We start from the raw sequence: 57,671 nt of genomic DNA on the forward strand, positions 1-57,671 counted from the left end.
CTGGGAAACAGGGTCACCGCGTCTGGAACGCTATAACGGCTATTCGGCAGTAGAGATTGTGGGTGAGGCCGCGCCGGGCGTTAGTACGGGTACGGCGATGGATATTATGGAATCGTTAGTGAAGCAGCTACCTGGCGGCTTTGGTCTGGAATGGACGGCGATGTCGTACCAGGAACGGCTCTCCGGCGCACAGGCTCCGGCACTGTATGCAATTTCATTGCTGGTGGTGTTCCTGTGCCTGGCGGCCCTGTATGAGAGCTGGTCCGTACCGTTCTCGGTAATGCTGGTAGTACCTCTGGGAATTATCGGCGCCTTGCTGGCGACCTGGATGCGTGGGCTGGAAAACGACGTTTACTTCCAGGTTGGCCTGTTAACAGTCATTGGCTTGTCGGCGAAAAATGCCATCCTGATTGTCGAGTTTGCCAACGAGATGAATCAAAAAGGCCACGATCTGTTTGAAGCAACTCTCCATGCCTGTCGTCAGCGTTTACGCCCAATTCTGATGACTTCACTGGCATTTATTTTTGGCGTGCTGCCAATGGCGATTAGCAGCGGCGCCGGCTCCGGTGGTCAGCATGCGGTAGGTACTGGCGTAATGGGGGGAATGATCTCCGCTACCATTCTGGCGATTTATTTTGTACCGCTGTTCTTTGTGCTGGTACGCCGCCGCTTCCCGCTAAAACCACGCCCGGAATAAGCAAATAAAAAAGGCGACATGCCAACGTGTCGCCTTTTTCAACTTTCTGATAAAGAACCTGTGCATCAGGTTCTTTTTTGGTTTCGTCCTGAAACTTACTTACGAAGCATAACTTCGATAAAGTCTTTCCAGTTCCCCAGTTCACGTTCAATCATAACAACCTCTCTTATAATTATGGGTATTCTACGGAAACAATATACCGCGGTGAAGCTAATTTACTCGATTGCTGTGATTACTACCTCCAGGGGGACAAATCCTATGTGAATACTATGGTCCTGTGACAGCGATTTTTATGTGATACACAGCAATATTTCGACATATTCATACAGATTCTACTACTGGTTTAATTCTGGTTGAAATACAGCCAGATACCAGACAGAAAATTCTTAATCGTTGCGTTAACAATGCTCAATGTTATTTAATAGTTGTTAATCGAAATACTTCAGGAATGTTATATTTTCTGGTAATCATTCACATACAATATATATTACTCGTTAAGTGAGTATTTATTCTTAATAATCGCAAAAGGATTCACTATGGTTACCCTTTACGGCATCAAAAATTGTGACACCATTAAAAAAGCCCGCCGTTGGCTGGAAACCAATAACATCGACTATCGCTTTCATGATTACCGTGCCGATGGCCTGAACAACGAATTGTTAAGCGCCTTTATCAATGAATTAGGCTGGGAGGCATTGCTCAACACCCGAGGCACAACCTGGCGTAAACTGGACGAAAACACCCGCAATAAAATTACCGATGCAGCTTCTGCTGCGGCATTAATGACTGAAATGCCTGCAATTATCAAACGCCCATTGCTCTGGGCGTCAGGGAAGCCTATGCTGCTGGGTTTCAGTGAATCCAGTTATCAGCAATTTTTCCATGAGGTGTAGTCTATGTCGTGCCCGGTTATTGAGCTGACCCAGCAGCTTATTCGCTGTCCATCCTTAAGCCCTGATGATGCGGGATGTCAGGCAATCATGATAGAACGTCTGCGAGCGCTCGGTTTTACCATTGAACGCATGGACTTTGCCGATACACAGAATTTTTGGGCGTGGCGTGGACAAGGAGAAACGTTAGCCTTTGCCGGGCATACCGACGTGGTGCCGCCTGGCGATACTGAGCGCTGGATTAATCCTCCGTTTGAACCAGCAATTCGCGACGGCATGTTATTCGGGCGCGGCGCAGCAGATATGAAAGGTTCACTGGCGGCGATGGTCGTGGCGGCAGAGCGCTTTGTCGCACAGCATCCCAACCATAAAGGCCGGCTAGCGTTTCTGATCACCTCAGATGAAGAAGCCAGCGCTCACAACGGCACGGTAAAAGTGGTCGAAGCGTTAATGGCGCGCAACGAGCGACTGGATTATTGCCTGGTCGGCGAACCGTCGAGTATCGAAGTGGTCGGCGATGTCGTGAAAAATGGTCGTCGCGGCTCATTAACCTGCAACCTCACCATTCATGGTGTCCAGGGCCATGTGGCCTACCCGCACCTGGCTGATAATCCGGTACATCGCGCAGCGCCTTTCCTTAATGAATTAGTGGCTATTGAATGGGATCAGGGCAATGAATTTTTCCCAGCGACCAGTATGCAGATTGCCAATATTCAGGCAGGAACCGGCAGTAACAACGTTATTCCCGGTGAACTGTTCGTACAGTTTAACTTCCGCTTTAGTACCGAACTGACCGACGAGATGATTAAAACACAGGTGCTTGCCCTGCTTGAAAAACATCAACTGCGTTATACAGTGGATTGGTGGCTTTCCGGGCAGCCATTTTTGACCGCGCGCGGTAAACTGGTTGATGCGGTCGTCAACGCGGTTGAGCACTATAATGAAATTAAACCGCAACTCCTGACCACGGGCGGAACGTCCGACGGACGCTTTATTGCCCGTATGGGGGCGCAGGTAGTGGAGCTTGGACCGGTCAATGCCACTATTCATAAAATTAATGAATGTGTGAACGCTGCCGACCTGCAATTACTTGCCCGTATGTATCAACGTATCATGGAACAGCTCGTCGCCTGATGAGCTGTTCTGTAATAAGAGGAAATAAGCATGGACTGGCTGACTAAATATTGGTGGATTCTGGTGATTGTCTTTTTGGTGGGCGTCCTGCTGAACGTGATTAAAGATCTCAAGCGCGTCGACCATAAAAAATTTCTCGCCAACAAGCCGGAGCTTCCCCCGCATCGTGATTTTAACGATAAGTGGGACGATGACGACGACTGGCCGAAGAAGGATCAACCGAAGAAGTAAGCTGGGGAACCGGATAATTGTGTCCAATATCTGGCGCTCAATCGTGGGCCGGATAAGGCGTTAACGCCGCATCCGGCAATAGCGAACAATGCCTGATGCGACGCTCACGCGTCTTATCAGGCCTACGCGCCAGGCATCTGTCTTTTACATCATTTCAATCACATCATCACCCGGCTTACCGCCGCTTAATGCTTCGTCGAAATAATGTTTTGGGATGGTATAACGCAAGTGATCAAGGGCAAACTGCATACTACGATTGTCGATCGCATGGCCCAAATCTTCCACAATATCCAGCGTCACATCACCACCCGCACTGATTAACGCCTCCTGCGCCGCAACGGCATGCGCCAGCTCAATAACCGGATCGTCACCGCCGTGAATCAGGTGGATTGTCGTGGCGGTAGAAGCCGTTTCCGGCAGACTGGCATAGCGACCATTAAAGGCGATGACGCGTGAGGCCAACCCTGGTTCGGCTTTAATGCTCTCCAGCGCCATGATTGCCCCTTGCGAGAAACCAATCAGCGCCGTGGCGTTTGCCCCTACTCCGCTCTGTTTCTGCCAGTAGCGCACCGTCTCAATAAACGTCGGCATGATGGCATCCACGCGCGCCTGGCGATTTTCTTCCGTTATGCCCTGCACCGAAAACCACTGACGTCCCGCCGGATTACCACTTGGCTCCGCGCCACCGACGCTCACCACCAGCGCATCCGGGAACAGTGGCGCAAACCAACTGCCAATTTCGCCCATTGCTACCGGGTTATCCCCGACACCATGGAAAAGCAGTAACAACTGTTGCGCAGGTTTATCCGGGCTTTGAACAACAAAATGGTCATGTTTCATGGCGAACTCCTTAACTGATATCACCAATTTTACGCCGCTGACTCACAATGACCATGGGAGAAAATTGAAGGAGTCAGTGAAAAAATTGCCATTGCGTTATGCGATCGCGCAGGCGCTCTGTGCGAACATCATCAAGTGCGAACAGCGCCTGCGCTGCCTCTTCACGTTGGCGAACCAGCAATGCCTTACGGCCTGATAGTTTAAGTGTGATACCTAACTGCGCATCGCTGACATTTCTCAGCAAGCGTCCACGCAACGCTGGTAATGCCAAATCGCTGGTTTGCAGTAAACGCATTAAACAGCCTAAAGAGGTTAATAGCGGACGATGAGCGAAAGCGAAACCAGCCAACTCAAGCCAGTCATCGTCAGAAAGCACGGTATCATTTAGCGGCTCAACTGGAATGGTTTCGCCATTCCACTGCACGAGAGTTTGTACATCACGACGTAAACGATAATGCTCGCGTTCTGCCAACAATTTACCCGATTCGCTAATCGGTAATAGCGCCATTGCCGTATAACAGCCACTGCTGGCTTCGCGATGATTGCCCATCCGCACCAGCACAAAACCGCATCGTTGCCAGAAACGCCATAATTCATCGGTGTAGCCAAAGCTCACTGAAAGATAGTCGAGGTCATGGGTCTCTTTCAGAGTGCTGGCAATAAGCTGTTGCCCTGTGCCTTCCCGCTGACGCGCCGGATGAACAGCAATTCGGCTAACACGCCGTCCGCGCAATATCGCCGCCAGTGGATTGCTACCGTGCGCCGCCAGCGACTGGGCCACAAGATTACCCCGCGGGCGACGAAAACCTGCCCATATCGCCTGACTGAGCTCTTCAGATAATCCGCCTTCATCCACCAGCCACAGCGCCCCGACTATTTCGTTTTCGCAAGCGGCTTGTAAAAAATGTTGCCCTGGTGCATCCATCATCCGGCGTAAATCCAGCGGCGACGTTCGGTAGTGCGCGCCTGACAGTAACTGATAAACCTTTAACGGCGTTTCTGGTTCGCGTTGCCATAACGTCTGTTCAAATGCAGAAATGGTGATCTTGCCTTGTGGCGAATGAGTGACGTTTTCGTCGTCAAAAACCAGAGCCTCGCTAACCATTTTTTCCAGCGGACATCCCTGCGCCCAGCGAATCGGCTGTTGTAATTCAAAACGTTGCAAATGCGGAAAACGCGCACAAAACTTCAGCAAAAAGCCACGTCCGGTGCCTTCATAGCCCTGCACCGTAGTGGTTAACAACGTACGAGGGAAACGCGATACCAGTTGATGCAACAACGGTGCAGGAATGGCTGCGGCTTCGTCGACCACCAGCCAGTCGGCTTGCTTATCACTGGCTAACAAGGCATCCGGCGCAATAAAGCAAAACTTATCGCCCGCAAACTGTGCCAGCACATCCGTTGCCGCCTTTGCAGGCGCTGTCACTATTGCATTGCCAGCAATACGTGAAATAAGTTGCCCGGCCAACGCCGACTTTCCCCGTCCACGCGCCGCAGTCACCGCCGCCACGCCCGGCGGCATGGTCAGAAGCTGCTGTAAAATATGTTGTTGCTCCGGCTGTGGTACGCCAGTAGCGGGATGCCAGTCAGTACGGGGCGCAAAGTTCGTCAACACCAGCGGCTGGTTTTGCCGCCAGAAAATAATCTCGTTATCTGCCGCAAGTATGCATTTGAAATGTTGGACAAAATGTGGAGTAGCAATGGGATTATGGCAATCGCTCCAGCGTAGCGAATCTGCATCGGGATGGTTTTCCCACTCGTCCCATACAGGAAGCAACAAAACCAGCCAGCTTCCGGCTTTCAGCGTCCCGCTAAGCGCCGCAAAAGCAGCAGCATCAAAGCCTTGCCTGGCATCGAATACCGCATGAAGGAACTCCCGTCCGAGCAACGTTTGCAACGCGGATGGCGTACAGTGATTTTCAGTAGCTGGCTGTGGCGAAACCCACAGCCAGTCACCCGGTAAAGCGTCACGCAATTTAAGCGTATGTTCACAGCACCAATTCTCTTCCCCACTCAACGTTAACAAGCGGCGAATCCCTTCGCGTTTCATTTGCGCCGTCAATGTGTGTAGCGCTGTCAGTTCAGCCATCCCTGCCCCAAAAATTAAATGCTTTTACCGAAAGTGTTGCATTGTGCCGGATCGCCGCTGTCGAAACCACGTTTAAACCAGCTATAACGTTGTTGAGAGGTACCATGAGTGAAACTATCCGGTACTACCCGCCCCTGACTTTGCTGTTGTAAGCGGTCATCGCCAATAGCCTGCGCCGCATTCAGCGCCTCTTCCAGATCGCCTGTTTCCAGAACGCCTTGTTGTTGCATGCTATGCCCCCAGACGCCAGCAAAGCAGTCAGCCTGAAGCTCCATTCGCACAGATAAGCGGTTCGCCTCCACCTGAGTGGCATTTTGTTGTAACTGGCGGACTTTCGGTTCAATACCTAACAGTTTCTGTACGTGATGACCGACTTCATGGGCGATAACGTACCCCTGGGCAAAATCGCCATCCGCACCCAATTTATTTTTCATGTCATCATAGAAGGAAAGATCGATATAGACCGTACCATCCGCCGGGCAATAGAACGGTCCCATAATGGACTGCCCGGCCCCGCAACCGGTTCGCGTCATCCCTCGATACATCACCAGTTTCGGTTGCCGATAAGTCCTCCCCATCTTCTCGAATTGTTGTCCCCAGGTGTCTTCCGTGGTCGCCAGAATCACCGAGGTAAATTTTGCCGCTTCGTCTTCGTTAGGGCTGATCGAGTGTGTCGATTGTTGCAGGGAGATCGGCTGTCCGGTCAACAGCCCGGTTAAATCAACACCATAGTAGCCTGCAACCAGCACGACTATCAGTAAAATCAGCCCACCCTTACCTGTCGGCAAGCGAAAACCAGGACCGCCCATTGACGGGCCTCCAGAACTGTTTCGCCTGTCTTCAACATTGTCACTTTCACGTCGCCCTTGCCAGCGCATAAATACCTCAACAATATATTCATTATAGTGATGATCGTAGGTGGTTAAGAGGAAGATTACCACAGGAAAACAAGAGGAAATGGCGGAGGAATGAGCGTTCAATTCACATCTTACAAGAGCGGTTGTCTTGCCGTGCCAGCAACACGGCAAGATGATGAACAGAAAAATCAGTCCAGCTGAACCCCCAGGCGGCGGGCGACGGCTTCATAAGCTTCGATCAAACCACCGAGGCTCTGGCGGAAACGGTCTTTATCCATTTTCTCCAGCGTTTCTTTGTCCCACAGGCGGCTGCCGTCCGGGGAGAACTCATCGCCCAGCACCACTTCACCTTTGTACAGACCAAACTCCAGCTTGAAGTCGACCAGAATCAGACCGGCATCGTCGAACAGCTTTTTCAGCACGTCATTCGCTTTGTAGGTCAACTCTTTCATTCGCGCCAGATTCTCTTTGCTTACCCAACCAAAGGTTTCACAGTAAGATTCGTTAACCATCGGATCGTGCATCGCATCGTTTTTCAGGAACAGATCGAACAACGGTGGATTCAGTTCAATACCTTCTTCGATTCCAAGACGTTTCACCAGAGAGCCAGCGGCACGGTTACGCACGACACATTCAACCGGCACCATATCCAGTTTTTTCACCAGACATTCGGTATCAGAGAGCAGGCGCTCCATCTGAGTCGGGATACCCGCTTCCGCCAGTTTGCTCATGATGAAGTAGTTGAACTTATTGTTCACCATACCTTTGCGATCAAACTGCTCAATGCGCGCGCCATCCCCTGCTGACGTATCATTGCGGAATTCGAGCACCAACAGGTCCGGGTTTTCCGTGCTGTATACGGTTTTCGCTTTACCACGATACAACTCAGCTTGCTTTTGCATCTTTATCACTCCTGGGTGTGAATTAACGTTTTAAAATCTTTTGCTGTCTGGTGTGTTGCTCGTTTTGTCGGATGCGGCGTGAACGCCTTCTCCGATCTACGTCTGGCAAACAAATTTCGTGCGAATTAACGCTAAAATCGTGTTTTTCCACTGACGCACACGTTTGCGTATCATATCAGAAAAAAGGGCCGGATGACTCCAGCCCTGTATTTTTACTTGCTAAACGCTGCCTGGAAGACCGCGACCAGCGCGTCGTTCTGGCTTTGGGTCAGTGTATGACCTTTCGGATCAATAAACTGTAAGCTACTGCGGTTATCTAAATCGCCGACCTGCAGTTTATAGTCTCCTGACGCCAGTCCTGGATCGCGTGCGCCCAGTTCCTGCCAGTCACTGTCAGACAGAGGCTTATAAGTCACGGCCATGCTGCCCTGTGAGCGGGTACTGTCGGTCACTTTCATGCCCACTTTTTCCAGTGCTGCTGGCAGGCGTTGCCATACCACATTGAACGGCCCGCGCACGACCAGCATCGGTAAACCGGTGTCGTCTGCAGCACTTTGCACATCCATGGTGGTGGAGGCTCGGTTTTGCGCCGCATTGGCCGCATCAGTAGCAGATTTATCCAGGCCGGCAGAAATGACGTTCATCATCTCGGTGCTGTAACGCTGCATGGAAGCTGCGTCTGCAACCGGTTTGCCTGCTTGTTCCAGATTAAGCAGTTTCACCGTTACCGCTTGCTGATAACCCTGCGGTTTAACAGAGATTTGATAACGGCCGCGATACTGCTCGTCTTCATCCAGACGATTCCATTGCACCCAATCGGTAGTCAGCGTCTGACCAGCGTCATCGCGTTGAGTAATGGTGTAGTTCTTCGCCTGCAGCACACTAACAACCTGCGGCCACAGAGTATTGCCACGACCATTTTCAACCAGCAGCGAAACGGTATCGCCAGCGAACTGAGTACGCGCGCCGGAAACCAGCGCCAGCGGCTGAGCAGGCGGACGAATATCCAGTGCTTTACCAACAGCACCGCTACCGTTAGTCACCGGGATTGCATAATCACCGGAGGTCACCGGCAAAATCATTCCTGCCGGGGCATGAAGCTCCGCAAGCGGTGTCGCTTCCAGGTAGGATTCATCGCCACTCACCTGACGCTTATAACGTGAGTCCGAACTACAGGCGGCGAGTAAAAGAACAAGCGAAACACCCGCAACCTTCGCCAGGCGCGACTTTTGTACAGAGTAAGCCATCAAATCTCCCTAAACTTTACAGCAAACCGGCATGCTTAAGCGCCACTTTGACACACTCACGGCCATTCTCCGTAAGTGGCGTCATTGGCAAACGCAGCGTATCGGTCGCCACAAGACCCAGCTCCTTACATGCCCATTTCACCGGGATTGGATTGGGTTCGACAAATAGTTTGTTGTGTAATGGCATCAGACGTTGGTTAATAACGCGAGCCTCGGCAAAATGCCCTTCTGCCGCCAGTTTGCACATCTGAGCCATATCACGCGCTGCGACGTTAGCCGTAACGGAAATAACGCCATGACCACCTAACTGCATAAAATCCAGTGCGCTCGCGTCATCGCCGCTCAGCAGAACAAAATCATCTGAAACCAGCTCTTTGATCTGGTTTACACGCGTTAAGTTCCCTGTAGCCTCTTTGATTCCGATAATATTTTTTACTTCCGCCAAACGCCCCACCGTTTCCGGCAACAGATCACAGCCAGTACGGGACGGCACATTATACAGAATTTGCGGCAGGTCAGTATGTTCAGCGATGGCTTTGAAATGCTGATATAAACCTTCCTGCGATGGGCGGTTGTAGTAAGGCGTTACTGTCAGACAGCCGACAATACCACTGTCGTTGAAACGCTGCGTCAGGCTAATGGCTTCTGTGGTGGCATTTGCGCCGGTCCCGGCAATCACCGGAATACGTCCGTCAGCCAGATCCAGCGTCATCATTACCACATCGCCATGCTCGTCGTGGTTCAGCGTGGCGGACTCACCCGTGGTGCCAACAGAAACGATCGCCGAAGTACCGCTGGCGACATGATAATCAATCAGTTTTTTTAAGCTAGCCCGACAGACATTACCTTTTTCATCCATCGGAGTAACAATCGCGACAATACTTCCCGTGAACATGGGCCATCCTCTGTGCAAACAAGTCTCTCAATGGTACGTTTGGTGTGGCATTAAAAGCAAGCAAACAGAACCGTTCTGATTGTTGTATGCATGTTTTTTTTATGCTTTCCTTAAGAACATCTCACCCCCCTTAAAGGAATAACCAGTTTGACACTGTCATCGCAACATTATCTGGTGATCACTGCGCTGGGTGCCGATCGCCCAGGAATTGTGAATACCATCACTCGTCATGTCAGTAGTTGCGGCTGTAATATTGAAGACAGTCGCCTGGCGATGCTGGGAGAAGAGTTCACGTTTATCATGCTGCTTTCCGGCTCATGGAACGCAATCACCCTGATTGAATCAACGTTACCGTTGAAAGGTGCCGAGCTGGATCTTTTAATCGTGATGAAACGGACGACTGCCCGTCCGCGTCCGCCGATGCCCGCATCTGTCTGGGTTCAGGTCGATGTGGCCGATTCCCCGCATTTAATTGAGCGCTTTACTGCGCTTTTCGATGCGCACCATATGAACATTGCAGAACTGGTATCGCGCACGCAACCGGCTGAAAATGAAAGAGCTGCGCAGTTGCATATCCAGATCACCGCGCACAGCCCAGCGTCTGCAGATGCGGCAAATATTGAGCAAGCGTTCAAAGCACTATGTACAGAACTCAATGCTCAAGGCAGTATTAATGTCGTCAACTATTCCCAATATGATGAACAGGATGGAGTTAAGTAATGAATCCACTGAAAGCCGGTGACATCGCACCGAAATTTAGCTTGCCGGATCAAGACGGAGAACAAGTTAATTTGACCGACTTCCAGGGACAGCGTGTTCTGGTTTATTTCTACCCGAAAGCCATGACCCCCGGCTGTACCGTACAGGCCTGCGGCTTACGCGATAACATGGATGAGTTGAAAAAAGCGGGCGTTGATGTGCTGGGTATCAGCACCGACAAACCCGAAAAACTGTCCCGTTTTGCAGAAAAAGAGCTGCTTAACTTTACGCTCCTGTCTGACGAAGACCACCAGGTATGTGAACAATTCGGCGTCTGGGGCGAGAAATCCTTCATGGGCAAAACCTACGATGGAATTCATCGCATCAGCTTCCTGATCGACGCTGACGGCAAAATTGAACACGTATTTGATGATTTCAAAACCAGCAATCACCACGACGTGGTGCTTAACTGGCTGAAAGAACACGCCTGATTACTTTTCTCCATTCCTTGCCGGCTGCACTTGCAGTCGGCACATCTCACATCTTCTCTCCGCCCTGCGACACTCGTTTCAACGCCTTTTCGCTAAAGGTCAATCTTGCGCGATTTGTCCATCAGGCCAGGCGTGAATCACCGCTTTGATCAGCGTTGCCAATGGAATGGCGAAGAATACGCCCCAGAATCCCCACAAACCGCCGAAGATAACCACCGATAAAATAATCACCAGCGGATGCAGGTTAACCGCTTCGGAGAACAACACCGGCACTAACAAGTTGCCGTCCAGCGCCTGAATAATCAGATACACCGCGAAGCAGCTCCAGAACTCGGTGCCTGCGCCAAACTGGAATAGCGCCACGCCAACCACCGGAATAGTCACGACAAAGGCGCCGATATACGGAATAAGCACCGAAAAACCAACCAGTACCGCCAGCAACAGCGAATAGTTCAGCCCGAAGAGTAAGAAACCCAGCCAGGTGGCTATCCCCACCACCACCATCTCCAGCACTTTGCCACGGATATAATTGGTGATTTGCTGATTCATCTCCTTCCAGACCTGCCCGGCCAGACCGCGGTTACGCGGCAACACCCGACGAACGGCATTCAGCATTTGCTCTTTATCTTTCAGCAGGAAGAAAACCATCAGCGGCACCAGCACCAGATAAACAGCGATCGTCAGTAAACCGACCAGCGAGGCGAGAGAAATTTTCACCACCGAGTCGCCCATGCTGAGCATCCGACTGCGCATATTTTCAGCCATTGCATCAATAATCCCCGCATCCATTAATGCGGGATAACGGCGCGGTAGCGTGGCAGCAAAATCAGAAAGTTTATTAAGCATCCCCGGCATATCGCGAATTAAGTAAATACCCTGCTGCCAGGCGACAGGCAGCACCACGAACGCCATCAGTAACAGGATGCCCACAAACAGAATCAGCACAATTGATGTCGCCCAACGACGGGAACAACCAATAGATTGCAGGCGGACAGTCGGCCATTCCAGTAAATAGGCCAGCACTATCGCCACCAGCAGCGGTGCAAGTAAGCCGCTAAAGAAAAAGATAATGCCAAAACCGGCAACTAAAATAACCAGCAAGGCAATCGCTTCCGGGTCGCTAAAGCGGCGGCGATACCATTGCATCAACATTTCGAGCATAAAGACCTTCCCTGAACCTCAAAAGCGGGATTGCGATCCATAATTGTATCGAAATGTCACAAAAAAGACTTCGCTTTTTATGATGGATTCAGGAAACTGAAAAGTCGTTTGAGTGGGCTAATCTTCGCCGTTACACTCAAAAGCAGTGCGGCGGGAACGATATTTCACAGTATCGGTCAAATGACTATCTCCAGAAAACAGGACAGAGGTTATGTTCAGGCAGTTGAAAAAAAACCTGGTTGCAACCCTCATTGCTGCCATGACTATCGGTCAGGTAGCCCCGGCGTTTGCCGATAGCGCAGACACCTTGCCGGATATGGGAACCTCCGCAGGAAGCACGCTTTCCATTGGCCAGGAAATGCAGATGGGCGACTATTATGTCCGCCAGTTACGCGGCAGCGCGCCGTTAATTAATGACCCACTGTTAACGCAATATATTAATTCGCTGGGTATGCGTCTGGTTTCGCATGCCAATTCAGTTAAGACGCCGTTCCATTTCTTTCTGATCAATAACGACGAAATTAACGCCTTTGCCTTCTTTGGCGGTAACGTGGTGCTGCACTCTGCCTTGTTCCGTTACTCCGATAACGAAAGCCAACTGGCTTCGGTCATGGCACACGAAATCTCCCACGTCACCCAACGTCACCTGGCGCGAGCGATGGAAGATCAGCAGCGTAGCGCGCCGCTGACCTGGGTCGGCGCGTTAGGTTCTATTTTACTGGCAATGGCCAGTCCACAAGCGGGTATGGCGGCATTGACCGGTACGCTGGCGGGAACGCGTCAGGGGATGATCAGCTTCACTCAACAAAACGAACAGGAAGCAGACCGTATTGGTATTCAGGTACTGCAGCGCTCGGGATTCGATCCACAGGCGATGCCGACCTTCCTCGAAAAATTACTCGATCAGGCGCGCTACTCTTCACGCCCACCAGAAATTTTGCTGACTCACCCATTGCCGGAAAGCCGTCTGGCGGATGCCCGCAACCGTGCCAACCAAATGCGCCCGACGGTGGTTCAGTCATCAGAAGATTTTTATCTGGCAAAAGCACGCACGCTTGGGATGTATAATTCCGGGCGTAACCAGCTCACCAGTGATTTGCTGGATGAGTGGGCCAAAGGTAATGTGCGTCAGCAACGGGCAGCGCAATATGGTCGCGCTTTACAGGCGATGGAAGCCAATAAATTCGATGAAGCGCGGAAAACACTGCAACCATTGCTGGCGGCAGAACCGGGTAATGCGTGGTATCTCGATCTGGCAACGGATATTGACCTCGGGCAGCACAAAGCCAGCGATGCGATCAATCGGTTGAAAAATGCCCGTGATTTACGCACCAACCCGGTGTTGCAGCTCAACCTGGCGAACGCTTATCTGCAAGGCGGTCAATCGCAGGAAGCAGCCACTATTCTGAATCGCTACACCTTTAACAATAAAGATGACAGCAATGGCTGGGATTTGCTGGCCCAGGCGGAGGCCGCGTTGAATAATCGCGATCAGGAACTGGCGGCGCGGGCGGAAGGTTATGCGCTCGCCGGGCGGCTCGATCAGGCCATTTCATTGTTAAGTAGCGCCAGTTCACAAGTAAAATTAGGCAGTCTACAACAGGCCCGCTACGATGCGCGTATCGATCAGTTGCGTCAGTTGCAGGAACGCTTTAAGCCTTATACCAAGATGTAATACGCATTAAAGGAAGAACAATGACCAAACAGGTAAAAATCTACCATAATCCGCGCTGTTCAAAGAGTCGCGAAACGCTGAACCTGCTGAAAGAAAACGGCGTGGAGCCAGAAGTAGTGCTCTACCTTGAGACCCCCGCCGATGCGGCAACGCTGCATGCATTGCTGAAAATGCTGGGTATGAAAAGCGCCCGTGAATTGATGCGCCAGAAAGAGGAGCTTTATAAAGAGCTGAATCTGGCTGACAGTTCACTTAGCGAAGAGGCGCTGATTCAGGCGATGGTGGATAATCCGAAGCTGATGGAACGCCCGATTGTGGTCGCCAATGGCAAAGCGCGGATTGGTCGTCCACCGGAGCAGGTGCTGGAAATCGTTAGTTAACGTCAGCCATTGTCGCATATTGCCGGATGCGATGCTTACCGCGTCTTATCCGGCCTACGCGTGCAATACAAATGCCTTGTTACAGCTTCAGGATCTCTTTCACAAACGGGATGGTCAACTTACGTTGTGCGGTAATCGACGCCCGATCGAGCTGATCCAACGTCATAAATAGCGTGCGCATTTCTCTGTCCAGACGCTTCAACAAGAAACGACCCACATCTTCCGGCAACTCAAAACCACGCAAACGCGCGCGTAACTGTAACGCCTGCAACTTATCTTCATCAGAAAGCGGCTGCAATTTGTAGATCTGCCCCCAGTCAAGACGCGATGCAAGATCCGGGAGTCCCAGATTCAGCTGCCGCGGAGGACGATCGCCAGTGATCAACAAGCGCGTGTTGCCCGATTCCAGAATGCGGTTGTAGAGATCGAAAATCGCCATTTCCCACAACTCATCGCCGGCAATACATTCAATATTATCGATGCAGACCAGAGACAGTTGTTCCATACCGTCGAGCACTTCGGGAACAAACCAGGTGCGTTTGTCCAGCGGGACATACCCCACCGCATCGCCACGCTGCGATAGTTCCGCGCAAGCCGCGTGCAGCAGATGGCTGCGCCCCGCGCCTTCGCGTGCCCAGAGATAGATGTAACCGCTATGTTCCTGACGCAGCACGTTTTGCAGCGCGGCCAGTAAAGAGGAGTTATCCCCCGGCCAGAAACTTGCAAAGGTTTCGTCGTCAGGAAGATAAAGTGGCAAAGAGAGCTGTGCCGGTGTGTTCAGAGATACCTCAACCAGGATTTCAAAAAATCGTGAGAAGTTTACCACAGAATTCTATGATGTTAGAACCGGGCAGCAGTACTGCCCGGTTGGTACATTATTTTTCTGTTATCTCTGCATCTTCTGCGTCCAGTACGACTTCTTCCGGGCGCAGTATGCTAATCAGTTTGAAGATCAGGCTTAAGCCAATGCCGACGATGGTTGCCAACGCCATGCCTTTCAGCTCTGCCGCACCAATGTTTACCTTCGCACCGCTGACGCCGATGATCAGAATGACCGATGTCAGGATCAGGTTCTGTGCTTTGTTGTAATCCACTTTTGATTCAATCAGCACACGAATACCTGAAGCGCCAATCACACCGTAAAGCAGCAGCGAAACCCCGCCCATAACCGGTAATGGGATCATCTGAATCGCGGCAGCCAGTTTACCGACGCAAGAGAGCAGGATGGCGAAAATCGCCGCACCGCCGATAACCCAGGTGCTGTATACGCGGGTGATCGCCATAACGCCGATGTTTTCACCGTAGGTGGTGTTTGGTGTGGAGCCAAAGAAGCCGGAGATGACCGTCGACAATCCGTTAGCAAACATCGAACGATGTAAACCAGGGTCGCGCAGAAGATCTTTTTTCACGATATTGGCCGTTACCACCAGATGCCCGACGTGTTCGGCAATAACCACCAACGCCGCAGGCAGGATGGTCAGAATGGCGAACCACTCAAAGCGAGGTGTATAGATGGTCGGCAGAGCAAACCAGTGAGCGTTAATAATCGGCGTGGTATCGACAATTCCCATCGCGAAGGAGAGCGCGTAACCCACCAGCACGCCAATCAGAATTGGAATAATCGCCAGGAAGCCACGGAACAAAACAGAACCTAAAACCGTAACTGCCAGAGTGGTAATAGAGATGATGATGGTTCTGGAATCTGGCGTTTGCCCTTCAGCAGGCAGTAAGCCCGCCATGCCAGCCGCGACCCCCGCCAACTCCAGACCAATGACGGCAACGATTGCCCCCATTGCCGCAGGTGGAAACAGCACGTCCAGCCAGCCGGTTCCCGCTTTCTTCACAATAAAAGAAACCAGACAGAACAGCACGCCGCACATAATAAAACCGCCCAGCGCGACTTCATAACCTAACGGCAACAACAACAATACCGGGGAAATAAAGGCAAAGCTGGAACCGAGATAAGCAGGGATTTTCCCTTTACAGATGAAGAGATATAGCAGCGTCCCGATACCGTTAAATAACAGTACGGTCGCCGGGTTAATATGAAATAAGACGGGCACCAGGACGGTTGCACCAAACATGGCGAATAAATGCTGCAAACTAAGCGGGATTGTCTGTAAAAGTGGCGGTCTTTCACTCACCCCGATAGCACGGCGCGTCATAGTATTATCCTCTGTATATTTTGTGTTATAGGCGCTTTACTCAAAAAAAAGCCGACTCTTAAAGTCGGCTTTAATTATTTTTTATTCGTTATTTCGTACCAAAGATTTTGTCACCGGCATCGCCGAGGCCCGGAATAATGTATCCGTGCTCGTTCAGCCCCTGGTCAATCGACGCAGTATAAAGTTCAACATCCGGGTGCGCTTTTTCCAGCGCAGCGATACCTTCCGGCGCAGCCACCAGCACCAGCACTTTAATGCTGCTGCAACCTGCTTTTTTCAGCAGGTCAATGGTCGCGATAACGGAACCACCGGTTGCCAGCATTGGGTCGACGATCAGCGCCATACGCTCATCAATGTTCGACACCAGCTTCTGGAAGTAAGGTACCGGCTCCAGCGTTTCTTCGTTACGATACATACCAACTACGCTGATACGCGCGCTCGGAACATTTTCCAGCACGCCGTCCATCATCCCCAGACCCGCGCGCAGAATTGGCACCACGGTAATTTTCTTACCTTTGATCTGGTCGATTTCTACCGGGCCGTTCCAGCCTTCGATGGTTACTTTTTCTGTTTCGAGGTCGGCGGTCGCTTCGTAAGTCAGCAGGCTACCCACTTCGGAAGCGAGTTCACGAAAGCGCTTGGTGCTGATGTCTTGCTCACGCATCAGTCCCAGCTTGTGTTTGACGAGTGGGTGTTTGACTTCCACGATCTTCATACTCTTTCTCCTTTGAGGGGCAGCCACAAAAAAAATCGACGGATTATACCGCCTTTCTTTAAGCTGGCAATATTATTTTCGTTGACTTTAGTCAAAATGATAACGATTTGAGATAAAGTTATTTTATATTCAAATGGTTACGAAAGAAGATTATTCCATCTGAAAACCATTCTTTGCCTTCATGCAAGTTTTCTTTCGCCACACGAATGGTCAAAAGAAGCGAAAAAAGGTTGTGTAAAGCAGTCTCGCAAACGTTTGCTTTCCCTGTTAGAATTGCGCCGAATTTTATTTTTCTACCGCAAGTAACGCGTGGGGACCCAAGCAGTGACCGATAAAACCTCTCTTAGCTACAAAGATGCCGGTGTTGATATTGACGCAGGTAATGCTCTGGTTGGAAGAATCAAAGACGTAGTGAAGAAAACGCGTCGCCCGGAAGTCATGGGCGGCCTGGGCGGCTTCGGTGCGCTGTGCGCGTTGCCGCAAAAATATCGCGAACCCGTGCTGGTTTCCGGCACTGACGGCGTAGGCACCAAGCTGCGTCTGGCAATGGATTTAAAACGTCACGACACCATTGGTATCGATCTGGTCGCTATGTGTGTTAACGATCTGGTGGTGCAAGGCGCTGAACCGCTCTTTTTCCTCGACTATTACGCGACCGGAAAACTGGATGTTGATACCGCCTCTTCGGTGATAAGCGGTATCGCCGAAGGTTGTCTGCAATCCGGCTGTGCGCTGGTGGGCGGCGAAACGGCGGAAATGCCGGGGATGTATCACGGCGAAGATTATGACGTTGCGGGTTTCTGTGTTGGAGTGGTAGAAAAATCAGAAATCATCGATGGTTCTAAAGTTAGCGACGGCGATGTGCTGATTGCTCTCGGATCCAGCGGCCCGCACTCGAACGGCTACTCTCTGGTGCGCAAAATTATTGAAGTCAGCGGTTGCGACCCACAAACCACCGAACTCGACGGCAAACCGTTAGCCGATCATCTACTGGCGCCCACTCGCATTTATGTGAAATCAGTGCTGGAGCTAATCGAAAAAGTTGATGTGCACGCCATTGCTCACCTGACCGGCGGCGGCTTCTGGGAAAATATTCCGCGTGTATTACCGGAAAACACTCAGGCAGTCATTGATGAATCCTCCTGGCAGTGGCCGGCAGTGTTTCACTGGCTGCAAACAGCAGGCAACGTCAGCCGCCATGAAATGTATCGCACCTTCAACTGCGGCGTCGGGATGATTATCGCCGTGCCTGCTCCGAAAGTGGACAAAGCCCTCGCCCTGCTCAATGCCAACGGTGAAAACGCGTGGAAAATCGGTATCATCAAAGCTTCTGATTCCGAACAACGCGTGGTTATTGAATAATGAATATTGTGGTGCTTATTTCCGGCAACGGAAGTAATTTGCAGGCAATTATTGATGCCTGCAAAGCCAACAAAATTAAAGGCACCCTACGGGCAGTTTTCAGTAATAAGGCCGACGCGTTCGGCCTTGAACGCGCCCGCCAGGCCGGTATTGCAACACATACACTTGTCGCCAGCGAGTTTGACAGCCGTGAAGCTTATGATCGGGAGTTGATTCATGAGATCGACGTTTACTCTCCCGATGTCGTGGTACTGGCCGGTTTTATGCGCATTCTCAGCCCGGCATTTGTTTCCCACTATGCCGGGCGTTTGCTGAATATCCACCCCTCCCTGCTACCGAAATATCCCGGCTTGCATACCCATCGTCAGGCACTGGAAAACGGCGATGAGGAACATGGTACATCGGTGCATTTCGTGACCGATGAACTGGATGGCGGCCCGGTTATTTTACAGGCTAAAGTTCCGGTTTTTGCCGGTGATACGGAAGATGAAATTACAGCCCGCGTGCAAACTCAGGAGCACGCCATTTACCCACTGGTGATTAGCTGGTTTGTCGATGGTCGCCTGAAAATGAACGAAAACGCCGCATGGCTGGATGGTCAGCGTCTGCCGCCGCAGGGCTATGCCGCTGACGAAGAGTAGTATCCCCTTTTAAAGCGCCAGTGTTGGCGCTTTATCTCATCTGTAAATCGCAGGCCCCAGCAGTTTTTTTCCCCCTTTTCTGGCATAGTTGGACATCTGTCAATATTGCTCGCCATAATATCCAGGCAGTGTCCCGTGAATACAACGGAGTAAAAGTGGTAATGGGTCAGGAAAAGCTATACATCGAAAAAGAGCTCAGTTGGTTATCGTTCAATGAACGCGTGCTTCAGGAAGCGGCGGACAAATCTAACCCGCTGATTGAAAGGATGCGTTTCCTGGGGATCTACTCCAATAACCTTGATGAGTTCTATAAAGTCCGCTTCGCCGAGCTGAAGCGACGTATCATTATTAGCGAAGAACAAGGCTCTAATTCTCACTCCCGCCACCTGCTGGGAAAAATTCAGTCCCGGGTGCTGAAAGCCGATCAGGAATTCGACGGCCTGTACAATGAACTGCTGCTGGAAATGGCTCGTAACCAAATTTTCCTGATCAATGAACGCCAGCTCTCCGTCAATCAGCAAAACTGGCTGCGTCATTACTTTAAACAGTATCTACGTCAGCACATTACGCCGATTTTAATTAACCCTGACACTGATTTAGTCCAGTTCCTGAAAGATGATTACACCTATCTGGCAGTAGAAATTATCCGTGGCGATACTATCCGCTATGCGCTGCTGGAAATCCCGTCAGATAAAGTACCGCGCTTTGTAAATTTACCGCCGGAAGCGCCACGGCGTCGCAAGCCTATGATCCTTCTGGATAACATTTTGCGTTATTGCCTGGATGATATTTTTAAAGGTTTCTTTGATTATGATGCGCTAAATGCCTATTCGATGAAGATGACCCGCGACGCCGAATACGATTTAGTGCATGAGATGGAAGCCAGCCTGATGGAGCTGATGTCTTCCAGCCTGAAGCAACGTTTAACCGCAGAACCAGTACGTTTTGTTTATCAACGCGATATGCCCAATGCGCTGGTTGAAGTGTTGCGCGAGAAACTGACCATTTCCCGCTACGATTCCATCGTACCCGGCGGTCGTTATCACAATTTTAAAGACTTTATTAATTTCCCCAACGTCGGCAAAGCAAACCTGGTGAATAAGCCGCTGCCGCGTTTACGCCACATTTGGTTTGATAAAGCTCAGTTTCGCAACGGTTTTGACGCCATTCGCGAACGCGATGTTCTGCTCTATTATCCTTATCACACTTTTGAGCACGTACTGGAACTACTGCGTCAGGCTTCGTTCGACCCAAGTGTACTGGCTATTAAAATTAACATTTACCGCGTGGCGAAAGATTCTCGGATCATCGATTCGATGATCCATGCGGCGCACAACGGTAAGAAAGTCACCGTAGTCGTTGAGTTACAGGCGCGTTTCGATGAAGAAGCCAATATTCATTGGGCAAAACGACTGACTGAAGCGGGCGTGCACGTGATTTTCTCCGCGCCGGGGCTGAAAATTCACGCCAAACTATTCTTGATCTCACGTAAAGAAAACGGCGAAGTCGTGCGTTACGCACACATCGGGACGGGGAACTTTAACGAAAAAACCGCACGCCTTTATACCGACTATTCGCTGCTGACCGCCGATGCGCGCATCACCAACGAAGTACGGAGAGTGTTCAACTTTATTGAAAACCCATACCGCCCGGTGACATTTGATTATTTAATGGTGTCGCCGCAAAACTCCCGCCGTCTGCTGTATGAAATGGTGGATCGCGAGATTGCCAACGCTCAACAGGGACTGCCCTGCGGTATTACTCTGAAGCTGAATAACCTGGTAGATAAAGGGCTGGTCGATCGTCTGTATGCGGCCTCCAGCTCCGGCGTACCGGTGAATCTGCTGGTTCGCGGTATGTGTTCATTGATCCCCAATCTGGAAGGCATTAGCGACAATATTCGTGCCATCAGCATTGTCGATCGTTACCTTGAACATGACCGGGTTTATATTTTTGAAAATGGCGGCGATAAAAAAGTTTACCTCTCTTCCGCCGACTGGATGACGCGTAATATTGATTATCGTATTGAAGTGGCGACGCCGCTTCTCGATCCGCGCCTGAAGCAGCGGGTACTGGACATCATCGAAATTTTGTTCAGCGATACAGTCAAAGCACGTTATATCGATAAAGAACTCAGTAATCGCTATGTTCCCCGCGGTAATCGCCGCAAAGTGCGGGCGCAGTTGGCGATCTACGACTACATCAAATCACTCGAACAGCCTGAATAACCCTATGCCAATACACGACAAATCCCCTCGCCCGCAGGAGTTTGCTGCGGTCGATCTTGGTTCAAACAGTTTCCACATGGTCATTGCCCGTGTGGTGGATGGCGCCATGCAGATTATTGGCCGCCTGAAACAACGAGTGCATCTGGCGGACGGTCTTGGGCCGGATAATATGTTGAGTGAAGAGGCGATGGCGCGCGGTTTAAACTGTCTGTCGCTATTTGCCGAACGTCTGCAAGGTTTTTCTCCCGCCAGTGTCTGTATTGTCGGGACTCATACGCTGCGTCAGGCACTGAACGCCACCGATTTTCTGAAACGTGCGGAAAAGGTCATTCCCTACCCGATTGAAATTATTTCCGGTAATGAAGAAGCCCGTCTGATTTTTATGGGCGTGGAACATACTCAGCCGGAAAAAGGCCGCAAGCTGGTTATTGATATTGGCGGCGGCTCCACGGAACTGGTCATTGGCGAAAATTTTGAACCCATCCTTGTTGAAAGCCGCCGGATGGGTTGTGTCAGCTTTGCCCAGCTCTATTTCCCAGGCGGGGTTATCAATAAAGAGAATTTCCAGCGTGCACGCATGGCGGCAGCACAAAAACTGGAAACCTTGACCTGGCAATTCCGTATTCAGGGCTGGAACGTCGCAATGGGTGCTTCCGGCACCATTAAAGCCGCCCATGAAGTGTTGATGGAGATGGGCGAGAAAGACGGAATAATTACCCCGGAACGACTCGAAAAACTGGTGAAAGAGGTGTTACGTCACCGTAATTTCGCATCGCTGAGTTTACCTGGTCTTTCCGAAGAGCGGAGAACCGTATTTGTCCCGGGGCTGGCAATTTTATGCGGTGTGTTTGATGCCTTAGCTATTCGTGAACTCCGGCTTTCTGATGGGGCGCTACGCGAAGGCGTTCTGTATGAGATGGAAGGCCGTTTCCGTCATCAGGATGTACGTAGCCGCACCGCCAGTAGCCTCGCTAACCAATATCATATTGACAGCGAACAGGCCAGGCGAGTGCTGGAAACCACTATGCACATGTACGAACAGTGGCGGGAACAGCAGCCGAAGCTGGCGCATCCGCAACTGGAAGCGTTACTACGCTGGGCGGCCATGCTGCATGAGGTTGGGTTAAATATCAATCATAGCGGCTTACATCGACATTCTGCATATATTTTGCAAAACAGCGACTTGCCGGGTTTTAATCAGGAACAACAACTGATGATGGCAACGTTGGTGCGCTATCACCGAAAAGCAATTAAGCTCGACGATCTGCCGCGCTTTACCTTGTTTAAGAAGAAACAGTTCCTGCCGTTAATTCAGCTGCTGCGACTCGGCGTATTGCTCAACAATCAACGTCAGGCAACAACCACGCCGCCGACTTTAACGCTGATTACCGATGACAGCCACTGGACGCTGCGTTTTCCTCATGACTGGTTTAGCCAGAATGCGCTGGTACTGCTTGATCTGGAAAAGGAGCAAGAATACTGGGAAGGTGTAACTGGCTGGCAGTTGAAAATTGAAGAAGAAAACACACCTGAAATAGCCGCTTGAGGTTTTACGGGCCGGGAGAACCACCGGCCCGTATTATTCAGACATCTTCCCTAATGGGGTCAATTGCATTCAACGACTCAATTAATGGCTGTGGTTTACCAATAAGATAACCCTGCATGTAATCAATCCCCAAAGATTGTACAGCCCGGCGAATATCTTCATTTTCAACGTATTCCGCCACTACTTGCATTTTCTTCATTCGCGCCAGATGGCATATCGACGCCACTATCTGATAATCCAGACTATTTGAGACAATATTGCGAATGAAACTACCATCAATTTTTAATAGATTGGCATTCACATTTTTTAGTCGCGCATAACTGGCATAGCCCGTGCCAAAATCATCAATTGCAATCTGGCAGCCTAACTCCTGAAGATGCTGTAACGTAATCTGCGCCTGCTTAACATTGGTCAGGGCATTGCTTTCGGTAACTTCGAAAATAAGCTGCCATGCTTCTATCTGGTATTTAGCCAACAAACGGCCGATATCAACAGGGAAACGCGCCTGGCACACCGAGGTCGGTGACAGATTAATAGCAAAGCGGTGGGCTGGTATCTTCTCTCTGTTTTCAGCCATAAATTGCAACGTATGCTCAATGACCCACATATCGATACTGGACGATAAGCCAAATTCATGCGCGACCGGCAAGAAATTGTCAGGATTGATGAGTTCATTATTCTCACCTTTCATGCGCAACAAAATTTCGTGATAAACATCACCGCGCATCCCGGTAATCGGCTGAGCCATCAGGCAAAAATGATCATGTTCAAGTGCCTGTTGTAGCCGATTCATCATCGCCACTTTATCTTTTAATTCACGTTGTAAATACATTGCTCCACGGCGTTGCATATTTTCTGGAGCATTGGTCACTATAGAAAGCTCGGCAACCGTGCTTAGCTCTCCCAGCAACAGATATATGTGATTCACAGGAGAGCGTACATAACAATAACTGACGCCAATTTGTGGTTGCAGCGGCATACCATCCCAAAAGAAGCGAAATTGTTTCAGATGGTTATCCAGCGCGGTTATGCGCTCCTGATGCGATTCTGTATTCAGCCGCAGTGCAAGATCGTTACCTGAGAGCTGATAAACATCTTCGCCCGGTTGCAGCAACGGCGCCAGCCAATGTGAAAGTTTTTGCTTGTATTGAATACGCAACATGATGCCATAGTTTTTTACCAGCATCTCCATGCCTGGAATACGTAAATAGCATAGTGCGGACCAGGGCGCATCACGCAACGCTCGATTCAGGGCGCGAATATTCGGCAGATGGACAACCGGGTCCACATATGCAAGTCTCTGAATGCGCCTGCTAACCACTCTCTGACGGGTAGCCAGAACAGCCATATAATTGACGATAAAGGAGAACACCAGATAACTGGAAGAGGTTATGGTCAGTTGAGTAGTATATCCGTGATAAAAGGGAATGTAATTCTGATAACTATGAATACTGATTATCAGTACCACCGCCCAAAGAAGCGAAATCAACTTATAGCCATAGCGCATCGCTCCCCACATCATCAGCGGCAGCAATAACGACAACGTATAATTAGTGCTAAAGATTGTACTTTTTTCATTCAATGGCATACACAACAACATTAACAACGCTGTGAGTATGAGCCCCCAGAGCACAAATTCTTTTTTGCTAACTTTACTGTCAACCTGCTGTTTTAATTGAGAATAATAACTACGTAAATAAAAAGGATTTCGCACGGACCGAATAATAAAATAGCACAGAGGAACGCCGATAAGATTCCCCACCAGCAGGGCCTGGTAATTGATTAATGTCCCCAGATTAAAGGGCATAACCCCCACCAGATTTTCCCGACTGGGTAATAGCCCTACGAACGCCGCGAACTGGAAAAGCACCAGAAACAACGTTGCGGGGAAAATAATCTGCCAAAAAACGCGCCGGGAAAGTAAACGGGCATCGCCGTGTGAAACGTTGTTACGCCGGGGAGTAAAGACTCTGTAACCTCCCCAGCAAAGAATGATAATAATAATAAAATTAATCGTTAACGAGAGAGTTTCATAAAAACCAAGTTCCGTATACTTGCGAACAAAAATCCCTAACGCGATACCGGGTATGGCTGCCCAACTGAAAAACATCATCATGCTGATCATCAGTGCTAAAGGCAGATAAAAGAGAAAAACTTCGCCAGAAGAAATATGCGCATACGTATTTATATGGGCGAAAACAGGCAAAATCAAAGAAGGCAGGATTAGCGGCAGCCCCCACCATTTATCGCGTATTTTTATATAAGTTGCATTCAGTTTCATAGATGCTCAGCAGAATTCCCCACATCCTGAAGGGGGTATATTCAGACAGGCATCCCACCTGACTTCTAAGAGTGATAATTCGTCACTATTTGAGCCACGATTCTAGTTGTCATATGAAAGTACCAATTGATATATATCAAACAATTCTATCCTGATTAATGAATTATTACGCTTATCATGTTAATTCATCATTATTACATCATCACTGTAAATAATTAAATTAACTTCTATAACATTAAAACATGTATCCACTGACTCTTTTTTACATAATGAAGAATTGACCATTTTGCTATGATGTGCCTTAATGTAAGTACCGTCCACGAAGTTGGACATAGCTTAAGGAACCTTTTGTGAGTCAGGCAACCAGTATGCGAAAACGACACCGATTTAACAGTCGCATGACCCGAATCGTACTGCTCATCAGCTTTATCTTCTTCTTTGGCCGCTTTATCTACTCCTCCGTCGGCGCCTGGCAGCATCATCAGAGCAAAAAAGAAGCTCAACAATCCACGCTCTCTGTCGAGTCACCGGTACAACGTTAGCGGGAACGTCGAACATTGCCCCAACAGTAAAACAGCTTCAGGTTGTTTGATGTCTTTTGTCTCTTTCTGGCTTACAGGAATCAGAAGGCGTATTGCTGCGCAATTTTTCAATATCCCGGAAAAACATTCTAGAATATATACCATCATATATAAGATGGTAGTTATCATTTATATTTCATATATATTTAATTAATATTTCCTCATCACGCATTCACTTTAATTATAATAAAAAATTTAATTCTTTACTCCACCATCAATAGATTTACTTTTGTTGGATGATGATTTTAAATAATCATGTTTTTTACAATGCGATTAACAAGGATTAGTGATGAACTTTAAAAAATGTTTCTTACCTGTAGCTATTTTGGCTTCTTTCACTCTCGCTGGCTGTCAATCCAATGCTGATGATCATGCTGCTGATGTTTATCAAACAGATCAGCTGAACTCAAAACAAGAGACCAAAACAGTTAATATTATTTCCGTGCTACCAGCAAAAGTAGCGGTAGATAATACAAAAAATAAACAAGCAGCACAGACTTTTGGCGCTGTTCTTGGTGCTGTGGCAGGTGGTGTTGTGGGCCATAACGTAGGTTCCGGCAGCAGCCTGAATACCACGGCTGGTGCAGTCGGAGGCGGTGCGGCAGGTGCGGCAGCAGGCTCCATGGTAAGTGATAAAACTTTAGTTGAAGGTGTGTCTTTAACCTATAAAGACGGGAAAAAAGTTTATACCTCAACCCAGGTTGGCAAACAGTGCCAATTCACTACTGGTTTAGCAGTTGTTATCTCCACTGCTTACAATGAAACCCGCATTCAGCCAAACGCGACATGCCCTGAGAAAAAATAATCATCAGGGGGGGTCATGAAGAAAATACTGCTGTGCGCAATTCTGGCTACGCTAAGCAACACAACCTTTGCCTCTTCATTACAGGATCAGCTCTCCGCAGTTGCAGAAGCTGAACAGCAGGGCAAAAATGAAGAGAAAAAAGAGCATGATGAATGGGTAGCGGAGCGCAACAGAGAAGTCCAACAAGAAAGGCAACGACGCGCAAATGCGCAGGCAGCAGCGAATAAGAAAGCCGCAGCTGCTGCGGCAGCACGACAAGCTCGTCAGGACAAGTTGGATGCTGAAGCCACCAAAGATAAACAGCGTGATCAAGGTTATGAAGATGAGTTGCGCAGTTTAGAAATCCAGAAGCAAAAACTGGCACTGGCGAAAGAAGAAGCGCGAGTAAAAAGGGAAAACGAGTACATCGATCAGGAGCTTAAGCGTCAGGCTGCGCATACTGATGTTGTTCAGTCAGAAGCCGATGCGAACCGCAATATGTCGGAAGGCGGACGCGATTTGATGAAAAGTGCCGGCAAAGCAGAAGAAAATAAATCTGATAGCTGGTTTAACTAATTGCTTTCTCTACCATAAAGCCCATGATTCGTAAGGATTATGGGCTTTTTTATATACAAGAAACCCTCCAGAGAACGGAGGGTTTTGTGACTCAAATATACGGCAGCTCTACTCGACAAGAAAATGTTGCAATTCGTTGTCGGATTTATTCCCACTCAATCGTAGCTGGCGGCTTACCGCTGATGTCATACACCACGCGAGAAATACCGTTCACTTCGTTGATGATGCGGTTAGAAACGCGACCGAGGAAATCGTACGGCAGGTGTGCCCAGTGAGCGGTCATAAAGTCGATGGTTTCAACAGCACGCAGGGAGACAACCCAGTCGTATTTACGTCCATCGCCCATTACGCCTACAGAACGTACCGGCAGGAAGACGGTGAACGCCTGGCTGACTTTATCGTACAAGTCCGCTTTACGCAGTTCTTCAATGAAGATGGCATCAGCACGGCGCAGCAGGTCACAGTACTCTTTCTTCACTTCGCCCAGTACACGCACGCCGAGGCCCGGTCCCGGGAACGGGTGGCGGTACAGCATGTCGTACGGCAGGCCCAGCTCCAGACCAATTTTACGCACTTCATCTTTAAACAGCTCTTTCAGCGGTTCAACCAGGCCCATCTTCATCTCTTTCGGCAGGCCGCCCACGTTGTGGTGGGATTTGATGACGTGCGCTTTACCAGTCGCAGACGCGGCAGATTCGATTACGTCAGGGTAGATTGTGCCCTGTGCCAGCCACTTCACATCTTCCACTTTCAGGGCTTCTTCATCGAACACTTCAACGAAAACGCGACCGATGATTTTACGTTTCGCTTCTGGATCGTGTTCACCTGCCAGCGCTGACAGGAAACGATCTTCTGCCGGAACGTGAATAATGTTCAGGCCAAAGCGATCGCCAAACATGTCCATCACCTGTTCCGCTTCGTTAAGGCGCAGCAGGCCGTTATCAACGAACACGCAGGTCAGATTTTTACCGATAGCGCGATGCAGCAGCATGGCGGTAACGGAGGAATCCACGCCGCCAGAAAGGCCGAGGATCACTTTATCGTCGCCCACCTGCTCGCGAATGCGGGCTACAGCGTCGTCGATAATTTTCGCTGGCGTCCACAGCGCTTCACACTGGCAGATATCCAGAACAAAACGCTCCAGCATACGCATCCCCTGGCGGGTGTGAGTCACTTCCGGGTGGAACTGCACGCCGTAGAAGCGTTTTTCTTCGTTCGCCATAATGGCAAACGGGCAGTTTTCAGTGCTGGCGACGGTCACGAAATCGGACGGGATAGCGGTAACTTTATCACCGTGGCTCATCCAGACATCCAGCAGTGGTTTACCGTCCGCAGTCAGCGCATCTTCGATACCGCGAACCAGTGCGCTGTCGTTTACGACTTCAACCTGCGCATAGCCAAACTCACGTTCGTTGGAGGCTTCAACGTGGCCGCCCAACTGCATTGCCATCGTCTGCATGCCATAGCAAACGCCGAATACCGGTACGCCAGCTTCAAAGACATACTGCGGTGCGCGCGGGCTGTTTTCTTCGGTGGTGCTTTCCGGGCCGCCGGAAAGAATGATGCCGCTTGGGTTGAAGTCACGAATTTGTGCTTCTGTCACATCCCACGCCCACAGTTCGCAGTAAACGCCCAGCTCACGCACGCGGCGCGCGACCAGTTGGGTGTACTGAGAACCGAAGTCCAGAATGAGGATGCGATGCTTATGAATGTTTTCCGTCATTGACGCTTATTCCGAGGCAAGTGAAACAGATAATATAAATCGCCCGACATGAAGTCGGGCGAAGAGAATCAGGAGCCCAGACGGTAGTTCGGGGACTCTTTAGTGATGGTCACGTCATGGACGTGGCTTTCCTGAATGCCCGCACCGCTGATACGTACAAACTCCGCTTTAGTACGCAGTTCGTCGATAGTACCACAGCCAGTCAGCCCCATACAGGAGCGCAGGCCGCCCATCTGCTGATGGATGATCTCTTTCAGGCGACCTTTGTAAGCTACGCGACCTTCAATACCTTCCGGCACCAGTTTGTCGGCAGCGTTGTCGCTCTGGAAGTAACGGTCAGAAGACCCTTTGGACATCGCGCCCAGAGAACCCATTCCACGGTAAGATTTGTAAGAACGGCCCTGGTAGAGCTCGATTTCACCCGGGGATTCTTCCGTACCTGCCAGCATAGAACCCACCATCACCGCGCTTGCGCCAGCAGCGATAGCTTTGGCGATATCGCCAGAGAAGCGGATACCGCCGTCAGCGATAACCGGAATACCAGTGCCTTCCAGCGCTTCTACGGCGTCAGCAACAGCGGTGATTTGCGGAACACCGACACCAGTCACGATACGCGTCGTACAAATAGAACCTGGGCCGATACCGACTTTAACTGCGCTGCAGCCCGCTTCTGCCAGAGCGCGAGCGCCAGCGGCGGTTGCGACGTTGCCGCCGATGATTTGCAGATCCGGGTATTTCGCACGGGTTTCACGGATACGTTGCAGAACGCCTTCAGAGTGACCGTGAGATGAGTCGATCAGCAGAACGTCAACGCCTGCGGCAACCAGCGCATCAACACGCTCTTCGTTACCCGCACCTGCGCCAACCGCAGCACCAACACGCAGACGACCTTGTTCATCTTTACAGGCGTTCGGTTTACGTTCTGCTTTCTGAAAGTCTTTCACGGTGATCATGCCGATCAGGTGGAATTCATCATCAACCACCAGCGCCTTCTCAACACGTTTTTCGTGCATTTTAGCCAGCACAACTTCGCGGGCTTCACCTTCACGGACGGTCACCAGACGCTCTTTCGGCGTCATGTAAACGCTAACCGGCTGGTTCAGATCTGTAACAAAACGCACGTCACGACCGGTGATGATGCCGACCAGTTCGTTTTCTTCGGTTACAACCGGATAGCCAGCAAAGCCGTTACGCTCGGTCAGTTCTTTCACTTCACGCAAAGTGGTGGTTGGCAGAACGGTCTGCGGATCTGTCACCACGCCAGATTCGTGTTTTTTCACGCGGCGAACTTCTTCAGCCTGGCGCTCAATAGACATGTTTTTGTGGATAAAGCCGATACCGCCTTCCTGAGCCAGAGCGATAGCCAGGCGCGCTTCCGTTACGGTATCCATTGCTGCAGAGAGCATAGGGATATTCAGACGAATAGTTTTCGTCAGCTGGGTGCTGAGGTCAGCGGTATTCGGCAGAACGGTAGAATGAGCAGGAACGAGGAGAACGTCGTCAAACGTCAGAGCTTCTTTAGCGATACGTAGCATGGGCAATATCTCGACCAGAGTGGTTAATAAATATTGCCGCGGCATTATACAGAGCGTAACCGATTGCATCTACCCCTTTTTACAAAAAATGCTTGCTATCCCCAACTGGCGGGTTACTATCGACTGAATAACCTGCTGATTTAGAATTTGATCTCGCTCACATGTTACCTTCTCAATCCCCTGCAATTTTTACCGTTAGCCGCCTGAATCAAACGGTTCGCCTGCTGCTTGAGCATGAGATGGGACAGGTGTGGATCAGCGGCGAAATCTCTAACTTTAGCCAGCCCTCTTCCGGTCACTGGTATTTTACGCTCAAAGACGATACCGCCCAGGTGCGTTGTGCCATGTTTCGCAACAGCAACCGCCGGGTCACCTTCCGCCCACAACATGGGCAACAAGTATTAGTTCGCGCCAATATCACATTGTATGAGCCGCGCGGCGATTATCAGATTATCGTCGAGAGTATGCAGCCAGCGGGTGAAGGCTTGTTGCAACAGAAATACGAACAGCTCAAAGCGAAGTTGCAGGCCGAAGGTTTGTTCGATCAGCAATTTAAAAAACCACTTCCCTCCCCCGCGCACTGCGTGGGTGTGATCACTTCAAAAACCGGTGCGGCACTGCACGATATTCTGCATGTATTAAAACGTCGCGATCCCTCATTGCCAGTGATTATTTATCCTACCGCCGTACAGGGTGATGATGCGCCGGGGCAAATCGTTCGCGCCATTGAACTGGCAAATATTCGCGGCGAGTGTGATGTGCTAATCGTCGGACGCGGCGGTGGTTCGCTGGAAGATTTATGGAGTTTTAACGACGAACGCGTGGCGCGGGCGATTTTTGCCAGCCGTATTCCGGTAGTCAGCGCTGTCGGGCATGAAACCGATGTCACCATCGCCGACTTTGTTGCCGATCTGCGTGCGCCCACACCATCTGCCGCCGCCGAAGTGGTGAGCCGCAATCAGCAGGAGTTGCTGCGCCAGGTGCAATCTGCCCAGCAGCGGCTGGAAATGGCGATGGATTATTATCTTGCTAATCGGGCACGTCGTTTTACGCAAATTCATCATCGGTTACAGCAGCAGCACCCGCAGTTACGGCTGGCACGCCAGCAGACTGCGCTTGAACGCCTGCAAAAACGAATGAGCTTCGCACTGGAAAATCAGCTTAAACAGGCAAATCAGCAGCAGCAACGCCTTATCCAGCGGCTTAACCAGCAAAATCCGCAACCACATATTCATCGGGCGCAAACTCGCATTCAGCAACTGGAATATCGTCTGACAGAAACGCTTCGCGCACAGCTTAGCGCCACACGTGAACGTTTCGGCAACGCGGTAACGCACCTGGAAGCCGTCAGCCCACTTTCCACGCTGGCACGCGGCTATAGCGTGACCAGCGCCGCCGATGGCTCAGTCCTGAAGCAGGTTAAACAAGTTAAAGCTGGCGACACGCTAACTACCCGCCTTGGCGATGGCGTGGTGGTCAGCGAAGTCAGCGCGGTAAAGCGCTCACGTAAACCACGCCGTTCTGTGCCGGACTGAACATAATCAATGTCCGGCAATATTGTACAGAATCACTGGAAACAGGTAGCAAACCCAGGCGTCCCATCGACATCAATACCGCAATTCTGAGTGTTCGTTGACATGTTCAGGCCACAGTAGAAACTGCCGCTGCTGGCCGATGATGAGAGATAGCTAAACGACGTCATCGGCCATCCCAGGCTATTCATTGAACCATGCAATGTCTGCAACTCACTGTATGTCGGCGCTTTGCCCAGACTACCGCACTGTTTTTCAAAATCCAGCTTACTGGCATCAATAGTATGCGCCAGCGCCCAGATTTCGTTATTCACAATCGGCGTTGATGCCGGCGTCGCAGACGACACTTCCGACGCCAACAATGGACGATGTAACGTTTTTCCGTTCACGGTCACGGTATCCACCATATTCCCCCAGAAGCTGGCCGTGGGGATATCAGGACTGGTATGGACGGTAAAGATGGTATCCAGCGACGATGTAACCGTGTCGTCACTCACCAGCGCCACCTTCAGCGGCGTTTTATACCCCGGCGAATTATCCTGGCGGATGGTGAAGGTCGCCGTACCGTTGCTCGCAGTCACGCCGCTAATGCTGCTGCCGTTATCCGTTAGCGTCACGCTCGCGCCCGCAGGCGATACGGGTGCCAACAACATGTCATCAAAACTCGCCACATCATCGCCGTACAGCGTCACGCCGGGATTTCTCGGCGCCGCTTCACCGCGCGTCAGGGTGAACGCCACGTTGGGCTTCGCCTTCCCGGTGCCATCTTTCGTCGTCACGGTTAAAAACATCGCTTCGCCCTGTTTGGCTACTGCCGCCTGTCTGCCGGAATCAAACTGCGAAGATGTCAGCGTGATGGTCGCCTCAGGGCGCGGGTTAAGCAGACATGCCTGATAGGCTGTGTTTTTCGAACCGGCCGCACCCGAATACAAATCCACCGTCTTACACGTGGTTGACGAACTTGTACACTGATCCATCCCCCACCAGGAATAACTACCTGATACGGCTGGCCAGCCAATGGCCGCCTGGAGCGTATGGTTAGGATAGCGGTTGTACAACGCGTTCAGATCGTCGAGCGTCGGCTGTTTTGCTTCGTCGGCACACGGGCTAACAGTACTGTCCAGTCTCTGTTTTATCTTTATTGTGGGCCAGTGTTCATTGGCCTGTAATACGCTGGTAACACCTGTTGCAGACGGTAGCTCTGTCAACAATTTCGGCCGCTCAAACACCGCACCGTTCGCCGCCGTCGCCGTTTCCGGCATATGGCCCCACATATTCGCTTTGTCGCTATTCGGGCTGGTAATCACGGTAAAGACTGTATCCAGCGATGATTTCATCTGCGTGCTGCTGCCTGTTGCCGTCGCGATCATCGGCGTCTTGAGCCCGGAGGTGTTATCCTGATGCAGGTTAAAAGTCACCTGCCCCTGGGCATCCGTCTGCATAATTATATAGTGATTGCCAGTCGTAAAATCAACTAAAGAGCCGCTCGTGTATGTTTGTGCCGGAGCAAAACTGTCTACCACCAGGTCATCAGTAACAGAGGTAGCCATTTCGCTGGTTCCTGCACGATTTACACTTGTACCACGCTGGATACCCACCGACTCATAGGCCGCAGGTGAACCGTCGCTATATGTTACCGTTACCGTGAGAGGAATCGACTCGCCTTTCTTCGCTTTTCCGGCCAGCCATACGCTGTCCCAGTTTTCCGGCGCTGACGCCAGAGTTATCGCGCCGATCGGTTCCGCATTCACCAGGCAGACCAGCGGCCAGGGGGTCGAAGTAGAGGAAGTGCTCATTACAGAGCCAACCGTACCGAGGTTAACATATTGATATGCAGGAACTGCTATCACCGCACTGGAAGCCGCATTACGCGACCAGAAACCCGGTACTGATGGATCTGCAGGCCACCCCTGCGTTGATTGCAACGCCCCATCAGGATACTGTTCATAAAGCGACAGCAAATCATTTAGCTGTGGTAATCTGTCCTGACACCCCCCTTGATTACCATTCAATGCCTGGGTGATTGTGACTTTCTGCCACACTTCGTTATTAACATTGAAAGATGCAGTAGCGCCTGTTTCAGCTTTTAACAGCGGACGATTGAATACCTTACCGTTTTTGGCGGTTAAGGTTTCTGGCATATACCCCCAGTAGTTCGCCAGTGACGTATCCGGGCTGGTTTGTACTGTAAAGATGGCGCTCAATGGTTGCGAGGTTGCCGCATTATTATCCAGCGTTGCATGAAGCGGCATTCTGACACCCAGGCCCGCATTAGGTTGATTCACGGTCAGTGTCATTGTGCCATCCGGCCCGGTAGAGCCATAAAAGTTCACCGATTTATCTAAATACGCCTGATGATTATTTTCATCCGTGACTGAAATCAAATTCGACGTGGCATCTGATACCCCTGCGTTTTTACGACTTAACGACGTATCATGACGAAACAGGAATGGCGTATTGCCTAACAAATTCCCCTGCGCATCACGCGTCGTCACCGTCAGAATCATTTGTTCCTGATTGGTGGTGTAATCCGTTTTTACTTTAACCGCATCGTAACTATCAGCTTTTATCGTCTTATCTGACGTCAGCGTAATCTGCGCCGCTTGAGGGTTCGCGGTGGTCTGACAGGTTAAATAGCCGGTATCGCTGGCCGCCAACGAGCTGCCAGTGCCGTTGCTGAGCTGCACGCTTTTATATTTGCGGCTGTCCGTCGTCGCATCATCTGCCGTGCTGCTCACATAATTCTCCAGCACTGGCCAACCGTCGGCCTCATGGCCGCCCCAGTTATTTGCCAGCGTGACCAGCGCATCCTGCGCTGGTATATAATCCGTGCCGCAGCCATTAATACTGGTTGTTCCGGCCTGACCTTCGGTAAACAGCGCCCAGGTTTCGTTGTCCTCAACCTGGCTTTTTCGTCCACTGGTGGTACTCAGTTCAGTAAATAACAGCGGACGTTTAAATGTCAGCCCGCCCGCCGTCAGCGTCTCCGGCATATGGCCCCACATTTTGGCTTTCGCGGAGTCCGGGCTGGTGGGCACTGTGAAAATAGTGTCCATACTGGCTTTTTTGGTTGGATCGGAATACAACGCCGCCGTCAGCGCCGTTCTGGTGCCATGAGTGTCCGGGCGGGTAATCGAGAGAATTTTGCTGCCGTCGCTGCCGGTCATTGAGGTATAGACGGTTGCCTTATCGTTCAGCGTCACTTCGTCAGGCTGGCCGCCGTCCACCACCACCGGCGCAACAATGCCGTCGCCACTGCCAGCAAGGTGTTTTTCGCCGGAACGGGTATAGCCATCGCCGCGATTGAGGGTAAACGGCATATCCGGTATCGGGTTGCCCTGTGCGTCTTTTACCGTCACTTTCACCGGCAACGTTTCACCTCTTTTCAGCTTCGCCGCGTTGTCCGTCGCATCCCACTGCGCCGGGTCAACCACTTCCAGCGTAATGCTAGCGGCAGGCGCGTTCGCCGTAGTCAGGCAACTGACGTAGGTCTCGGACTCATTGTTATTCACCAGACTGCCGTCGTTCAGCCAGACGGTAAACAGATGCGGCACGTTATCCGCCGGAGAACTACTCCAGTACGACTGACGCTGGGTCGGCCAGCCGTGTTCCGTCTGAATGGCGTTGCCGCTGTTAGCAGCATATAAATCCGTCAGTTGCGTGCGGCGCGGCAACATATTGGCACCGCAGCCGCCCGCGCTGGTATTCGTCAGATCAGCCTGCGCCACGCGTACCCAGGTTTCATTATTCTCAGTAATGGAACTCGACGCATTCGCCACTTCCGTCGCCAGTTTCGGGCGGCCAAAGGTCAGGGAACCGACGGTGATAGTGTCGTCCATGTGCCCCCACATCTGCGCCCCCTGCGGGCCAGGCACGCTCGGGCTGGTAACAACAGTGAAGATCACCGAGTAGTTAACCGTGTTAGGTATCTCTGAATTGGTCGGCGTAATAATCAGCGGCGTTCTTAAGCCCACGCCCTGCGGCTGTTCAATCACCACCGCTGCATTGCCCTGCGCGTCCGTAGTGCCGGAATAGACCAGAGACGGCTGTGATGTACCGTAAAACGTGCCGTTCATCTCCAGCGCGCCAGAGGTGGGATCGTCAAAACCATCGGCTCGCCCCCGCTGGTTCACGCCGATATCTTTGGTAATGGTGAAGGCCGCATAAGCCACTGGCGCATTATTAAGTGCATTGAAGGTATGCACCGTCATGGTGATTTTCTCACCTACTTTGGCCTGCGCTTTGGTGCCGACAGTCACATCGCGGTCTGTCGTTGCTGCAATGCGCGTCACCAGCTCATTGCCTGAACAACTCAGGTAGTTTTGTTTAAACCCGCTGTAGCTATCGACGCCGCCATTATTGAGGTTGACGGAAGAGTGCGTGACGTCTTCTACCGCGGTCAGATAATCCTGCTTCGACGTCGGCCAGCCGTATTGGGTACCGATCTCATTGCCGGGATAGGCAGCATACAAACTTTCCAGCGAACTCTGGCGCGGAATATGCCCGACGCCGCATTCGGCCTGCATGCTGGTGTCCTGATCGAACAGCGCCCAGTCTTCGTTGTTTTCACGCATCTGCCCCAGCTCATGGCTGGTTTCATCCGCCAGCCGCGGACGTTTAAATATGCTACCTGCGGCAATAAGACCTTGCATATGGCCCCACATGCGGGCCTGCGCGACATCCGGGCTGGTGATCACGGTGAAGATCACGTCTTTGGCATCTTCAGCTGTAAAATTGCTGCGCATTTTCGCCGTAATATGCGTTTTTACCCCGGCGCCGTCGGGCTGAGTCAGGATCAGCGTCGCCTGACCATTGGCATCGGTAATACCTTCGTAAGTATGGTCGTCCACCTTTTGCAGATTGCCATTCTCCGCAATTTGCACCGGATGCGCTTCCCATGCGGCGTCATTTTCCCCCTTACGGTTAACGCCGTTATCCAGGTGCACAGAGAAGTAGTAATACGGCAACGGCTGATCGTTATTTTTGTTGTCGGTGATCGCCAGACGCATGGTAATCGTTTCGCCAACCTTCGCTTTCGCGGCATTCAGCGTACTGTCAAAACTTCCCGGCGTCAGTATCAGCTTCGGTTCAACATCCGGCGCTTCTTTATCCACACAGCTCACCAGAAATCGGGTGTCGTCCGGTTTCTGCGCTTCACTACGATTCGCCATATTCGCCGCATGGTGCTGCCCGGTCGTTCCCGCCAGCGACGACCAGTAGTAATCATCCTGCATCGGCCAGCCCAGCACCTGCTGCACTGAAGTCGGAATTACCGTCGCCAGCGCGCCGAACTGACGCATACCGGGCAAAATGGCGCAATGGTTGTCCGCGCCGCTCCAGGTGAAGGTGGACCATGTTTCGTTGCGATCAACCACTGTGCCGTCATGACTGGCTTCCGCCGCCAGTTTCGGGCGCGAGAAGGTGTAGCCGTAGGCTTCCACCGTGTCGGCCATATGGCCCCACATGCTGGCTTCCGGCGCGTCCGGGCTGGTCAACACCGTGAAAATCACGGCGGTTTCGCTGGTTTGAGTAATCCCCGCCAGACTGACGACCAGCGGTGTTTTCACGCCTGGTCCGTTGGGTTGTGTGACCTGGATTGTGGCTGTGCCGTTCTCATCTGTCGTACCGCGATATTCTGTCGCCGTCGTGGACAGTTCGGTGGTATCCAACATTACTGGCCCAACGTTATTTACTCCCCCCTGACGGTTTTCGGCGTCTTTACGTTTAACGCTAAAAGGAATGTTGCCTGCCGGGTTGCCCACACAGTCTTTCGTCGTCACGGTCAGCGTCAACGTACCGCCGACGGTGGTTTTCGCCGCCTTTAGCGTGTCGTCATAGCCAGCAACGCTTATCGTCACCAGATCGCCGCTGGCCTGAGCGATATTGAGCGTCACCTTCTGGTCACTTAATGGGATCACGCCCTCGTTCGGCACCCCGGTCAGGGTGAATAAATTCAGTTGCGGTATAGTCTGCGATTGGCTGATTTGCGGCCACGCCACCAGCGTATGTCCAGCCAGATCCTGTGCGCAGAAGGAGCGATCCGGGCGCGGCTGCGGATTCAGCGGCGTGTCCGGCGTGGCGGACTCAGCCCAGATTAATGAAACCGCGGGCGGTGTCTGGTTTTCCCAGCGCAGCAACGGCGGAATATCAAACAGATCGCCCTGCGTATCCTGTGGGTTAGTCAGGATCATATTGGCGGCGGTATCGTCGACGCTGAACTCGCCGGGTTTAGCGGTATTGGCAATATCGTGAGTTTGGGTCGGATCAAGCTGCACGCTGCCCTGGTAGACGGGCACGCTGGCACTGTCGGCAAAAGGAGCGGTGCCGTTAATGGCTCCCGTTGGCATTACGGGTTGCTGCCACTGACCGCCTTTCAGCGCCGCATGGGCGGAAAGCATCATCATGGCGAACAACGCCCCGATTCCGATGATTTTGCTCAGTTTAAAAAAACTGGACATAAGAAAACTCCATCCCGCCTGTCCCATATTGAGATAACACGCAACACACTTTACTTAACGTTAGATCAGATTGTTGGCCTGGCTAAGTAAAGTCCGCTGAAAACGCCATTCCAGATGGAATGGCGTTTGTGAAATCAGAATTACTGATTGTCGTTGCGTTTGTACTTGATGGACAAACCGTAACCCTGCACACCATCGGCGCCTGCAGTGGCGAAGATAGTCGTGGCTGCCGCATTGGTCGCCGGAATGACCAGATCGGCGTTTTCAACAGTAGAATCACCGCCTGCCGCACCCAATTGTTGACTGGTGCCGCTAAATACCCATCGGTAGTCGTAATTAGCGGTAACATCCACATCGCCGGTATTCCAGCTATTGCTGCCGTCTTTATCCTGGTAAATGCGGACTTTATATGTATGTTCTGTATGCAGAACATCACTCGTATGACCAGTAGACAGCAGATCAACATCAGGTGCCGCGTTGTCGTAAATCATGACTTTCACGCTTTCATCAACAACTGGCCCTGTCGGGATATCATCGCTGTCGGAACCACCACCGTCCGCATCGGACAAGTCAACCAGGTTGAGCACTTGCTCTGCCTGATTTGGCACACCGGTACTGGTAGTTGGTAGAATTTTAATACCGATATAATAGTCAGCATCGTCGGCCTGAATGGTGTAAGAATCCTGGCCTGTTGTGCCGCTAATCTCAACCGCATCCGAACCATTTTGGTTTTTGGACCGCGTCCAGACAATCGTCGCTTTTGTTAAGGCATTCGGAGCGCCAGCATTACTCGCTCCGTTGTCAACATCGCCCTGCTGATCGCCAATCGTCCAATTAATCGTGATTTTATCGTTAACGTGAAATTGCTTATCGACATCGGTCGCAACAGTACGGCCACCGCGATCAATGCTTACGATTACATGATCCTTACCCGTATCTGAAGCCCGATCCAACTGTGGCGTGCTACTGCTGGTAATCCACGGCACAGTACCATTAATGCCGCCCGTGCTGCCGGACATCGTGTAACTGGCACCGCTTTTCAAATTACCCAGTTGTTGCTCACCTGCTGCTAACGCCGCGGGCACTGCACAATACCCGGCGAGTACTAACGCCAGCGCGATCTTCGTCAGGCCGCGTTTTGTTTCCTGTTGCATACACACTCTCCTTGGTTAAACCTCAGCGGCTGGCCGATCGGCCATTACGCCGATCTTATTTCTTGCTGTATTTCACCTGTAAACCGTATCCCTGCACGCCATCGCCTGCCTGCGCGCTAAACTTCTGTGCGGCTTCCTGATTGGTCGCCGGGATAACAATATCTTCATTGGTCGTGTTGGCTTGTGCGCCTGTTTCACCGTGTGCACTCTGCCCGGTAAATTCCCACTGGTAGTCGTACTGCGCCATCTCTTCATCGGTCAATTTTTCCGACTGCTGGAAAATGCCGTCTTTGTTAGCATCGCGCCACAGCACAAAGCGATAGGTATTATTCAACGGAAGTGGATCTTTGTTACCGATAAGGTTGACGGGATTTGTCGCGCCGATGCGATAAATAAAGGCATTCAACCCGCCGATATCGGAGCCGAGGAAGGTCACATCAACGTAGTTACTGTCGTCATAAGGCGCGGCTTTCGCCTTCCAGCGGAAAGTGCCGGGCAACGTACTGGCAAGCGTGACAGTACCTTTTTCTTTGTTCTTTTCGGCAATAAAGACGCAAGGGGCTTCGGTGGTGCAAGGTTTATTAGCAAGAGTAACTTTTTTATCCTGCGCATCGTAAAGCTGCGGATTAAGGTTATCTTCCGGGAGCACATTTCCTTTGCCATCCGTATCATCGCCAAAGCTATCCGTCACGTCTAAATCCATCACCACGCCGTCTACGCCATCGGCCTGGGCGCTCGCTTCATGGCTGTGGTTGTTCTCTTCCGGTACGTTGGCAATATTGTTAACAATAAGCTCAATCTTCCGGTCCTGGTTAACAGTGATTTCCACCACGCCGGAGTTCTGGCGGTTACCTTTTTCATCTTCCAGCGCAATACGCACCCGCCAGGTGTTGAGTTTTTGCTGTTCAGCTTCGGTAGAGGCGTACTGCCAGGCGGGAAGAACGATATTCCAGCGGTTGTTGTTACCTTCGGTGAGAGTATTCTCTTTGATCACCGGCATCACCAGAGTGCGTGCGGCGTTGTTCTTTGCCTGCCAGAACGCAGCAACAATTTTGTAGTGGTGATTAATCAACGCATTAACGGTCCACTTACATTTTTCCAGGCCAACCGCTTCTTCTGGCGTGTCTTTAATGACGCACTCAGGATGTTCATTGGTGGCATCGGCTTTCAGCCACAGAGTGACATCGAGGGGATCTTTCTCACGATATTCGAGAACAATGAAGTTATTACGCTCGACAAAATCGTGGCGACTCCCCATCAATGAGTGGGCAATCTTAACGTTTTCAGGATCGAGCTGGTCTTTGAGCGGCGTCCCAAACTGATAGTTAAGGGTCGCATTGACGGTGACATCAGTGTTATCGCCTGTGCCGGTCTTAAAATCAGTTCCCACCGTAATGAGCGGTACTGGCTGGTAATTTAGCCCCAGCGTCACAGCGTGTGGATTTTTCTCCAGATTATCGGTGCCAAAGAGCGCCACTTCATCGCCATAATATTGTTCAAAAACAATTTTACCACCCAATTGTGGATACGCAGGCAGCCAGGCTTCCGCCCGAATATCCCAGCCCCGCGCCGGACGCTCTTCGTAAAAATCGAAATCTTCTGAATTTTTCCAGCCGGAAAGTGGATGATAATAGTTACCGGAGAATTTTAAATAATCGGTCCAGGCTTCTGTTCCTAAACCTAAACGGCGATGGCCTCGGGTAAAATCATAATCATAAAATATATTTCCACCCAACAACCATTTATCAAAATTATGTCTTACGCCAATTCCTGCATTACCTATTGTACGCTCTTCTTTGCGTTGCGCTGAAAACTGGCTGAAATAAACAGTACTTTGGTCATCATACCAGGGAATAAAATAGTCGATGGAACTGCCTTCCAGATCACCCCCCTGACCGATGGAGAGGTTTGATCTTACCTTGCCATAAGGTGACAATGCGCCTTCGATGTATGACTGGGCAGATGAAGTGATTTGACTTTGTAGATAGCTTCTGGCCTGAGATTCGAGCGCCTCGGGAGTCAGGTTTTCAAAACCCTGCGTGGCAGAGTTCGTGATGTAATCGGCACCCTGTTCTTTAAAAGATTTACCCTTGTTATTTTGTTCTTCCTGGTGAGCGGCTTCGCTTCCCAGGTCAGGTAATGAAGATTCATTTTGCCCAACGCTTATCTCTGGTGCCGCACACGCAGCGCCAGAGATAAGCGTTAAAAAAATAAAGCGCATCCATTGCACCATACAACATCCTTATAACATTTTATACAGAGAATATTTGCTTAGAATTCTATTCTAAATCTCCCCGGGAAAATACATTTGCAGATCTAAATATATTCCTAAAAATAAATAATAGTGATTCACTTAACTCTTTTATCAGTTATAGTGATAATATATACGCTGTTATATTCACTAAATAAATGGGATATAATTAAATAATATATTTTATTAATATCAGAAGACGGAAAATTCGACTCGCTTACGAGAAATCAGTCCATGTCCGTTCTGACAGAAATAATCTACTGCACCGCAAGCTTTCAGCACCTGTAATGGTTTATGACAATCCGGGCAAAGTGGCTGAACAGTGAAATTTTTATCGCAGACTGCACAATGGGCAGTGTTGCCGCTGATATCGAGAGTGTTCTGGCAAATTGGGCAGCTGAGTTCCATCGTGTTCCTCGCGTTTTATACGGGTTTCCCTCCCCACAAAGAAAGGGAAACCCAACAAATAAGTAAGTGGTTACTTATTTTTCTTGATGTGCTTCATCAGACGTTTACGCTTACGCATCTGGGTCGGCGTCAGAGTGTTACGCTTGTTCGCATACGGGTTTTCCCCTTCTTTGAACTGAATACGAATCGGCGTCCCCATTACGTCCAGCGACTTGCGGAAGTAGTTCATCAGATAACGCTTGTAAGAATCTGGCAGGTCTTTCACCTGGTTACCGTGAATCACCACAATCGGTGGGTTGTAACCCCCTGCGTGGGCATATTTCAGCTTCACGCGACGACCACGTACCAGCGGCGGCTGGTGATCTTCAACAGCCATAGTCATGATACGCGTCAGCATGGAAGTCCCCACACGACGAGTCGAACTGTCATAAGCCTCGCGCACCGATTCAAACAGATTGCCAACCCCGCTGCCGTGCAATGCAGAAATAAAGTGCACGCGGGCGAAATCGATAAAGCCCAGACGGAAGTCCAGCGTCTCTTTCACCTGCTCTTTTACTTCCTGGCTCAGACCATCCCACTTGTTCACCACAATCACAAGTGAGCGCCCACTATTAAGAATAAAGCCCAGCAGGGAGAGATCCTGATCGGAGATACCTTCGCGCGCATCAATCACCAGCATCACTACGTTGGCATCTTCAATCGCCTGCAACGTTTTGATTACCGAGAACTTCTCTACCGCATCAGTAATTTTGCCGCGCTTACGCACACCTGCTGTGTCAATGAGTACATACTCACGTCCATCGCGCTCCATTGGAATGTAGATGCTGTCACGCGTCGTGCCAGGCATGTCATAAACCACGACGCGATCTTCACCGAGAATACGGTTAGTGAGTGTAGACTTACCGACGTTCGGGCGCCCAACAATCGCCAGTTTGATTGGCAGACTTTGCGGGTCAAAGTCGTCTTCCTCTTCTTCTTCGCCGTTCTCTTGCGCTTCAAATTGTGCCCAGTATTCAGCGTCTTCGTCCACTTCTTCCTGCGGCGCGAGTTCTTCCATCCACGGCAGCAGAACGCGCTCCAGCAGACTTAATACGCCACGACCATGAGAAGCGGCAATGGGATAAATTTCCCCTAAACCCAGCGAGTAGAAATCAACAACGGCCTGATCGGGGTCCAGCCCGTCAGTTTTGTTCGCCACCAGGAAGGTGGGCTTTTCGCGAGAACGCAGATGTTTGGCAATGGCTTCATCCGCAGGCATCAGACCTGCGCGCGCATCAACCATAAACAGCACAACGTCCGCTTCTTCAATCGCCAGCAGCGACTGTTCCGCCATACGGGTTTCGACCCCTTCTTCGGTGCCGTCGATCCCGCCGGTATCAATACAGATAAACTCGCGGCCTTCAATTTCCGCACGACCGTACTTACGGTCACGAGTCAGACCCGGGAAATCCGCAACCAGCGCATCTCGGGTGCGAGTTAGACGGTTAAATAGCGTGGATTTTCCTACGTTAGGGCGCCCGACAAGCGCGACCACAGGTACCATGTTTAAAGCCTCATTTTTATAAATCATCAGACAACAAACGCCATTTTTGCGTCGTTGTTAAAAACAGGAAAACGGCCCCTGTCCAGGAGCCGTTTTCAAAGTGAACGACAGAGACGATTAACGTGTAATGGAATACACAGTCCCGTCTTTTGCCTGGATTAGCAGTTTGCCATCAGCGGCAACCGGTTCCGTCTGGAAACCGGAACTATCAACTTTTTGTTGGGCAACGAAACGACCATCTTCAACGTTAATCCAGTGCAGATAACCTTCGCTATCCCCCACGACCAGGTTGCCATTATACAACACCGGGGAAGTCAGCAGACGATGCAGCAGATCGCTCTGCGTCCACAGCGTAACGCCGCCATCAATAGTCAATGCCATTACTCGATCATTTTGATCGACCAGATAGATACGGTTACCATCAACGATGAAATCATTCACCGAACCCAGCTCGCGTTTCCACATAATCTGACCGCTGCGCAGATCGAGCGCCGTCAGATTACCATTATAGGCCAGGGCAAAAACAACGCCGTTAACGACGACAGGTGTCGTGTCAACATCGCTCAGACGATCAATTTCAGTAGAACCGGTCGCCTGGGAGATACGTTGTTGCCAAATCATCTGACCCTGTTGCATCAGCACCGCACTGACACGACCATTGTCACCACCGACAACGGCTGCGCCAAAGGCAGTAGCTGGCGCAGATTCGCCACGCAACGAGAGCGAAGGCATATCAAGGTTAACCGTCCATTTAATGGCGCCGTCAGCTTCGTTCAGCGCCTGCAACTGACCGTTGCTGGTGTGAATTAACACCAGTCCATCGCTAACTACCGGACGAGAAAGCGCTTCGCCCGCCACTTTAGTTTGCCATGCCACAGTACCATCGCTGGTATTCAGCGCGTAAACCTGCGCCTTTTCGCTGCCAATGTAAACATGACCGCCAGACACGGTCACACCGCCGGAAAGCAGTGCTGGCACTTTTGAGAACCAACCGTCTTTCTCCGCAAGGTTGACAGACCAGATTTCTTTACCGTCATCCGCATTCATCGCTTTCACTAAACCAGCGCGGTCCGCTGCATAGACAACGTTGTCCGCCTGCGCCGGATGAAGATTGGAGTAAAAGTTGCCAATACCGCTACCAACGGAAGAACTCCATACGGTCGTCGGCGTAAACTGGTTTTCAACGGTCGGCAATGGGGACATCTTTACCACATCTTCTTCGCTGTTAAACAGCGAACAGCCGCTTAAAAGGGTAACGGAAAGCAGTCCTGGCAGCAGTAATTTACGCAATTGCATCGGGTCCCTCTCAGATGGACAAATTATTAATTTTCATCTGCATCATTTCGCTCAGTGCCGGAGTAACATCGCTTTTTACGCCTGCTTCCCATGCACTACGCGCGCCTTGTTTATCACCTTTGCTCAGCAATGCTTCACCACGCAAGTCGGCAACAATGGCAGCCCACCCTTCACCTTTAATGGTATCGAGAGTTTTCAGCGCGGCATCAGCCTGCTTGAGCTGCACCTGAACTCGGGCAAGACGCAGATTTATCACGGCTTTGAGATTTTCATCGCTCGTGTCCGCCAGCCCTTGTTGTAGCTGAGCGGCAGCTTTCTCTAGCTCATTTTTGTCAACAAATTGCTGCGCAAGTTCCAAAGAAGCCAGCGCACCGTAGGTATTTTTATTTTCCGCAGCGAATTTTTCCGCCGCCGGGATGCTATCCGGTTTACCTTCGCTAACGGCGGTAACCGCATTTTGATAAGCAAGAGAAGCGGAGCGTGCGGACTCAACCTGATGGCTGTTCCAGTAGCGCCAGCCAATCAGTGCGCCAACGCCTAAAATCACCCCAACAGCCAGTGCTTTGCCATTTTCAGCAAAGAAGCGCTTCACCGCTTCAACCTGGTCGTTTTCGTTCTCGTAAATTTCCACGCTGTCCTTCTCCTGAATTAAGCCAGTAACGTGCGCAAATGCGCGGCTACGCTATCCTGCGCGACTGCCGTTTGCTCACCAGAGCGCAAATCCTTCACTACTGCCGTGCCGTTAGCCACTTCAGACTCACCCAGCACCACAGCAACGCGGGCACCCCATTTATCAGCACGGGCAAACTGTTTCCTAAAGTTGCCGCCGCCGTGGTTGGTCATCAGTTTTACGCCAGGTAATTCATCACGCAGACGCTCGGCTAATGCCAGTGCCGCGGGTTGCGTATCGGCACCAGATGCCACCAGGTATATATCGACAACAGGATCGGCTTTAAATTCCGGGTTAACTGCCTGAACCAACAAAACAAGACGCTCAAGTCCCATTGCAAAGCCAACTGCCGGCGTTGCGCGACCGCCGAGCTGCTCTACCAGACCGTCATAGCGACCGCCAGCGCATACCGTACCCTGGGAGCCAAGGCTGTTAGTTACCCACTCGAAAACGGTACGATTGTAGTAATCCAGCCCGCGCACCAGACGCTGGTTAACGGTATAGGCAATACCCGCGCTCTCTAACAATTTGCACAGCCCGGCAAAGTGCTCGCGAGACTCATCATCAAGATAGTCGCCTAATGCCGGCGCATCGTTGAGCAGCGCCTGTACTTCTGGATTTTTAGAATCCAGCACACGCAGCGGATTGGTGTACATGCGACGTTTGCAGTCTTCGTCCAGCTTTTCTTTATGCTGTTCGAGGAACGCGACTAAGGCATCACGATAGTTTGCACGCGCTTCCAGTGAACCGATTGAGTTCAGCTCGAGGGTAACGTGTTCAGAGATCCCCAGCGCACGCCACCAGCGAGCGGTGAGCATAATCAGTTCAGCATCAATATCCGGGCCTTGCAGACCGAAAACTTCGCAGCCCAACTGATGGAACTGACGATAACGCCCTTTTTGCGGACGTTCGTGACGGAACATTGGTCCGATATACCACAGATGCTGTTCCTGATTGTACAGGAGACCATGCTCGATGCCGGCGCGTACACAGCCCGCCGTCCCTTCAGGGCGCAAAGTCAGGCTGTCGCCATTGCGATCTTCAAAGGTATACATCTCTTTTTCAACCACGTCGGTGACTTCACCAATCGCACGTTTGAATAGCGGGGTCTGCTCTACAATCGGCAAGCGAATTTCACTGTAACCGTAGCTGCCGAGCACGTTTTTCAGTGTGCCTTCAATGCGCTGCCAGATGGCCGTTTCGCCAGGCAGGTAATCGTTCATGCCGCGAATGGCTTGAATGTTTTTTGCCACGTTTATTCTCTTTCTGAATATAAAAATGAACCCTCAACGCTTCCGTTATTGTTTCGGGAGCCATGCGGGTTCAATCATACACGGGAAGCGAGGCGCTTCCCATCACGTTATTATTTTTCAACCTGCTGAATGTCAATGCGACGCGCCTCATCCAACTGGCTGGCTTTCGCACGGATGCGCGCTTCCAGTTGGTCGATCATGTCGTTGTTGTCCAGACGGTCTTTGCGTACGCCATCTTCATAGAGGCCGCTTTTCTTGTTGCCGCCAGTTACGCCGAGCGTAGAAACCAGCGCCTCGCCGGGGCCATTCACCACGCAGCCGATAATCGAAACGTCCATCGGAGTGATAATATCTTCCAGGCGCTGTTCGAGTGCGTTAACCGTGCCGATGACGTCAAACTCCTGACGAGAACAAGTTGGGCAGGCGATGAAGTTGATTCCGCGGGAACGGATACGTAGCGACTTCAGAATGTCGAAACCGACTTTTATCTCTTCGACCGGATCGGCAGCCAGCGAAACACGCAACGTATCGCCAATACCTTCGGACAACAGCAAACCTAAACCAATAGCAGATTTCACCGCGCCACTGCGCGCACCGCCGGCTTCGGTGATCCCAAGATGCAGCGGCTGATCGATCTGCTTTGCCAGCAGACGATAAGACTCTACCGCCAGAAAGACGTCAGACGCTTTCACGCTGACTTTGAACTGGTCGAAATTCAAACGATCGAGATGATCAACATGACGCATGGCGGATTCCAGCAACGCCTGCGGTGTCGGTTCGCCATACTTTTCTTGCAGATCTTTTTCCAGCGATCCCGCGTTTACACCAATACGAATCGGAATGTTTTTATCGCGCGCGCAGTCAACCACCATGCGAATACGCTCTTCATTACCGATGTTGCCAGGGTTAATACGCAGACAATCGACACCGTACTCTGCGACTTTTAGCGCAATGCGATAGTCAAAGTGGATGTCGGCCACCAGCGGTACGTTAACCTGCTGTTTGATAAGTTTGAACGCTTCTGCCGCGTCCATCGTCGGTACGGACACACGCACGATATCAGCGCCGACACGTTCCAGCGCCTTAATTTGATTGACCGTCGCTTCGACGTCCGTCGTGCGTGTATTGGTCATAGACTGTACAGCGATGGGGGCGCCATCGCCAATCGGCACATTCCCAACGTAAATGCGAGTTGATTTTCTACGTTGAATTGGAGCCTGGTTATGCATGAAAAATCTCCCGCGTTACCCGTCTGTTACTGCGCCGATGAAGGTTCGGCATTTACGGTCAGACGCGCAACCTGGTTAGTTCTGATAAAACGACTCAGATCGACAGGTTTCCCTTGATACTGGATCTGCACTGCGGCTGGCGCGCCAATTTTCAGTTTGTATGGCGCCTGACCGACTAAATTCAAATTACCGTCTTTACGCTGCATTCCGCTGAACAGTTTTTTACCGGTAGCATCAGTAACTTCCAGCCAGCAATCGGCAGTAAAGTTCATCACCAGCGCATTCGGGTCAGCCGCCGGAGTCGTCACGCCAGCCTGATCGGTTGGCAACGGCGCTGCGGTCTCTGGCGTCGTTGTCGTGGCCGGAACAGCAGGTGTGGTAGTGGCAGCCGTATCAACATTCGCTTGCGAAGGAGGAACAACCGCGTTTTGCTGCGGATCTACAACTGGCGCAGGGGTTGTTGTCGCTGGCGTTTGCGTGTTAGCCGCGGTCGTATCCGCTGCCGCTGGCGGCGTGTCTGTAGCCTGGTCTGCGGTAGTCGACGTATCTAACGGCACACTCTGGCTATTATTTAATTCCGCAGAGGATTGATCTGCCATGGTGGTGATCTCTTCCTGCTGGGCTTTATGATCCTGCCACCACCAGGCACCGCTCAGGCCGATAGCCACAAACAACACCAACCAGGTGATGGTCATCAGCCAGCCGTCGCGTTTTTTACGTCGCTTACCGAGAGAGAAACTCTGCATCGGAGCAACTTTTGCGGCCCGCAACGGAGCCTGCTTTTCCAGCCCCGGCAACAGTTCTTCTTCTGGGATATGTACCAAACGCGCATAAGAGCGGATATACCCGCGCAGGAATGTTGAAGCAAGATCGGCAGGCGCCTTATCTTCTTCAATGTCGCGTACCGTGGAAACTTTCAGGCAAAGTCGCTCTGCAACGGCTTGCAGGCTAAGTCCAAGTTGTTCGCGGGCATTACGCAAGCGAGCGCCGGTGGTAAGTGCTTCATTTTGGTCGTGCGTGGCTTCAGTATTCATTCGCTGCAGGTACGTTTAAATGAGAATTGGGATGCCGGTGAGCCATCTTGCCCACCCACACCGCGAAACATCCGTAAAGTTAACCTTTATCATACAGTATAAGACTGTCTGTATGCTCGTGACAAAAGCCATATTCGTTAAGGCTAACTGATTGTTGCATCGTTACATACTGCCTTAAAGTCAGCAAAAACGCACCGTTAATATTGACCAGACAATTGCAACTTAATACTTCATTCATAAAAGATTACGCCACGGTACATAAAGCAACCATGGCGTAATCGTTATCAGACCGTTTTAATCTCGATGGCTTCGCCCTGCATCCGTTTACGCAAAGTACGTTTAGTGCGGTCGATAACATCGCCCGCCAACTGACCACAGGCAGCATCGATATCATCGCCACGGGTTTTACGCACAATGGTAGTAAAACCGTAGCTCATCAGCACTTTTGAGAAACGGTCGATACGGCTGTTTGAGCTGCGGCCATACGGCGCCCCCGGGAACGGGTTCCATGGGATCAGGTTGATCTTACACGGCGTATCTTTCAGCAGTTCCGCTAATTGGTGCGCATGTTCTGTACCGTCGTTAACGTGATCGAGCATCACATACTCGATAGTGACGCGCCCCTGGTTAGCGTTGGATTTTTCCAGATAACGGCGTACCGCAGCAAGGAACGTTTCGATATTGTACTTTTTGTTGATCGGTACAATTTCGTCACGAATTTCATCATTCGGCGCATGCAGAGAGATTGCCAGCGCAACATCAATCATATCGCCCAGTTTATCCAGCGCCGGAACCACACCGGAAGTGGAAAGCGTGACGCGACGTTTCGACAGACCAAAACCGAAATCATCGAGCATGATTTCCATCGCCGGAACCACATTGTTGAGGTTGAGCAGCGGCTCGCCCATCCCCATCATCACTACGTTAGTGATTGGGCGCTGACCAGTGACTTTTGCTGCGCCGACGATTTTCGCCGCTCGCCATACCTGGCCGATAATTTCCGACACCCGCAGGTTGCGGTTAAAGCCCTGCTGAGCGGTAGAACAGAATTTACACTCCAGCGCACACCCCACCTGCGAGGAGACACAGAGCGTGGCACGGTCGTCTTCCGGGATATAAACCGTTTCAACGCGCTGATCGCCTACAGCAATCGCCCACTTAATAGTACCGTCAGATGAACGCTGTTCTTCAACCACTTCCGGTGCGCGAATCTCCGCGACCTCTTTCAGTTTGCCACGCAACACTTTATTGATGTCGGTCATCTCATCAAAGTTGTCGCAGCAATAGTGATACATCCACTTCATCACCTGATCGGCGCGGAAGGGTTTTTCACCTAAATCTTTAAAAAACTCCCGCATCTGCTGACGGTTGAGATCCAGCAGGTTAATTTTTCCATCTTTCGTGGTGACGTTTTCAGGTGTGACTAATTGTTCAGACATATGCTATTCCGGCCTCGTTATTACACGTTATGGCCCCTGGAGGGTTGAAAAAAGAAACGCCCCGGTGAGCGGCTGCTCGTCCGGGGGCGCTGCATTGTACAAATTCTGGCGCACGTATGCCACGTTTGCACGCGGCATTTACGAAATTATTAACGGGTGCGCGGACACACTTCGCCTTCACCGAAGAAGTAAGCGATTTCGCGAGCGGCAGATTCTACGGAATCAGAACCGTGAGTACCATTTTCAGTCAGGCTGTCAGCGTAATCGGCACGTAAAGTCCCTGCCAGTGCATTTGCCGGGTTAGTTGCCCCCAACAGATCGCGGTGGCGTTGAACGGCGTTTTCACCTTCCAGCACGGAAACCACAATCGGACCAGAGGTCATGAACTCAACCAGACCATCAAAGAACGGTTTTCCATCGTGTTCAGCATAGAAGCCACGAGCCTGTTCAACTGTCAGGTGCAGCATTTTGGTGCCGACAATTTTGAACCCTGCAGCTTCAAAGCGCGAAAAGATATTACCAATGACGTTTTTTGCTACCGCGTTCGGTTTGATGATGGAAAAAGTACGTTCAATAGCCATGTTTACCTCTGTAAAGTGTTCTGTTGTTGTCTGTACCTGCGTACGAGATGGCGCGGATTATAATGAGCAACACGGTCGTTGACTATTGACGAAGGTAACATTTTTTTAAAATAAACCTAGTTTAAGCAACAAACATCGTTAAAACAGATTACTGCATGACAAATCTCACCGTCGCCACCTGGCCCACCTCATCCATCACCAGTAATTGATAATCACCTTTTTCTGTCAAACGCAAAGTCACGCTGTATCCACGTTCGGTTAACGGCTCACCATTCAGAAACCACCAACGTTCCCCCGCCCCACCGCTGGTTTGCACCGGTAAAGACACCTCAGTAGCGCCAGGTAAACGCTTAATAATGGCGCCATCACGTACGCCTGTCAGTTGCAACGGTAACCAGGCGTCACGCCCATGCGGCGGGCAGGTTGTCGATGCCGCAGGCAGGCGTGCGGCGCGGCGTTCCTGGACTGGCAACCACGGTTCCAGCGGAAGCGGCCATACATTAATCATTTCTTGCCGTGCCTGAGGGCAATCGGCGGCGACACGTTTGCCCTTTTCATCCAGCCAGATGGGAAAGCGAATACCGTTAATCCCTTCTTGCTCCGGCAATAATAATGTTGGCGGCTGGCTACCGTCCAGCAACCAGGTCGCAAGGCGACGGCGGCAGTTACTGTCGCCTTCCGACAATGATTGCCCGCCAGGCCAGCAGATTACGCCACGGCTAACCGACTCTGGACGCGGATCTTCCGGCAGATTCGCACTTCGCGATAGCAAAATGTTATTAACCTGATTCAACAACGGTACGGCGCTGGCAAAGCCAAACTGACCGACAACCGGCGTACCGTCTGGCCTGCCGGTCCAGATACCAATCACATAGCGAGCATTAACACCTATCGCCCATGCATCGCGATAGCCATAGCTGGTGCCGGTTTTCCATGCCAGCGGGGCGATTCGCGGCAAAGCGCCGTCCGGTAGGGGTTGCGCTTCATCTGCCATAATCCGGCGAATAATCCACGCCGCTCCCGGCGACATCAACGGGCGTTCAAGCAACGGCTCATCTGGTTGTAGACGCAATTTACCTGCTTTACCGTGGCGAGCAAAAGCTGTATATGCCGCCACCATGTCCTCCAGCTTCGCGCCTGCCCCTCCGAGGATCAGCGACAGGTTCGGCGCGGCGCCATTCGGCAGATACAACGGCAAACCGATGTTACGTAACTTTGCTGCAAAACGTTTTGGACCGTAGGCTTCCAGAACCTGCACGGCGGGTAAGTTCAGCGAGCGCACCAGCGCCTCGCTCATGCTGATTGGCCCATGAAAACCACTGTCAAAGTTGCCTGGCCGATAATCACCAGTACGCCGGGGAACGTCCTGCAACAGCGATGCCGGGTGGATCAATCCTTCATCCAGAGCCAGACCATAGACGAATGGTTTAAGCACCGATCCTGGCGATCGGATCGCATTAACCATATCAACATGACCAAAACGTGAATCGTCATTGAGATCGACCGATCCCACCCAACCACGAACACGCATATCGGTATGATCAACCACGATCATCGCCAGTGAACTGCGCGGTGGCAATCGTCCTTTCCAGTTTTGCGCCAACTCTTCCAGTCGCCGCTGGAGTCCGGCATCCAGGGTCGTTACAATTTTGTCGCTTTTACTTTTACCGAGCATCATCCGCGAAAAAAGCGGCGCCAGTTGCGGCATTTGTCTGGGGGCCAGCCAGATGGGTTCTTCACTTGATTCTTTTACCTGCTCGCGGGACCACACGCCTTGTGCCGCCATGCGTTCCAGCACTTTATTGCGTGCAGCTTCAGCGCGTTCCGGCCAGCGATCCGGGCGAAGTCGGCTGGGCGCCTGCGGTAATACCGCCAACATCGCCGCTTCAGAATAACTTAAGTTAGCAGGAGATTTACCGAGATAAGCCCAGCTTGCCGCACCAATCCCCTGTAATGTACCGCCAAACGGGGCACGGTTAAGATACAGCGTCAGAATTTCACGTTTAGACAGGTGCCACTCCAGCTGTAACGCGCGCCAGAGCTGGCGAATTTTGCCGCCAAAAGTTTTGGGATGAGGATCAAGCAAACGCGCCACCTGCATGGTGAGCGTACTGCCACCAGAAATAACACGCCCGGAAGTGAGATCCTGCCAGGCAGCACGCACGACTGAAAGTGGGTTTACTCCCGGATGTTTCCAGAACCAGCGATCTTCGTAATTGATGAGCGCATCAAGGTAACGCGGAGAAACGTCTTCGATGGTCACCGGATAGCGCCAGATACCCTCAGCATCGGCAAAACGCCACAGCGGCGTTCCATCCTGCGCCACCACCACGCGTGCGGGATTAACTTCATGTAGCGGCAGAGGCCAGAGTTTATCTGCTCCCCATGCGGCAAGAAAAAGCAAAACGGGCGCGGCGACCAGTGCAATCCAGCCGCCGCGCTTACTCAACAGACGAGACATTTACGGTCTGACAATCAACAGATCTTCAGCCACGCCAGTCGCCCGCCATTGAGGAACATACATCGATTCCACCATCGGCTGCGGCACCTGATACGTTCCCGGCGTCACTGCCCGCACCAGATACACCAGCGTTACCGGTTGATATTCATCAACGGCAACCGCTGCCACAAAGCGATCATCACGAAACTCTATGTGTTTAATGCTCGCCTGCTGCATCTGGTTCAGCAAGTTCTGCACTTCGCCACCACTTTGCTCCAGGCTGGCGCTGCCGTTTGCCAGATTCTGATTTTCCAGCTCCAGACCGGCAGGAAGTAAATCAACAACCAGCGCATCCGGCACGCTGTTACTGGCTTTTATCTGTAACCAGACCAGTACCAGATCGCCGCTACGCAGTGATTCCAGAGATTTGCTCTTGCCGTCAGTACCAAGAATATGACGTTCAATTTGCAGAACATTATTCGCCGGTGGCGGTGCGTACTGTGGATAACCGCTGGCATCCACACGCAGCCATAACATCTGGTCGCCACGGTTGGTCACTTGCAAAGCGGCAAGTTGGTCGCTATTCAGATTGCTGTTTTGCGTTTTCTCGCCTGTCAGCGGCTCAGCAGAGAAAGACGTTTGCGCCTGCCATTTACCCGGTAAATCCTGAATCGTACGGGCCGCCAGAAACAGCGCGTTACTTTCCTGAGTTGATAGCCAGCGTTCACCAAACGCCTGCTGTGAAAGTGTGTTCAACAAGACGTTCTGCTCATTAGGCAACAACTTATTTTCTTCCAGCAAGGAGAGCATCAACGCGTTATCGCGCAGTGGGCTACCGTAATCGCCCAGCCATTTCCGCTCATCATTACGCGGTGTTTTCAGCGCCAGCGTAATCGCTTCTTCACCGCGCGTCGCATCGCCCATGGTTTTCAGCGCGATACCCAGTTGCAACAGCGGCAAACCAGATGTGGCATCAGCGCGGCGCTCCCAGATGTCCCGCAGCGCGCCAAGCGGTGCTTTTTGCTGACGCGCCAGCACCAGCGCAGCGTAAGACTGAGCAGCAAATTTGCTGGCTTTGAGATTATCTACGTATGGGATCGACATCATGCCTGGATCTTGTAAGTAGCGCAGCAGACGTTCATTTCCCCGGTTAATGGCGTCAACCGATACGCTGTACCCCTGCTCACCAGCACGAACCAGGAAATCCATCACGTAGGCGGTCAGCCAGTACTCTTCGTCGCCATTTTTATCCCACAGCGCGAAGCCACCATTATCACGTTGCATTTGCAGTAAGCGAGAAATGCCAATATCAACGGCGGCGCGACGTTTATCATCACTGTCACCTTTTATCCCCAACGCCTGCAACTGGGCTGCATTGGTATAAAGCGACGGGAACAGGCCGCTGGCGGTTTGTTCCAGACAACCGTACGGATAGGCTTTTAACTCCTTGATATAACGTGCGATGTTCAACGGTGGTTTACCGCTCAACAACAATTGCCCTTCTAAAGAAACAGGAGAGAAGTTTTGCAATTCCTCAACCGGCATCACCCATGTTTCACCAGGCTGCAATGCCATACCGTAATTGACCGTTTGTGCCGGAAATGCCGGGCGGACGCCAATTTTCCACTGTTTATGTTGATCGGCAACGGTTTCACCCGGTAAATCCAGACCACTGATGGTCGCCTGCACTTCGCCATCACCATAGCCGGTCAATGCACGCACCGGGATAAACAGCGTGGTACGCACTCCCGGCGCTAATTCAACGGCCGTGGGAGAATCGCTGACCAGTTCAAGCAAACCGCTGGCGGTCAGGGCAACGTTCAGTTTTTGCGGTTTATCAGTCAGGTTAGTGATATCCAATGTCAGACGCGAGGTATCGCCACTGGCCATAAAGCGCGGTGTGTTAAGTTCAGCAATCACTGGTGCGGCAACAACGACTTTGCTTTCACTACTGCCAAAGTCATTTGATGTCCAGGCCTGCGCCATGACACGCAGTTCACCGTTAAAATCGCCAATCGGCAGCGTAACCGTACCTTCACCCTGTTCGTTGAGCGTTACCGGCTGTGCCTGTTGTGCAACAATATTGACATGATTTACCGGCGGTTTACCCCCGCGTTTGAGCTCATCGCCATCGCCACCGAAGCGCAGTGCCGCCAGGCGTCCCTGACCTTCAATGACCTGACCATAAATATCGTAAATATCTGCACCATAGCGTTTCTGACCGAAGAACGCCTGCCACGGATCTGGGGTGACATAATCAGTAATATTCAATACGCCGCTATCAACCGCAGACACCAGCACATTCACCTGTTTTGGCGTCTCGCCCTTTTTATTGCTGGCTTTAATCTTCACGGTGAGCGGCTGATTTGGGCGCATTTTCGCTGGAGTTTCCAGCGCCAGATCGAGACGGCGGTTTTCATCGCCAAGCGGCAGATGCAATACGCCAATCGCGCGTTTTGGCGTGGCAGAGCGGGATTTATCGCCCGGACGCACGACCAATGTACTTAAGTAGAGATCGTGCCGATTCCAGTTTTTATCGACCGGAATAGTCAAATCCAGCCCTTGTGCTGGAACATCAATCTCTTGCCACCATAGCGGGCCTTCGCTGGACTCAACCATCGCGTAGCCTTTACCCGCTGTTGGCGCCGCAATGTGCAACTTCATGGTATCGCCTGGACGATAGCTGGCTTTGTCCAGCTTCAACGTGACACGATCCGGGCGCACCGCGCCGCTGCCGTCGCTGTTATCCTGCCAGCTATATCCGGCCCAAAAACGCACGCTGCTGACTGCTTCATTCGGCGCTTTGACTTCCAGACGATAAGCGCCCCACTCTACCGGGAAACTCACCTTGCCGGTTTCATCTGCCTGTAGATCCAGCGTTTGTTCATTTTCGATCAGATCTTTTTGATCAAACTGTGACTGCCAGCCTTCCTCTTCCGACCAGTTCCAGTAGTAATCACGACGTTCGCGAATCAGTCGCACCTGCAAACCCGACACGGCTTTTTTCACGCCTTGCGCATCGCTATAAACGATGTCAAAAGCCGCGTTACTGCCTTCATCAACAATAGGCTGTTTTACAGTGCTGTCAGTACGATAATCGTAAACCGATTTCGAGGCGAACTGCGGACGGATCCCCGGCAACGTATCGGCAGGCCAGATCGCCTGTTCAACGCGACGCGTCACCGGGCGACCGCCAGATTCCAGCAAACTGCCCTGGAAAATAACCTGTAATGGGGAGTGTGTTTCTTGCCACTGACTGTCCGTGGAAACTTCGCCGCGTCCTTTGTCATCCAGAGTTAACTGGACTTCATCAAGCGTTCGGGAAAGGTTTTCGGCAGCAATATCACCAAATTCAAAACCGGGTAAGGCTGCCACAGCTTCACGCAGTGGGCGCAGGAAAAGCTGCCCTTGTAATGTGTTGCCGTTCGCAGGCGCACCATAGAGGTAATAACCCACTACAGAGAATTTCACTGCATCTTTCGGCGTTAGTGGGGTTTTCTCCCCCGTCAGATTCAGCGCCATACGCTCTGGCATAAAATCTTCGACGTGGAAATCCCACATCCGATACTGGTTATCGCCCGTGTTGGCACGAATATGCCACATACCGGTTGCCGCATTGCTATCGAGTGACCAGGTAAAGTGGTAGAGGCCATTTTCCGGCTGACTGACAACACTATGCAGTACCTGTCCATCTGGTTTGATGACGTCCAGCTTGATGGGTTGCTCCGGCAACGCCTTACCATCTGCGTCACGCAGTAAACCGTTGAGGATTACTGTTTCGCCAGGGCGATAAAGATCGCGTGGACCAAACATAAAAAACTGTTTGCTGTAGCCCGGCGCGCCCGCGATATTGAACTCCGCTAAGTCCAGCGCCGGGAGTTTTAAATCGAGCAGCGTTGTCTGACCATCTTTACGCGCCAGCAACAGCGCCGCATTTTTATCGTTTTCCAGTTGCACATGGCCCTGTGCATCACTGGTCGCCTGGCTCAGAGCTTGCCCTTTCTCATTCAATAACGAGACTTCAATTCCCTGCTGGGCCGCGCCGTTTTCCAGGCTTT

At 51.3% G+C, this 57,671-nt stretch carries 45 protein-coding genes (2 of these 45 cut by a window edge); 16 read left to right on the forward strand and 29 right to left on the reverse strand.

Features of this window, described 5'->3' with window-relative positions:
- Positions 1–697, forward strand: partial view of a multidrug efflux RND transporter permease AcrD gene (gene acrD / locus PS053_RS07620; protein WP_256879221.1) — the final stretch only. It extends 2,417 nt beyond the left edge of the window; only the last 697 of its 3,114 coding nucleotides appear in the window; its start codon lies off the left edge, out of view; its stop codon occupies positions 695–697.
- A gap of 95 nt (positions 698–792) precedes the next feature.
- Here the strand turns inward: acrD and ypfM are convergent, their stop codons facing one another.
- Complete coding sequence (gene ypfM / locus PS053_RS07625) at positions 793–852, reverse strand: protein YpfM (RefSeq protein WP_001386977.1); 60 nt, start codon at positions 850–852, stop codon at positions 793–795.
- 381 nt (positions 853–1,233) lie between these two features.
- Here ypfM and PS053_RS07630 point away from each other — a divergent pair, with 381 nt between their 5' ends.
- The 3 genes from PS053_RS07630 to PS053_RS07640 are packed head-to-tail and all read left to right on the forward strand — an operon-like array spanning position 1,234 to position 2,952.
- On the forward strand, positions 1,234–1,590 hold the full coding sequence (locus PS053_RS07630; RefSeq protein ID WP_000258259.1) for an ArsC family reductase: 357 nt from the start codon (positions 1,234–1,236) through the stop codon (positions 1,588–1,590).
- Between the two features lie 3 nt (positions 1,591–1,593).
- Positions 1,594–2,721: a succinyl-diaminopimelate desuccinylase gene (gene dapE / locus PS053_RS07635; RefSeq protein ID WP_059216124.1), complete on the forward strand. Its 1,128-nt coding sequence runs from the start codon at positions 1,594–1,596 to the stop codon at positions 2,719–2,721.
- A gap of 30 nt (positions 2,722–2,751) precedes the next feature.
- Positions 2,752–2,952 (forward strand): YpfN family protein, encoded by a 201-nt coding sequence (locus tag PS053_RS07640; protein ID WP_000383992.1) that lies wholly within the window; start codon positions 2,752–2,754, stop codon positions 2,950–2,952.
- Between the two features lie 144 nt (positions 2,953–3,096).
- On the opposite strand, the gene ypfH is transcribed toward PS053_RS07640, so the two are convergent.
- The 6 genes from ypfH to dapA form a co-directional block, all read right to left on the reverse strand.
- Entirely contained in the window at positions 3,097–3,792 is a 696-nt protein-coding gene (gene ypfH, locus PS053_RS07645) for an esterase (protein WP_000679836.1), read from the reverse strand.
- 73 nt (positions 3,793–3,865) lie between these two features.
- Complete coding sequence (gene tmcA, locus PS053_RS07650; RefSeq protein WP_256879220.1) at positions 3,866–5,881, reverse strand: tRNA cytosine(34) acetyltransferase TmcA; 2,016 nt, start codon at positions 5,879–5,881, stop codon at positions 3,866–3,868.
- 14 nt (positions 5,882–5,895) lie between these two features.
- A complete protein-coding gene (gene ypfJ, locus PS053_RS07655; RefSeq protein ID WP_001267516.1) occupies positions 5,896–6,759 on the reverse strand; it encodes a KPN_02809 family neutral zinc metallopeptidase in 864 nt (287 codons plus the stop codon).
- A 167-nt stretch (positions 6,760–6,926) separates the two neighbouring features.
- Positions 6,927–7,640, reverse strand: a complete 714-nt coding sequence (gene purC, locus PS053_RS07660) for a phosphoribosylaminoimidazolesuccinocarboxamide synthase (protein ID WP_001295467.1) — start codon at positions 7,638–7,640, stop codon at positions 6,927–6,929.
- A gap of 212 nt (positions 7,641–7,852) precedes the next feature.
- Positions 7,853–8,887 (reverse strand): outer membrane protein assembly factor BamC, encoded by a 1,035-nt coding sequence (gene bamC / locus PS053_RS07665; RefSeq protein ID WP_010340845.1) that lies wholly within the window; start codon positions 8,885–8,887, stop codon positions 7,853–7,855.
- 16 nt (positions 8,888–8,903) lie between these two features.
- A complete protein-coding gene (dapA, locus tag PS053_RS07670) occupies positions 8,904–9,782 on the reverse strand; it encodes a 4-hydroxy-tetrahydrodipicolinate synthase (RefSeq protein ID WP_103053787.1) in 879 nt (292 codons plus the stop codon).
- A 147-nt stretch (positions 9,783–9,929) separates the two neighbouring features.
- Here dapA and PS053_RS07675 point away from each other — a divergent pair, with 147 nt between their 5' ends.
- Together PS053_RS07675 and bcp are read left to right on the forward strand one after the other, a co-directional pair.
- Entirely contained in the window at positions 9,930–10,502 is a 573-nt protein-coding gene (locus PS053_RS07675; protein ID WP_000176188.1) for a glycine cleavage system transcriptional repressor, read from the forward strand.
- A complete protein-coding gene (gene bcp / locus PS053_RS07680) occupies positions 10,502–10,972 on the forward strand; it encodes a thioredoxin-dependent thiol peroxidase (RefSeq protein ID WP_001068682.1) in 471 nt (156 codons plus the stop codon). Before PS053_RS07675 ends, bcp begins: the two co-directional genes overlap by 1 nt.
- A gap of 99 nt (positions 10,973–11,071) precedes the next feature.
- Here the strand turns inward: bcp and PS053_RS07685 are convergent, their stop codons facing one another.
- Entirely contained in the window at positions 11,072–12,133 is a 1,062-nt protein-coding gene (locus PS053_RS07685; protein WP_000892034.1) for an AI-2E family transporter, read from the reverse strand.
- A 211-nt stretch (positions 12,134–12,344) separates the two neighbouring features.
- Here PS053_RS07685 and bepA point away from each other — a divergent pair, with 211 nt between their 5' ends.
- Complete coding sequence (gene bepA / locus PS053_RS07690; RefSeq protein ID WP_059228291.1) at positions 12,345–13,808, forward strand: beta-barrel assembly-enhancing protease; 1,464 nt, start codon at positions 12,345–12,347, stop codon at positions 13,806–13,808.
- Positions 13,809–13,828: 20 nt separating this feature from the next.
- A complete protein-coding gene (gene arsC, locus PS053_RS07695) occupies positions 13,829–14,188 on the forward strand; it encodes an arsenate reductase (glutaredoxin) (protein WP_000166443.1) in 360 nt (119 codons plus the stop codon).
- Positions 14,189–14,267: 79 nt separating this feature from the next.
- Here the strand turns inward: arsC and PS053_RS07700 are convergent, their stop codons facing one another.
- From PS053_RS07700 to upp, 3 genes are all read right to left on the reverse strand, one after another.
- Complete coding sequence (locus PS053_RS07700) at positions 14,268–14,969, reverse strand: DnaA inactivator Hda (protein ID WP_071586055.1); 702 nt, start codon at positions 14,967–14,969, stop codon at positions 14,268–14,270.
- Between the two features lie 94 nt (positions 14,970–15,063).
- Complete coding sequence (gene uraA / locus PS053_RS07705) at positions 15,064–16,353, reverse strand: uracil permease (RefSeq protein ID WP_256879219.1); 1,290 nt, start codon at positions 16,351–16,353, stop codon at positions 15,064–15,066.
- 88 nt (positions 16,354–16,441) lie between these two features.
- The gene (gene upp, locus PS053_RS07710; RefSeq protein WP_001295473.1) at positions 16,442–17,068 is read right to left on the reverse strand and encodes a uracil phosphoribosyltransferase; all 627 of its coding nucleotides are present in this window, start codon (positions 17,066–17,068) and stop codon (positions 16,442–16,444) included.
- Positions 17,069–17,392: 324 nt separating this feature from the next.
- On the opposite strand from upp, the gene purM reads away from it, so the two are divergent.
- From purM to ppx, 4 genes are all read left to right on the forward strand, one after another.
- Positions 17,393–18,430 (forward strand): phosphoribosylformylglycinamidine cyclo-ligase, encoded by a 1,038-nt coding sequence (gene purM / locus PS053_RS07715; protein WP_002461579.1) that lies wholly within the window; start codon positions 17,393–17,395, stop codon positions 18,428–18,430.
- The gene (gene purN / locus PS053_RS07720) at positions 18,430–19,071 is read left to right on the forward strand and encodes a phosphoribosylglycinamide formyltransferase (protein ID WP_001028601.1); all 642 of its coding nucleotides are present in this window, start codon (positions 18,430–18,432) and stop codon (positions 19,069–19,071) included. Before purM ends, purN begins: the two co-directional genes overlap by 1 nt.
- Before the next feature lie 161 nt (positions 19,072–19,232).
- Positions 19,233–21,299 (forward strand): polyphosphate kinase 1, encoded by a 2,067-nt coding sequence (gene ppk1 / locus PS053_RS07725; RefSeq protein ID WP_000529573.1) that lies wholly within the window; start codon positions 19,233–19,235, stop codon positions 21,297–21,299.
- 4 nt (positions 21,300–21,303) lie between these two features.
- Complete coding sequence (gene ppx / locus PS053_RS07730) at positions 21,304–22,845, forward strand: exopolyphosphatase (protein ID WP_001121346.1); 1,542 nt, start codon at positions 21,304–21,306, stop codon at positions 22,843–22,845.
- A gap of 37 nt (positions 22,846–22,882) precedes the next feature.
- On the opposite strand, the gene PS053_RS07735 is transcribed toward ppx, so the two are convergent.
- Together PS053_RS07735 and PS053_RS07740 are read right to left on the reverse strand one after the other, a co-directional pair.
- Positions 22,883–25,126: a bifunctional diguanylate cyclase/phosphodiesterase gene (locus PS053_RS07735; RefSeq protein ID WP_000772786.1), complete on the reverse strand. Its 2,244-nt coding sequence runs from the start codon at positions 25,124–25,126 to the stop codon at positions 22,883–22,885.
- A gap of 180 nt (positions 25,127–25,306) precedes the next feature.
- On the reverse strand, positions 25,307–25,459 hold the full coding sequence (locus PS053_RS07740; RefSeq protein ID WP_000064561.1) for a hypothetical protein: 153 nt from the start codon (positions 25,457–25,459) through the stop codon (positions 25,307–25,309).
- Between the two features lie 17 nt (positions 25,460–25,476).
- Here PS053_RS07740 and PS053_RS07745 point away from each other — a divergent pair, with 17 nt between their 5' ends.
- From PS053_RS07745 to PS053_RS07755, 3 genes are all read left to right on the forward strand, one after another.
- The gene (locus PS053_RS07745; protein ID WP_000076001.1) at positions 25,477–25,668 is read left to right on the forward strand and encodes a YfgG family protein; all 192 of its coding nucleotides are present in this window, start codon (positions 25,477–25,479) and stop codon (positions 25,666–25,668) included.
- 325 nt (positions 25,669–25,993) lie between these two features.
- The gene (locus PS053_RS07750; RefSeq protein WP_010340856.1) at positions 25,994–26,512 is read left to right on the forward strand and encodes an outer membrane lipoprotein; all 519 of its coding nucleotides are present in this window, start codon (positions 25,994–25,996) and stop codon (positions 26,510–26,512) included.
- Between the two features lie 15 nt (positions 26,513–26,527).
- The gene (locus tag PS053_RS07755) at positions 26,528–27,067 is read left to right on the forward strand and encodes a DUF5384 family protein (protein WP_000722174.1); all 540 of its coding nucleotides are present in this window, start codon (positions 26,528–26,530) and stop codon (positions 27,065–27,067) included.
- Between the two features lie 145 nt (positions 27,068–27,212).
- On the opposite strand, the gene guaA is transcribed toward PS053_RS07755, so the two are convergent.
- Both guaA and guaB read right to left on the reverse strand, forming a co-directional pair.
- A complete protein-coding gene (gene guaA, locus PS053_RS07760; RefSeq protein WP_000138272.1) occupies positions 27,213–28,790 on the reverse strand; it encodes a glutamine-hydrolyzing GMP synthase in 1,578 nt (525 codons plus the stop codon).
- A 68-nt stretch (positions 28,791–28,858) separates the two neighbouring features.
- On the reverse strand, positions 28,859–30,325 hold the full coding sequence (gene guaB, locus PS053_RS07765) for an IMP dehydrogenase (RefSeq protein WP_001299507.1): 1,467 nt from the start codon (positions 30,323–30,325) through the stop codon (positions 28,859–28,861).
- Positions 30,326–30,486: 161 nt separating this feature from the next.
- On the opposite strand from guaB, the gene xseA reads away from it, so the two are divergent.
- The gene (gene xseA, locus PS053_RS07770; protein WP_000937866.1) at positions 30,487–31,860 is read left to right on the forward strand and encodes an exodeoxyribonuclease VII large subunit; all 1,374 of its coding nucleotides are present in this window, start codon (positions 30,487–30,489) and stop codon (positions 31,858–31,860) included.
- 32 nt (positions 31,861–31,892) lie between these two features.
- Here xseA and PS053_RS07775 read toward each other — a convergent pair whose 3' ends face one another.
- The 14 genes from PS053_RS07775 to yfhM form a co-directional block, all read right to left on the reverse strand.
- The gene (locus PS053_RS07775) at positions 31,893–38,315 is read right to left on the reverse strand and encodes an adhesion domain-containing protein (protein WP_256879218.1); all 6,423 of its coding nucleotides are present in this window, start codon (positions 38,313–38,315) and stop codon (positions 31,893–31,895) included.
- A gap of 140 nt (positions 38,316–38,455) precedes the next feature.
- Positions 38,456–39,469: a SinI family autotransporter-associated protein gene (locus PS053_RS07780; protein ID WP_059215598.1), complete on the reverse strand. Its 1,014-nt coding sequence runs from the start codon at positions 39,467–39,469 to the stop codon at positions 38,456–38,458.
- A 55-nt stretch (positions 39,470–39,524) separates the two neighbouring features.
- Positions 39,525–41,702: an intimin-like inverse autotransporter SinH gene (gene sinH / locus PS053_RS07785; protein ID WP_256879217.1), complete on the reverse strand. Its 2,178-nt coding sequence runs from the start codon at positions 41,700–41,702 to the stop codon at positions 39,525–39,527.
- A gap of 210 nt (positions 41,703–41,912) precedes the next feature.
- Entirely contained in the window at positions 41,913–42,128 is a 216-nt protein-coding gene (locus tag PS053_RS07790; protein ID WP_000423501.1) for a zinc ribbon domain-containing protein, read from the reverse strand.
- A 70-nt stretch (positions 42,129–42,198) separates the two neighbouring features.
- Positions 42,199–43,671: a ribosome biogenesis GTPase Der gene (der, locus tag PS053_RS07795; RefSeq protein WP_024164944.1), complete on the reverse strand. Its 1,473-nt coding sequence runs from the start codon at positions 43,669–43,671 to the stop codon at positions 42,199–42,201.
- Positions 43,672–43,788: 117 nt separating this feature from the next.
- Positions 43,789–44,967, reverse strand: a complete 1,179-nt coding sequence (gene bamB / locus PS053_RS07800) for an outer membrane protein assembly factor BamB (RefSeq protein WP_204620004.1) — start codon at positions 44,965–44,967, stop codon at positions 43,789–43,791.
- A gap of 10 nt (positions 44,968–44,977) precedes the next feature.
- The gene (yfgM, locus tag PS053_RS07805; RefSeq protein WP_025238582.1) at positions 44,978–45,598 is read right to left on the reverse strand and encodes an ancillary SecYEG translocon subunit YfgM; all 621 of its coding nucleotides are present in this window, start codon (positions 45,596–45,598) and stop codon (positions 44,978–44,980) included.
- 17 nt (positions 45,599–45,615) lie between these two features.
- Complete coding sequence (gene hisS / locus PS053_RS07810; protein ID WP_273774858.1) at positions 45,616–46,890, reverse strand: histidine--tRNA ligase; 1,275 nt, start codon at positions 46,888–46,890, stop codon at positions 45,616–45,618.
- A gap of 110 nt (positions 46,891–47,000) precedes the next feature.
- Positions 47,001–48,119 carry a flavodoxin-dependent (E)-4-hydroxy-3-methylbut-2-enyl-diphosphate synthase gene (gene ispG, locus PS053_RS07815; RefSeq protein ID WP_000551806.1) on the reverse strand — a complete coding sequence of 373 codons (1,119 nt, stop codon included), beginning with the start codon at positions 48,117–48,119 and terminating at the stop codon, positions 47,001–47,003.
- Positions 48,120–48,145: 26 nt separating this feature from the next.
- A complete protein-coding gene (gene rodZ, locus PS053_RS07820; RefSeq protein WP_001090821.1) occupies positions 48,146–49,153 on the reverse strand; it encodes a cytoskeleton protein RodZ in 1,008 nt (335 codons plus the stop codon).
- Positions 49,154–49,437: 284 nt separating this feature from the next.
- Complete coding sequence (rlmN, locus tag PS053_RS07825) at positions 49,438–50,592, reverse strand: dual-specificity RNA methyltransferase RlmN (RefSeq protein WP_000003320.1); 1,155 nt, start codon at positions 50,590–50,592, stop codon at positions 49,438–49,440.
- A 149-nt stretch (positions 50,593–50,741) separates the two neighbouring features.
- A complete protein-coding gene (gene ndk / locus PS053_RS07830; RefSeq protein WP_000963839.1) occupies positions 50,742–51,173 on the reverse strand; it encodes a nucleoside-diphosphate kinase in 432 nt (143 codons plus the stop codon).
- Positions 51,174–51,321: 148 nt separating this feature from the next.
- On the reverse strand, positions 51,322–53,634 hold the full coding sequence (gene pbpC / locus PS053_RS07835; protein ID WP_059215594.1) for a peptidoglycan glycosyltransferase PbpC: 2,313 nt from the start codon (positions 53,632–53,634) through the stop codon (positions 51,322–51,324).
- On the reverse strand, positions 53,635–57,671 hold the 3' portion of the coding sequence (gene yfhM / locus PS053_RS07840) for an alpha2-macroglobulin (RefSeq protein WP_256879216.1). It continues 934 nt past the right edge of the window; only the last 4,037 of its 4,971 coding nucleotides appear in the window; the start codon falls outside the window, past its right edge; its stop codon occupies positions 53,635–53,637.

This window comes from Escherichia albertii, from assembly GCF_028622335.1.
Taxonomy (GTDB): domain Bacteria; phylum Pseudomonadota; class Gammaproteobacteria; order Enterobacterales; family Enterobacteriaceae; genus Escherichia; species Escherichia albertii.

Bases quoted from the DNA above. Each gene is read 5' to 3' on its own strand.
- rodZ (WP_001090821.1), bottom strand. From the start codon at position 49,153: ATGAATACTGAAGCCACGCACGACCAAAATGAAGCACTTACCACCGGC.
- ndk (WP_000963839.1), bottom strand. From the start codon at position 51,173: ATGGCTATTGAACGTACTTTTTCCATCATCAAACCGAACGCGGTAGCA.
- der (WP_024164944.1), bottom strand. From the start codon at position 43,671: ATGGTACCTGTGGTCGCGCTTGTCGGGCGCCCTAACGTAGGAAAATCC.
- PS053_RS07780 (WP_059215598.1), bottom strand. From the start codon at position 39,469: ATGCAACAGGAAACAAAACGCGGCCTGACGAAGATCGCGCTGGCGTTA.
- PS053_RS07790 (WP_000423501.1), bottom strand. From the start codon at position 42,128: ATGGAACTCAGCTGCCCAATTTGCCAGAACACTCTCGATATCAGCGGC.
- purC (WP_001295467.1), bottom strand. From the start codon at position 7,640: ATGCAAAAGCAAGCTGAGTTGTATCGTGGTAAAGCGAAAACCGTATAC.
- xseA (WP_000937866.1), top strand. From the start codon at position 30,487: ATGTTACCTTCTCAATCCCCTGCAATTTTTACCGTTAGCCGCCTGAAT.
- PS053_RS07755 (WP_000722174.1), top strand. From the start codon at position 26,528: ATGAAGAAAATACTGCTGTGCGCAATTCTGGCTACGCTAAGCAACACA.
- bamC (WP_010340845.1), bottom strand. From the start codon at position 8,887: ATGGCTTACTCTGTACAAAAGTCGCGCCTGGCGAAGGTTGCGGGTGTT.
- arsC (WP_000166443.1), top strand. From the start codon at position 13,829: ATGACCAAACAGGTAAAAATCTACCATAATCCGCGCTGTTCAAAGAGT.
- ppx (WP_001121346.1), top strand. From the start codon at position 21,304: ATGCCAATACACGACAAATCCCCTCGCCCGCAGGAGTTTGCTGCGGTC.
- bcp (WP_001068682.1), top strand. From the start codon at position 10,502: ATGAATCCACTGAAAGCCGGTGACATCGCACCGAAATTTAGCTTGCCG.
- pbpC (WP_059215594.1), bottom strand. From the start codon at position 53,634: ATGTCTCGTCTGTTGAGTAAGCGCGGCGGCTGGATTGCACTGGTCGCC.
- bepA (WP_059228291.1), top strand. From the start codon at position 12,345: ATGTTCAGGCAGTTGAAAAAAAACCTGGTTGCAACCCTCATTGCTGCC.
- purN (WP_001028601.1), top strand. From the start codon at position 18,430: ATGAATATTGTGGTGCTTATTTCCGGCAACGGAAGTAATTTGCAGGCA.
- guaB (WP_001299507.1), bottom strand. From the start codon at position 30,325: ATGCTACGTATCGCTAAAGAAGCTCTGACGTTTGACGACGTTCTCCTC.
- bamB (WP_204620004.1), bottom strand. From the start codon at position 44,967: ATGCAATTGCGTAAATTACTGCTGCCAGGACTGCTTTCCGTTACCCTT.
- PS053_RS07735 (WP_000772786.1), bottom strand. From the start codon at position 25,126: ATGAAACTGAATGCAACTTATATAAAAATACGCGATAAATGGTGGGGG.
- ispG (WP_000551806.1), bottom strand. From the start codon at position 48,119: ATGCATAACCAGGCTCCAATTCAACGTAGAAAATCAACTCGCATTTAC.
- ypfH (WP_000679836.1), bottom strand. From the start codon at position 3,792: ATGAAACATGACCATTTTGTTGTTCAAAGCCCGGATAAACCTGCGCAA.
- sinH (WP_256879217.1), bottom strand. From the start codon at position 41,702: ATGGTGCAATGGATGCGCTTTATTTTTTTAACGCTTATCTCTGGCGCT.
- PS053_RS07630 (WP_000258259.1), top strand. From the start codon at position 1,234: ATGGTTACCCTTTACGGCATCAAAAATTGTGACACCATTAAAAAAGCC.
- PS053_RS07640 (WP_000383992.1), top strand. From the start codon at position 2,752: ATGGACTGGCTGACTAAATATTGGTGGATTCTGGTGATTGTCTTTTTG.
- dapA (WP_103053787.1), bottom strand. From the start codon at position 9,782: ATGTTCACGGGAAGTATTGTCGCGATTGTTACTCCGATGGATGAAAAA.
- ypfJ (WP_001267516.1), bottom strand. From the start codon at position 6,759: ATGCGCTGGCAAGGGCGACGTGAAAGTGACAATGTTGAAGACAGGCGA.
- tmcA (WP_256879220.1), bottom strand. From the start codon at position 5,881: ATGGCTGAACTGACAGCGCTACACACATTGACGGCGCAAATGAAACGC.
- PS053_RS07775 (WP_256879218.1), bottom strand. From the start codon at position 38,315: ATGTCCAGTTTTTTTAAACTGAGCAAAATCATCGGAATCGGGGCGTTG.
- dapE (WP_059216124.1), top strand. From the start codon at position 1,594: ATGTCGTGCCCGGTTATTGAGCTGACCCAGCAGCTTATTCGCTGTCCA.
- guaA (WP_000138272.1), bottom strand. From the start codon at position 28,790: ATGACGGAAAACATTCATAAGCATCGCATCCTCATTCTGGACTTCGGT.
- PS053_RS07740 (WP_000064561.1), bottom strand. From the start codon at position 25,459: ATGTCCAACTTCGTGGACGGTACTTACATTAAGGCACATCATAGCAAA.
- rlmN (WP_000003320.1), bottom strand. From the start codon at position 50,592: ATGTCTGAACAATTAGTCACACCTGAAAACGTCACCACGAAAGATGGA.
- uraA (WP_256879219.1), bottom strand. From the start codon at position 16,353: ATGACGCGCCGTGCTATCGGGGTGAGTGAAAGACCGCCACTTTTACAG.
- upp (WP_001295473.1), bottom strand. From the start codon at position 17,068: ATGAAGATCGTGGAAGTCAAACACCCACTCGTCAAACACAAGCTGGGA.
- PS053_RS07685 (WP_000892034.1), bottom strand. From the start codon at position 12,133: ATGCTCGAAATGTTGATGCAATGGTATCGCCGCCGCTTTAGCGACCCG.
- ppk1 (WP_000529573.1), top strand. From the start codon at position 19,233: ATGGGTCAGGAAAAGCTATACATCGAAAAAGAGCTCAGTTGGTTATCG.